This window comes from Marichromatium gracile, assembly GCF_004343155.1.
GTDB lineage: Bacteria > Pseudomonadota > Gammaproteobacteria > Chromatiales > Chromatiaceae > Marichromatium > Marichromatium gracile.
In genome coordinates, this window is sequence record NZ_SMDC01000005.1 from 112,630 (window position 1) to 169,591 (window position 56,962).

50 protein-coding genes and 1 tRNA gene (2 of these 51 running past the window's edge) are annotated in these 56,962 nt (G+C 67.1%); 32 read left to right on the top strand and 19 right to left on the bottom strand.

The window, feature by feature from the left end:
* The 14 genes from nagZ to EDC29_RS09470 all read left to right on the top strand — a co-directional run.
* Positions 1-852, top strand: partial view of a beta-N-acetylhexosaminidase gene (nagZ, locus tag EDC29_RS09405; protein ID WP_123140214.1) — the 3' portion only. 228 nt of this gene lie to the left of the window's left edge; the window shows 852 of its 1,080 coding nt (coding positions 229-1,080); the start codon falls outside the window, past its left edge; it ends in the stop codon at positions 850-852.
* On the top strand, positions 849-1,400 hold the full coding sequence (locus tag EDC29_RS09410) for a hypoxanthine-guanine phosphoribosyltransferase (RefSeq protein WP_132229577.1): 552 nt from the start codon (positions 849-851) through the stop codon (positions 1,398-1,400). The genes nagZ and EDC29_RS09410 overlap by 4 nt, the downstream gene beginning before the upstream one ends.
* 154 nt (positions 1,401-1,554) lie before the next feature.
* On the top strand, positions 1,555-2,004 hold the full coding sequence (locus tag EDC29_RS09415; RefSeq protein WP_062276038.1) for a hemerythrin domain-containing protein: 450 nt from the start codon (positions 1,555-1,557) through the stop codon (positions 2,002-2,004).
* A gap of 116 nt (positions 2,005-2,120) precedes the next feature.
* Positions 2,121-2,861 (top strand): S-methyl-5'-thioinosine phosphorylase, encoded by a 741-nt coding sequence (locus EDC29_RS09420; protein ID WP_123140217.1) that lies wholly within the window; start codon positions 2,121-2,123, stop codon positions 2,859-2,861.
* 159 nt (positions 2,862-3,020) lie between these two features.
* Positions 3,021-3,659, top strand: coding sequence for a hypothetical protein (locus EDC29_RS09425; protein WP_132229579.1), 639 nt, complete (start codon positions 3,021-3,023; stop codon positions 3,657-3,659).
* Between the two features lie 297 nt (positions 3,660-3,956).
* Positions 3,957-4,412 (top strand): ribosome maturation factor RimP, encoded by a 456-nt coding sequence (gene rimP, locus EDC29_RS09430; protein WP_123140219.1) that lies wholly within the window; start codon positions 3,957-3,959, stop codon positions 4,410-4,412.
* Between the two features lie 90 nt (positions 4,413-4,502).
* Positions 4,503-5,999 (top strand): transcription termination factor NusA, encoded by a 1,497-nt coding sequence (gene nusA, locus EDC29_RS09435; protein WP_123140220.1) that lies wholly within the window; start codon positions 4,503-4,505, stop codon positions 5,997-5,999.
* An 18-nt stretch (positions 6,000-6,017) separates the two neighbouring features.
* Complete coding sequence (infB, locus tag EDC29_RS09440) at positions 6,018-8,726, top strand: translation initiation factor IF-2 (RefSeq protein ID WP_123140221.1); 2,709 nt, start codon at positions 6,018-6,020, stop codon at positions 8,724-8,726.
* Positions 8,727-8,748: 22 nt separating this feature from the next.
* The gene (gene rbfA / locus EDC29_RS09445; protein ID WP_123140222.1) at positions 8,749-9,141 is read left to right on the top strand and encodes a 30S ribosome-binding factor RbfA; all 393 of its coding nucleotides are present in this window, start codon (positions 8,749-8,751) and stop codon (positions 9,139-9,141) included.
* Positions 9,142-9,143: 2 nt separating this feature from the next.
* Positions 9,144-10,067 carry a tRNA pseudouridine(55) synthase TruB gene (gene truB / locus EDC29_RS09450; protein ID WP_123141826.1) on the top strand — a complete coding sequence of 308 codons (924 nt, stop codon included), beginning with the start codon at positions 9,144-9,146 and terminating at the stop codon, positions 10,065-10,067.
* Between the two features lie 163 nt (positions 10,068-10,230).
* Positions 10,231-10,500 (top strand): 30S ribosomal protein S15, encoded by a 270-nt coding sequence (gene rpsO, locus EDC29_RS09455; RefSeq protein ID WP_062276050.1) that lies wholly within the window; start codon positions 10,231-10,233, stop codon positions 10,498-10,500.
* A 188-nt stretch (positions 10,501-10,688) separates the two neighbouring features.
* Positions 10,689-12,788 carry a polyribonucleotide nucleotidyltransferase gene (pnp, locus tag EDC29_RS09460; protein ID WP_123140224.1) on the top strand — a complete coding sequence of 700 codons (2,100 nt, stop codon included), beginning with the start codon at positions 10,689-10,691 and terminating at the stop codon, positions 12,786-12,788.
* Positions 12,789-12,889: 101 nt separating this feature from the next.
* Complete coding sequence (locus EDC29_RS09465) at positions 12,890-13,636, top strand: competence/damage-inducible protein A (RefSeq protein WP_123140225.1); 747 nt, start codon at positions 12,890-12,892, stop codon at positions 13,634-13,636.
* Positions 13,637-13,783: 147 nt separating this feature from the next.
* Positions 13,784-14,746, top strand: a complete 963-nt coding sequence (locus EDC29_RS09470; RefSeq protein WP_132229581.1) for a SphA family protein — start codon at positions 13,784-13,786, stop codon at positions 14,744-14,746.
* 49 nt (positions 14,747-14,795) lie between these two features.
* Here EDC29_RS09470 and EDC29_RS09475 read toward each other — a convergent pair whose 3' ends face one another.
* The 3 genes from EDC29_RS09475 to EDC29_RS09485 form a co-directional block, all read right to left on the bottom strand.
* Positions 14,796-15,206, bottom strand: coding sequence for a PilZ domain-containing protein (locus EDC29_RS09475; RefSeq protein WP_123141823.1), 411 nt, complete (start codon positions 15,204-15,206; stop codon positions 14,796-14,798).
* Between the two features lie 94 nt (positions 15,207-15,300).
* Positions 15,301-16,137 (bottom strand): sirohydrochlorin chelatase, encoded by an 837-nt coding sequence (locus EDC29_RS09480; RefSeq protein ID WP_123141822.1) that lies wholly within the window; start codon positions 16,135-16,137, stop codon positions 15,301-15,303.
* Positions 16,138-16,152: 15 nt separating this feature from the next.
* On the bottom strand, positions 16,153-16,668 hold the full coding sequence (locus EDC29_RS09485) for a YbaN family protein (protein WP_132229583.1): 516 nt from the start codon (positions 16,666-16,668) through the stop codon (positions 16,153-16,155).
* Positions 16,669-16,823: 155 nt separating this feature from the next.
* Between EDC29_RS09485 and EDC29_RS09490 the strand changes: the two genes are divergently transcribed.
* On the top strand, positions 16,824-17,234 hold the full coding sequence (locus EDC29_RS09490; RefSeq protein ID WP_123140230.1) for a YidH family protein: 411 nt from the start codon (positions 16,824-16,826) through the stop codon (positions 17,232-17,234).
* Here EDC29_RS09490 and EDC29_RS09495 read toward each other — a convergent pair whose 3' ends face one another.
* Positions 17,235-17,660 (bottom strand): hypothetical protein, encoded by a 426-nt coding sequence (locus EDC29_RS09495; protein WP_123140231.1) that lies wholly within the window; start codon positions 17,658-17,660, stop codon positions 17,235-17,237.
* Positions 17,661-17,801: 141 nt separating this feature from the next.
* Between EDC29_RS09495 and EDC29_RS09500 the strand changes: the two genes are divergently transcribed.
* From EDC29_RS09500 to EDC29_RS09520, 5 genes are all read left to right on the top strand, one after another.
* Positions 17,802-18,884 (top strand): adenylate/guanylate cyclase domain-containing protein, encoded by a 1,083-nt coding sequence (locus tag EDC29_RS09500; protein ID WP_123140232.1) that lies wholly within the window; start codon positions 17,802-17,804, stop codon positions 18,882-18,884.
* 142 nt (positions 18,885-19,026) lie between these two features.
* The gene (locus tag EDC29_RS09505) at positions 19,027-19,338 is read left to right on the top strand and encodes a hypothetical protein (RefSeq protein WP_062276070.1); all 312 of its coding nucleotides are present in this window, start codon (positions 19,027-19,029) and stop codon (positions 19,336-19,338) included.
* A gap of 93 nt (positions 19,339-19,431) precedes the next feature.
* A complete protein-coding gene (locus EDC29_RS09510) occupies positions 19,432-19,962 on the top strand; it encodes a hypothetical protein (RefSeq protein ID WP_132229585.1) in 531 nt (176 codons plus the stop codon).
* A gap of 115 nt (positions 19,963-20,077) precedes the next feature.
* The gene (locus EDC29_RS09515) at positions 20,078-24,598 is read left to right on the top strand and encodes a PAS domain S-box protein (RefSeq protein WP_132229587.1); all 4,521 of its coding nucleotides are present in this window, start codon (positions 20,078-20,080) and stop codon (positions 24,596-24,598) included.
* Positions 24,595-25,545: a diguanylate cyclase domain-containing protein gene (locus tag EDC29_RS09520; RefSeq protein ID WP_242465967.1), complete on the top strand. Its 951-nt coding sequence runs from the start codon at positions 24,595-24,597 to the stop codon at positions 25,543-25,545. The genes EDC29_RS09515 and EDC29_RS09520 overlap by 4 nt, the downstream gene beginning before the upstream one ends.
* Positions 25,546-25,712: 167 nt before the next feature.
* Here the strand turns inward: EDC29_RS09520 and EDC29_RS09525 are convergent.
* The 5 genes from EDC29_RS09525 to EDC29_RS09545 form a co-directional block, all read right to left on the bottom strand.
* Positions 25,713-25,787: transfer RNA gene (locus tag EDC29_RS09525), tRNA-Val, on the bottom strand.
* 160 nt (positions 25,788-25,947) lie between these two features.
* Positions 25,948-26,838 carry an alpha/beta fold hydrolase gene (locus EDC29_RS09530; RefSeq protein ID WP_132229589.1) on the bottom strand — a complete coding sequence of 297 codons (891 nt, stop codon included), beginning with the start codon at positions 26,836-26,838 and terminating at the stop codon, positions 25,948-25,950.
* A complete protein-coding gene (locus EDC29_RS09535; RefSeq protein WP_123140235.1) occupies positions 26,835-27,446 on the bottom strand; it encodes a flavin reductase family protein in 612 nt (203 codons plus the stop codon). The genes EDC29_RS09530 and EDC29_RS09535 overlap by 4 nt, the downstream gene beginning before the upstream one ends.
* A gap of 14 nt (positions 27,447-27,460) precedes the next feature.
* Positions 27,461-27,844 carry a cupin domain-containing protein gene (locus EDC29_RS09540; RefSeq protein WP_123140236.1) on the bottom strand — a complete coding sequence of 128 codons (384 nt, stop codon included), beginning with the start codon at positions 27,842-27,844 and terminating at the stop codon, positions 27,461-27,463.
* Positions 27,841-28,569, bottom strand: coding sequence for a transposase (locus EDC29_RS09545; protein WP_123140237.1), 729 nt, complete (start codon positions 28,567-28,569; stop codon positions 27,841-27,843). Before EDC29_RS09545 ends, EDC29_RS09540 begins: the two co-directional genes overlap by 4 nt.
* A gap of 348 nt (positions 28,570-28,917) precedes the next feature.
* Here EDC29_RS09545 and prfB point away from each other — a divergent pair.
* Both prfB and lysS read left to right on the top strand, forming a co-directional pair.
* A protein-coding gene (prfB, locus tag EDC29_RS09550) for a peptide chain release factor 2 (protein ID WP_123140238.1) occupies positions 28,918-30,016 on the top strand; the annotation gives its coding sequence in 2 pieces (ribosomal slippage) (positions 28,918-28,992 and positions 28,994-30,016; 1,098 coding nt in all).
* Positions 30,017-30,032: 16 nt separating this feature from the next.
* On the top strand, positions 30,033-31,562 hold the full coding sequence (gene lysS, locus EDC29_RS09555) for a lysine--tRNA ligase (RefSeq protein WP_132229591.1): 1,530 nt from the start codon (positions 30,033-30,035) through the stop codon (positions 31,560-31,562).
* A 17-nt stretch (positions 31,563-31,579) separates the two neighbouring features.
* Here the strand turns inward: lysS and ygfZ are convergent, their stop codons facing one another.
* Positions 31,580-32,620, bottom strand: coding sequence for a CAF17-like 4Fe-4S cluster assembly/insertion protein YgfZ (gene ygfZ, locus EDC29_RS09560; protein WP_223805962.1), 1,041 nt, complete (start codon positions 32,618-32,620; stop codon positions 31,580-31,582).
* Positions 32,621-32,840: 220 nt separating this feature from the next.
* On the opposite strand from ygfZ, the gene EDC29_RS09565 reads away from it, so the two are divergent.
* Complete coding sequence (locus EDC29_RS09565; protein WP_132229593.1) at positions 32,841-34,673, top strand: RNB domain-containing ribonuclease; 1,833 nt, start codon at positions 32,841-32,843, stop codon at positions 34,671-34,673.
* 130 nt (positions 34,674-34,803) lie between these two features.
* On the opposite strand, the gene mepK is transcribed toward EDC29_RS09565, so the two are convergent.
* Positions 34,804-35,331 carry a peptidoglycan L,D-endopeptidase MepK gene (mepK, locus tag EDC29_RS09570; protein ID WP_123140242.1) on the bottom strand — a complete coding sequence of 176 codons (528 nt, stop codon included), beginning with the start codon at positions 35,329-35,331 and terminating at the stop codon, positions 34,804-34,806.
* A 742-nt stretch (positions 35,332-36,073) separates the two neighbouring features.
* Between mepK and EDC29_RS09575 the strand changes: the two genes are divergently transcribed.
* Positions 36,074-36,766, top strand: a complete 693-nt coding sequence (locus tag EDC29_RS09575) for a lytic transglycosylase domain-containing protein (protein ID WP_165913479.1) — start codon at positions 36,074-36,076, stop codon at positions 36,764-36,766.
* A gap of 24 nt (positions 36,767-36,790) precedes the next feature.
* Here the strand turns inward: EDC29_RS09575 and EDC29_RS09580 are convergent, their stop codons facing one another.
* Positions 36,791-37,012 (bottom strand): hypothetical protein, encoded by a 222-nt coding sequence (locus EDC29_RS09580; RefSeq protein WP_062276091.1) that lies wholly within the window; start codon positions 37,010-37,012, stop codon positions 36,791-36,793.
* Between the two features lie 108 nt (positions 37,013-37,120).
* The gene (locus EDC29_RS09585; protein WP_132229595.1) at positions 37,121-37,975 is read right to left on the bottom strand and encodes a pentapeptide repeat-containing protein; all 855 of its coding nucleotides are present in this window, start codon (positions 37,973-37,975) and stop codon (positions 37,121-37,123) included.
* A gap of 177 nt (positions 37,976-38,152) precedes the next feature.
* Between EDC29_RS09585 and EDC29_RS09590 the strand changes: the two genes are divergently transcribed.
* The 4 genes from EDC29_RS09590 to EDC29_RS09605 all read left to right on the top strand — a co-directional run bounded on the left by EDC29_RS09590 (position 38,153) and on the right by EDC29_RS09605 (position 42,405).
* Entirely contained in the window at positions 38,153-39,430 is a 1,278-nt protein-coding gene (locus tag EDC29_RS09590) for a bifunctional O-acetylhomoserine aminocarboxypropyltransferase/cysteine synthase (RefSeq protein WP_132229597.1), read from the top strand.
* A 36-nt stretch (positions 39,431-39,466) separates the two neighbouring features.
* Positions 39,467-40,378 (top strand): bile acid:sodium symporter family protein, encoded by a 912-nt coding sequence (locus EDC29_RS09595; RefSeq protein WP_132229599.1) that lies wholly within the window; start codon positions 39,467-39,469, stop codon positions 40,376-40,378.
* Between the two features lie 441 nt (positions 40,379-40,819).
* A complete protein-coding gene (gene msrP / locus EDC29_RS09600; protein ID WP_132229601.1) occupies positions 40,820-41,746 on the top strand; it encodes a protein-methionine-sulfoxide reductase catalytic subunit MsrP in 927 nt (308 codons plus the stop codon).
* Entirely contained in the window at positions 41,746-42,405 is a 660-nt protein-coding gene (locus EDC29_RS09605) for a protein-methionine-sulfoxide reductase heme-binding subunit MsrQ (protein WP_132229603.1), read from the top strand. The genes msrP and EDC29_RS09605 overlap by 1 nt, the downstream gene beginning before the upstream one ends.
* Here EDC29_RS09605 and EDC29_RS09610 read toward each other — a convergent pair.
* The gene (locus EDC29_RS09610; RefSeq protein WP_123140248.1) at positions 42,357-42,686 is read right to left on the bottom strand and encodes a hypothetical protein; all 330 of its coding nucleotides are present in this window, start codon (positions 42,684-42,686) and stop codon (positions 42,357-42,359) included. The genes EDC29_RS09605 and EDC29_RS09610 overlap by 49 nt on opposite strands.
* A gap of 1,070 nt (positions 42,687-43,756) precedes the next feature.
* Here EDC29_RS09610 and EDC29_RS09615 point away from each other — a divergent pair.
* Entirely contained in the window at positions 43,757-44,416 is a 660-nt protein-coding gene (locus tag EDC29_RS09615; protein WP_123140249.1) for a class I SAM-dependent DNA methyltransferase, read from the top strand.
* A gap of 266 nt (positions 44,417-44,682) precedes the next feature.
* Here the strand turns inward: EDC29_RS09615 and EDC29_RS09620 are convergent, their stop codons facing one another.
* A complete protein-coding gene (locus EDC29_RS09620) occupies positions 44,683-45,204 on the bottom strand; it encodes an REP-associated tyrosine transposase (protein WP_123140250.1) in 522 nt (173 codons plus the stop codon).
* Between the two features lie 221 nt (positions 45,205-45,425).
* Positions 45,426-49,331, bottom strand: a complete 3,906-nt coding sequence (locus tag EDC29_RS09625; RefSeq protein WP_132229605.1) for a tetratricopeptide repeat protein — start codon at positions 49,329-49,331, stop codon at positions 45,426-45,428.
* A 172-nt stretch (positions 49,332-49,503) separates the two neighbouring features.
* Here EDC29_RS09625 and EDC29_RS09630 point away from each other — a divergent pair, with 172 nt between their 5' ends.
* Positions 49,504-50,232, top strand: a complete 729-nt coding sequence (locus EDC29_RS09630; RefSeq protein WP_165913480.1) for a nuclease-related domain-containing protein — start codon at positions 49,504-49,506, stop codon at positions 50,230-50,232.
* Positions 50,233-50,274: 42 nt separating this feature from the next.
* Here the strand turns inward: EDC29_RS09630 and EDC29_RS09635 are convergent, their stop codons facing one another.
* Both EDC29_RS09635 and EDC29_RS09640 read right to left on the bottom strand, forming a co-directional pair.
* The gene (locus tag EDC29_RS09635; RefSeq protein ID WP_062276108.1) at positions 50,275-53,361 is read right to left on the bottom strand and encodes an efflux RND transporter permease subunit; all 3,087 of its coding nucleotides are present in this window, start codon (positions 53,359-53,361) and stop codon (positions 50,275-50,277) included.
* Complete coding sequence (locus tag EDC29_RS09640; RefSeq protein WP_123140253.1) at positions 53,358-54,464, bottom strand: efflux RND transporter periplasmic adaptor subunit; 1,107 nt, start codon at positions 54,462-54,464, stop codon at positions 53,358-53,360. The genes EDC29_RS09635 and EDC29_RS09640 overlap by 4 nt, the downstream gene beginning before the upstream one ends.
* Positions 54,465-54,677: 213 nt before the next feature.
* On the opposite strand from EDC29_RS09640, the gene EDC29_RS09645 reads away from it, so the two are divergent.
* Positions 54,678-55,400 (top strand): class I SAM-dependent methyltransferase, encoded by a 723-nt coding sequence (locus EDC29_RS09645; RefSeq protein ID WP_132229609.1) that lies wholly within the window; start codon positions 54,678-54,680, stop codon positions 55,398-55,400.
* Positions 55,401-55,413: 13 nt separating this feature from the next.
* Here EDC29_RS09645 and cysZ read toward each other — a convergent pair whose 3' ends face one another.
* A complete protein-coding gene (gene cysZ / locus EDC29_RS09650) occupies positions 55,414-56,634 on the bottom strand; it encodes a sulfate transporter CysZ (protein ID WP_123140255.1) in 1,221 nt (406 codons plus the stop codon).
* Positions 56,635-56,826: 192 nt separating this feature from the next.
* Here cysZ and amrS point away from each other — a divergent pair, with 192 nt between their 5' ends.
* Positions 56,827-56,962 carry the beginning of an AmmeMemoRadiSam system radical SAM enzyme gene (gene amrS / locus EDC29_RS09655; protein WP_123140256.1) on the top strand. Its footprint extends 938 nt past the window's final position, so the window shows 136 of its 1,074 coding nt (coding positions 1-136); it begins with the start codon at positions 56,827-56,829; the stop codon falls past the right edge of the window.

The window sequence follows — 56,962 nt, forward strand, 5'->3', positions numbered from 1 at the left end:
TTCACCCGGCTGCCGGCGATGGGGCGCTTTGCCGCGCTCCATGCTCGCGATCCCGCCCGCGCCCGTGAACTCTGTGACCGACTCGGTTGGCTGATGGCCGCCGAGCTGCGCGCCGTCGGCGTCGACTTCAGCTTCGCCCCGGTGCTCGATCTCGATCGTGGGCTCTGTGCGGTCGTGGGTGATCGCGCCTTCGGTGCCGCGCCCGAGCAGGTCGCCGAGCTGGCGCTGGCCTGGGCCGAGGGGATGCGTCGCGCGGGCATGGCCGCCGTCGGCAAGCACTTCCCCGGTCACGGCGGGGTGGCGGTCGACTCCCATCATGCCCTGCCGAGCGATCCGCGCCCCTTCGGCGAGCTGGCGATGGAGGATCTGGTGCCCTTCGAGCGGTTGATCGCGCACGGCATCGAGGCGCTGATGCCGGCGCACGTCGTCTATCCGCAGGTGGCGCCCGAGCCGGCCGGTTTCTCGCCGCGCTGGCTCGGTGAGATCCTGCGTCAGCGGCTCGGTTTCGAGGGGGTGATCTTCAGCGACGATCTCAACATGGGGGCCGCTGCCGCCGGTGGCGATCATCTCGATCGCGCCCGTGCCGCGCACGCTGCAGGTTGCGACGTGCTGTTGATTTGCAACAATCGCCCCGCCGCGGCCGCACTCGTGGAGTGCTTCGCCGATGCCACGGACCCCGCCCTGGCGCTGCGCCTGGTGCGCATGCACGGACGTGGCGGCCATGACCGATTGCATCTGCGCGAGTGCCCCGACTGGCAGCGCGCGGTCGACCACGCCGCCCGACTCGAGACCCACCACAGTCTCGATCTCGGGCTCGATGACCCGACAGATTCGGAGACCAATGTAGGATGAAGCTTGATCGTAGTCAGTATGAGGGTGTCGCCGCGCGCGCCGAGTGCCTGGTGTCGCACGAGGAGATGGAGACGGCGCTCGACCGCATGGCGGAGACCATCACCGAGCGTCTCGGCGACAAGGATCCGGTGATCCTCTGCGTGATGACCGGCGCGGTGATCACCGCCGGGCTGTTGCTGCCCCGGCTCGACTTCCCGCTGCGGGTCAACTACATCCACGCCAGTCGCTACCAGGGGGCGACCAGCGGTGGCGAGCTGGCCTGGCGCCATCGTCCCTCGGACGCGATCCGTAACGAGCACGTGCTGGTGGTCGACGACATCCTCGACGAGGGCATCACCCTCGATCAGGTGGTGCGGGCCTGTCACGAGGACGGCGCGGCGAGCGTGCAGAGCGCGGTGCTGGTGGCCAAGCAGCGTCCGCACCAGTGTGAGGCCGATATCGTCGGTGTCGAGGTGGTCGATCGCTATCTCTACGGCTATGGGCTCGACTACAAGAACTATTTTCGCAATGCCCGGGGCATCTACGCGGTCGCCGACGAGGACATCTGAGCGCGGCTCGCCCCGTACCGCGGGAATGGTCGAAAAACACAATATAATTAAGCGCTTTTTGACTATTTCCGCGATCTGTTATACATCCTCGCGGGTGGCGTGGCGGCAGCCCTTGCTTGCTGCGTCCCACCGACCGATCAACCTCGAGGATGACATGCAAACGCTCGACACCTACCGCGATTCGCACGCGGAACTGCGCCAGATGATCGACGATCTGCGCGCGCTGCTCGCTCCCGAACTGTTGCGGATCCGCCCCAACGCGCGGACCGCCCACCAGCTGCTGTGCGACTTCGGTCAGCGGGTGCGCGCGCATCTCGCCGAGGAGGATCGCAGCCTCTACCCGGGGCTGCTGATCCATGAGGACCCGCGGGCGAAGTCGATCGCTTGGGGCTTCATCAGCGGCGAGAAGCCGCTGCGTCAGGCCTTCAGTGCCTACCACAAGCGCTGGCTGAAGGACTGCGACTTCGAGTTCTGCGAGACCTTTCTCGCGCAAACTCATGAAATCCTGGAGATGGTTTCGGCCCGGATCGATCGCGAAGAGCAGGTGTTGCTGCCCAAGCTGGTCGAGGCCGGTATCCTGCAGGAGGCCACCGCGGGGCGCTGATCCCGCACGCCGTGGCAAGCGCGCGTGCGCTCGGTGCCGACTGCCGATCTCCGCCCTTTGGATTCCCGCGCACACTTCGGTAAACTGCCGCCATTTTGAGAAGTGGCGGTGGCTGCATGACTGTTCTGGCTATCATCGGCGGTTCCGGGTTCTCCGAACTGCCGGCGCTGCAAGCGCGTGAGGCGCGGCGCGTCGAGACCCCTTATGGCGAAACCTCGGCCCCGGTGACCCGGGGGCGGCTCGGCGAGACCGAGGTGCTGTTCCTGCCGCGCCATGGCGCCGGGCATCGGTTGCCGCCGCATCGCGTCAACTACCGCGCCAATGTCTGGGCGCTGCGTGAGTGCGGCGCCGAGCGGGTGGTCGCCCTGGCCGCCGTCGGTGGTATCACCGAGCGCTATGGCCCGGCGGTACTGGGGGTGCCGGATCAGATCATCGACTACACCCACGGTCGCGAGCACACCTTCTTCACCGGAGACGAGCAGGGGGTCGATCACGTCGACATGACCGAGCCCTATTGCCAGTCGCTGCGTGGTGAGCTGCTGGGTGCCTGTGCGCGGCTCGGTCACGCGGTGGTCGACGGCGGTACCTATGCCGCCACCCAGGGACCGCGTCTCGAGACCACCGCCGAGGTGACGCGGCTCGAGCGTGACGGTTGCGATCTGGTCGGCATGACCGGCATGCCCGAGGCGGCGCTCGCGCGCGAACTGGGGTTGTGCTACGCCACGCTTGCCTTCGTGGTCAACTGGGCCGCGGGGAAGGGCGAGGGCGAGATCACCATGGCCGAGATCGAGCGCAACCTCGAGGTCTGCTCGGGGCGCATCATCGAGATCCTCACCGAGCTGGCCGGCCACGGCTGATTCGGTCCCCGGGCCTGGTCGTCGTTGCGGCGGTCGCGGCACGGTGACGTGTTTTTGTCGGAGCCCTCCCGGCGTCGTCGCACGCCGAGGCGGCGGCGCATGTCGCGCCCCGGGGCGAGCCAGGGGTTCGTCCCGACCATCTCACCATGGAGTACTCAGATGGCCGCTGAAGAAAAGCCCAAGTCCCGTTCCGTGATTCGTTGGTTCCCGAGGCTCTTCCTGTGGGGGAGCGTGCTCGCCTTCGGCTATCTCTACTGGGATTCGCTGGAGCAGGAGAAACGCGAACTCGCCGCCGCCGATGAGGCCGCCGTGCCCGCGCCACAGCGGGCCGATTCGACCATGCCCGCGACGCAATCGGAGGCGGTGCCGAGCCCGTCCTCGCCCGAGGTCGCCGCCGCCGAGCCAGTGGCAGTGGTGCCGGCCGCACCCGAGGCTGAGTCCGAGGCCGAGCCCGCAGTCGCGCCGGTTGCCGCCGCGCCCGAGGTCGCTGCCGAGGTGGTCGAGGATGCGGCTGGCGCCTCCGCGCCCGAGCCCGCCGAGGCTGCGGCGCAGCCGGCGCCCTCGCCGGTCGCAGCCCAGGCCCCGGTCGTGCCGCACGATCCGTTTGCGGCGCATCAGGCGCGCCTGGCCGCGCATCATGCCGCCATGCAGCGTCTGGCGCAGGCGCGCATGGAGCGTATGCAACAGCGTTGGGCGCAGCGTCCGGTGGCCTGGCCGCACCCGCCGATGCCTCATGCGCCGCCGCTGATGCCGCCCTTCGGCTATGCGCCGCCGGTGGCTGCGGGCGAGGTGCGCTAACCGCCCCCGAGGCGCCGTCGGCAGGCCCCGTTCGCCGGGGCGGCGGCGCCTTCTTGTACCGCCGTGGCGGGCGCGTCGGGGCGGGATGCGCTCCTTGCTTAACTCAATAAGTTACTATAAACTTTCAGCGCTTAAGGAAGTGGCGGATCTGGTAACCATTGCACTGGCCACCCATCAAACCCCGTCTACGGGGTTTTTTTATCGCTCGCGAATTGGTGACAAGCCCGTGCGATGGGTGCTTGGGTCACCGCAAGAGGTTGGGCCACTGGCCCAATTTTTGTTTCTGAAGGGCGGATTATGCAGCCGGCAGACAGCACATTGACGCGCCTTGCGCGTCGCGTCGTCGAACCCATGGGTTACGAGCTCGTCGGGGTCGAGTTCTTCCAGCACGGAACGAACGCGACCCTGCGGGTCTATATCGACCATCCCGACGGGATCACCCTCGACGACTGCACCAGCGTGAGCCATCAGCTCAGCGGTGTGCTCGATGTCGAGGATCCCTTGCCCGGTCAGTACGACCTCGAGATCTCCTCCCCAGGTGTCGAGCGACCGCTGGTATTCCCCGAGCACTATGCGCGCTTCGTCGGCCAGCAGGTGAAGATGCGCCTGGCCGAGAAGGTCCAGGGGCGGCGCAGGCTGCAGGGCGTGCTGGTCGGCAGCGACGATGTGCAGGTCTCGATCGAGGTCGATGGCGAGGTCTGGCAGATTCCCTATGGTGTGATCGAATCGTCGCGCCTGGTGGTCGATTGGTGAGCATGGCGCCGTCGTGGCCGCCGGGCGTACTCTCAACGCGCCGCGGCCCGTCGGGTATGGGGTGCAAGTTCTGAGTTCGGATTAGGTTGAATGAGCAAAGAGATCCTACTGGTCGTTGAGGCCGTTTCCAACGAAAAGGACGTCCCCGCAGGTGTCATCTTCGAGGCCATCGAGGCTGCGCTGGCGTCTGCAACGCGCAAGAAGCACGGCGGCGAGATCGATGTGCGTGTCGCCATCGATCGCAAGACCGGCGACTATTGCACCTTCCGCCGCTGGGAGATCGTCCCCGATCCCGAGGACGGCATGCTCGAGGCCCCGGCGCGCCAGATCACCGCGTCGGCCGCAGCCGTGCTCGAGCCCGAGCTCGATCTCGGCGATTTCATCGAGGAGGAGATCGAGTCCGAGCTGTTCGGACGGATCGCCGCCCAGACCGCCAAGCAGGTCATCGTGCAGAAGGTGCGCGAGGCCGAGCGGGCGAAGATCGTCGACGCCTTCATCGATCGCAAGGGACAGCTCGTCACCGGCATCGTCAAGAAGGCCGATCGTGGCACCATCCTGCTCGATCTCGGCAACAACGCCGAGGCGCTGGTGCCGCGCGATCAGGTGATTCCACGCGAGTCGGTGCGCCCCGGCGACCGGCTGCGTGGCTATCTCTATGACGTGCGCTCCGAGCCCAAGGGGCCGCAGCTGTTCGTCAGCCGCACCGCGCCGGAGCTGCTGATCGAGCTGTTCAAGCTCGAGGTGCCCGAGGTCGGTGAGGGTCTGATCCAGATCATGGGGGCGGCGCGCGATCCCGGCTCGCGCGCCAAGATTGCCGTGCGTACCGCCGATCCGCGAATCGATCCGGTTGGTGCCTGCGTCGGGATGCGCGGATCGCGTGTCCAGGCCGTGTCTGATGAACTCAACGGGGAGCGCGTCGATATCATCCTCTGGGACGAGAACCCCGCGCAGTTCGTCATCAATGCCATGTCTCCGGCCGATGTCGTCTCGATCGTCATCGACGAGGACGCTCGCAGCATGGATGTCGCGGTCAAGGAAGAGAACCTGGCCCAGGCGATCGGCCGTTTCGGACAGAACGTCCGACTGGCCACGCAGCTCAGCGGCTGGGAACTCAACGTCATGAACGAAGCGGATGCCGCAGCCAAGAGCGAGCAGGAGGCCAACCGCTCGGTGCAGTCCTTCATGGACCAACTGGGCATTGATGAGCAGTTGGCCGCGGTGCTGGTGGAGGAAGGCTTCACCAGTGTCGAAGAGGTCGCTTACGTGCCCCTCGCCGAGATGCAGGCCATCGAGGAATTCGACGACGAGACAGTCGAGCTGCTGCGCGAGCGCGCCAACGATCTGTTGCTGACACGCGCCATCGCCTCCGAAGAAGAAGAGGCCCCGGCGGACGATCTGCTCGAGATGGAGGGTGTGGACGAGGCCTTGGCCGACGCACTCGCTGCGCGAGGTGTTTCCTCGCGCGAAGATCTCGCCGAGCAGTCGATCGACGAACTCATGGAAATCGAGGGCATGGACGAAGAGCGGGCTGCGCGCTTGATCATGAAGGCACGCGAACCCTGGTTTGTGCAAGCCGCAGAGGAATAGAGGTTTATAGGTCAGTCCATGAGTGAAGTTACCGTCAAACAACTCGCCTCCACGGTCGGAATCCCGGTCGAGCGTCTTCTCACCCAGCTGAACGAGGCGGGGATCAGTGCCAATGGCGCCGATTCCACCTTGACCGAGCAGGAAAAGAAGCAGCTGCTCGGCTATCTGCGGCGCAGCCACGGCAAGGAGGAGGGCGGCGATAGCGCCGACTCCAGCGAGGTCTCGGTCAAGCGCAAGTCGGTCAGCGAGTTGCGTCAGCCTGCCGCCGCCGGCGCCCGTACCGGCGCGCGTCCCGCACCCACCGTGCGTGGCAAGACCGTCAATGTCGAGGTGCGGCGCAAGCGCACCTACAAGCGCGCCGAGCCCGGTGCCGGCGGCGCTGGACGTCGTTCCGGTCCGGATCGTCGTGGTCGGGGTGGCAACGACCGCAAATCGACGAGCACGGCGCTCGACGACAACCGTCGCCGCGCCGAGCTCGAGGCGATGCGCGCCGAACAGGAAGCGCGTCGTCTCGCCGAGCAGGAGGAGCTGGAGCGCCGTCAGCGCGAGGAAGAGGCCAAGCGTCGCGAGGAAGAAGCCAAGCGTCGCGCCGAGGCCGAGGCCGAGGCCGAGCGCCTCCGTGCCGAAGAGGCCAAGCGTGCCGCCGAGGCACCGCCAGTCGTCGAAAAGCCCGTTGCTGCCGAGAAGGCCGCCGAGCCGGATGCCGGCGCCGACAAGAAGCGTGCCCCCGGCCCGAGTCGTCGCGCCGCCGCCGAGCCCGTCAAGGGCAAGAAGACCGTCAAGAAAGGCGTCGAGAGTCGCGATGATCGCGATGATCGTGGTGCCAAGAAGGGCGCACGCAAGGACGTGCGTGGCGGTCGTCGAGGCGTCGATGACGACAGCGCCGGTCGTCTGCGTCGCCGGCGCAAGGCCGGCAAGATCCAGGTCAGCGACAAGCACGCCTTCCAGAAGCCGACCGCACCTGTGGTGCGCGAGGTCGAGATCCCGGAGACCATCTCGGTCGGCGAGCTGGCCAACCGCATGTCGGTGAAGTCCTCGCAGGTGATCAAGGAGCTGTTCAAGCAGGGCATGATGGTGACCATCAACCAGAGCCTCGATCGCGACACCGCCGCGATCCTGGTCGAGGAGATGGGCCACAAGCCGGTGTTCGCCGACGAGCGCGATGCCGAGGACGTGCTGCTCGACGAGTTCGAGGAGCGGGTCGAGCAGGCCGAGCAGGTCACCCGTCCGCCGGTGGTGACCATCATGGGTCACGTCGACCACGGCAAGACCTCGCTGCTCGACTACATCCGTCGCACCCGCGTCGCCTCCGGTGAGGCCGGTGGCATCACCCAGCACATCGGTGCCTATCACGTCGACACCCCGAAGGGCACGATCTCCTTCCTCGACACCCCCGGCCACGCTGCCTTCTCGGCGATGCGTGCCCGTGGCGCCCAGGTCACCGACATCGTCATCCTGGTGGTCGCGGCCGACGACGGCGTGATGCCGCAGACGATCGAGGCGATCCAGCACGCCCGTGCCGCCGAGGTGCCGCTGATCGTTGCGGTCAACAAGATCGACAAGCCCGAGGCCAACCCCGACCGGGTGATGCAGGAGCTCACTCAGCACGAGGTGGTGGCCGAGGAGTGGGGCGGTGACACCATGCTGGTGCGCGTCTCGGCCAAGGCCGGTGACGGCATCGACGAGCTGCTCGACGCCATCCTGTTGCAGTCCGAGGTGCTCGAGCTCAAGGCCCCGGTCGAGGGTCCGGCGCGTGGCGCCATCGTCGAGTCGAGTCTCGACAAGGGCCGTGGTCCGGTGGCCACGGTGCTGGTCCAGGCCGGTACCCTGAATCGTGGCGACATCATCGTCAGCGGTGGCGAGTACGGTCGTGTACGTGCCATGTTCGACGAGACCGGCAAGCCGGTCGACTCGGCCGGTCCCTCGATCCCGGTGCAGGTGCTCGGTCTCTCCGGCGCGCCCAACGCCGGTGACGACGTGATTACCGTCAGCGACGAGCGACGTGCCCGCGAGGTCGCCGAGTTCCGTGCCGAGCGGCTGCGTCAGCATCGCTTCGAGGAGCAGCGCGGCGCGAGCCTCGACCAGCTGTTCAGCCAGCTCAAGGACGGCGAGCAGAAGAGCGTCAACCTGATCGTCAAGGCCGACGTGCAGGGCAGTCTCGAGGCGCTCAAGGAGAGCTTGGTCAAGCTCACCAACGACGAGGTCAAGGTCGCGCTGGTCGCCACCGGCGTCGGCGGTATCACCGAGTCCGATGCCAACCTCGCCGTCACCTCCAATGCCATCCTGCTCGGCTTCAATGTCCGTGCCGATGCCGCCGCGCGTCGCGTGGTGGAGGAGAAGGGGCTCGATCTGCGCTACTACAGCATCATCTACGAGCTGATCGACGACGTGAAACAGGCCATCTCCGGTCTGCTCAGCCCGATCATCACCGAGGAGATCATCGGTCTGGCCCAAGTGCGTGATGTCTTCCGCTCGTCGAAGTTCGGCGCGGTCGCCGGCTGCATGGTCACCGAGGGCACGATCAAGCGCAACAACCCGATCCGCGTGCTGCGCGACAACGTGGTGGTCTACGAGGGTGCGCTGGAGTCGCTGCGTCGCTTCAAGGACGACGTCCCCGAGGTCAAGGCCGGCACCGAGTGCGGTATCGGCGTGAAGAACTACAACGACGTCCAGGAAGGAGACCAGATCGAGGTGTTCGAGCGTACCGAGCGGGCGCGTCAACTTTGATCAGCTACGGTTACAACCCAGCATGAAGGAATTCGACCGCACCGAGCGGGTCGGCGCCGAGCTGCAGCGTACGCTGTCGGTGCTGCTCCGCGACGAGGTGAAGGACCCGCGTCTGACCAGCATCACCATTCAGGAGGTGCGGGTCACGCGCGACCTGGCGCACGCCAAGGTCTACTTCACCTGCTTCCCGGACGACGTCGATCACGCCATCCAGGAGCGACTGCTCAACGGTCGGCTCGCCGGATACCTGCGCCGTGCACTGGCGCAGCGTGTCCGTCTGCGGGCCATCCCTCAACTGCATTTTGTGTTCGATGCCTCGATCGAGCGCGGGGCCCGGCTCTCCGCGCTGATCGACCAAGCCGTCGGTGCGACCGACCGGAACGACTCACAAGACACCGACGTGGAGCGTGACTAACGATGGCAGCGCGCCGTAGACCGGGACGCAAGATCACCGGCATCCTGCTGCTCGACAAGCCCTGTGGGCTGAGCTCGAACGACGCGCTGCAGCGCGTCAAGCGGTTCTATCAGGCCAAGAAAGCCGGTCACACCGGCAGTCTCGACCCCCTGGCCACCGGGCTGTTGCCCTGCTGCCTGGGCGACTCGACCAAGTTCTCCACCTATCTGCTCGATGCCGACAAGCGCTATCGGGTGCGGGTGCGCCTGGGGGTGACCACCACCACCGCCGACGCCGAGGGCGAGGTGCTCGAGACCCGTCCGGTCGAGGGTGTCGACGAGGCGCGGGTGCGCGAGGTGATCGCCGGTTTCATCGGCACCATCTCGCAGCTGCCGCCGATGTACTCGGCGGTCAAGCACCAGGGGCAGCGACTCTACAAGCTCGCCCGTCAGGGGGTCGAGGTCGAGCGCACCCCGCGCGAGATCGAGATCTTCGCGCTCGACCTGATCAGCTGTGAGCTGCCCGAGATCGAGCTCGACGTGCACTGCTCCAAGGGGACCTACGTCCGCACCCTGGCCGAGGACATCGGTCGCGAGCTCGGCTGTGGGGCCCATGTCAGCGCGCTGCGCCGCACCGGGGTCGGGCCTTATCGCGAGGGCGAGACCGACTTCGTCACCCTCGATCAGGTCGAGGCAATGGCCGGGGCCGAGGAGGGCGCGCTGGCTCAGCTCGACGCCCAGCTGCTCGGGCTCGACACCGCACTCGGTCACTGGCCGGCGGTGCGACTGTCGGCCGATGCCGCCTTCTATCTGCGCCAGGGTCAGGCGGTGCTGGTGCCGCAGGCGCCGACCGAGGGGCTGGTACGGCTCTATGATCCCTCCGAGCAGTTCCTCGGCGTCGGCTGCATCCTCGACGACGGCAAGGTCCAGCCGAAGCGATTGATTTGAACGTTTCCAGTCCTCCGCGCCGTTGCGGTGCGGAGGACGTCATCGCGGGCGTGCCCCGCGCACACCACGACAGGTCGGATTCCCTGAGGTCATTGTCGGAGGATCCATCCGGCGGCGCCGGATCTGTGCCTGTCCATCGTCACCCTCATCCAGGAGACACCCAATGACCATGACCGCAGAAGACAAGAAGAAGATCGTCGAAGAGTACCGTCGTGGCGAGAGCGACACCGGCTCCCCCGAGGTGCAGGTTGCGCTGCTCACCGCGCGTATCCAGCAGCTCACCGATCACTTCAAGGAACACAAGCACGACCATCACTCGCGCCGTGGCCTGGTGCGCATGGTCAACTCCCGGCGTAAACTGCTCGACTATCTCAAGCGCAAGGATCTCGATCGCTACCGCGACCTGATCGCGCGCCTGGGGCTGCGTCGCTGACGCGTACTCGAAGGCTCGAGGACCGGACCGCGAACGCGGTTCCGGTCTGGCCGTCGGCGCTGTCTCTGATGTGACCGGCGTCAGCGTCGACAACCACCCTGCCAACCCCGGCGAGCATCGGCGCCAGGCGGTTAGCAGGGGTCCACGGCCCGAAGCTTCGACGGACCATACACCCCGAGGATTTACCTGTGATTCCCACCCCTATCGTTAAACAGTTCCAATTCGGAAATCAGACCGTCAGGCTCGAGACCGGCGAGATCGCGCGCCAGGCCGATGGCGCCGTCCTGGTGAACATGGAAGACACCGTGGTCCTGGTGACCGTGGTCGTGGACAAGCGCCCCGGTGTCGAGCGCGACTTCTTCCCGCTCACCGTCGACTACCAGGAGAAGACCTACGCCGCTGGCCGCATCCCCGGTGGCTTCTTCCGTCGCGAGGGTCGCCCGAGCGAGGCCGAGATCCTCACCGCCCGTCTGATCGACCGCCCGTTGCGGCCGCTGTTTGCCGATGGATTCAAGCGTGAGGTGCAGATCATCGCGACGGTCAAGTCGCTCAACCCGGCGGTCAACCCCGAGGTGCCGGCGCTGATCGGTGCTTCCGCGGCGGTGGCCCTGGCCGGTCTGCCCTTCAACGGCCCGATCGGTGCTGCCCGGGTCGGCTACAAGGACGGTGAATACATCCTCAACCCCCCGGTGGTCGGTCTCGGACCGGACTCCGATCTCGACCTGGTGGTCGCCGGCACCGAGCAGGCGGTGCTGATGGTCGAGTCCGAGGCCCGTGGTCTCTCCGAGGAGGTGATGCTCGGTGCCGTGCTGTTCGGTCACGAGCAGATGCAGGTCGTCATCGAGGCGATCCGTGAACTTGCCGCCGAGGCCGGCAAGCCGCCCTTCGAGTGGAGCGCCCCGGAGCGTGACACCGCGCTCGCCGACGCCGTCGCCGAGGCCTGTGGCACGCGCATCGCCGAGGCCTATCGCATCCACGACAAGAAGGCGCGTTACACCGCGCTCGACACCATCCGCGCCGAGGCCCTGGCCGCGCTGTGCGAGGGCGAGGACGCGGCCTGGACCGAGCAGCAGGTGATGGGCGAGATCGAGGGGCTGGAGAAGCGCACCGTGCGTTCGGCGGTGATCGCCGGCGAGCCGCGCATCGACGGCCGCGACAACGCCACCGTGCGCCCGATCACCATCCGCACCGGCGTGCTGCCGCGCACCCACGGCTCGGCCCTGTTCACCCGTGGCGAGACCCAGGCGATGGTGGTCACCACCCTGGGCACCGAGCGTGACTCGCAGATCATCGACGCACTCGATGGCGAGCGGCGCGAGCACTTCATGCTCCACTACAACTTCCCGCCCTTCTGCGTCGGTGAGTCGGGTCGTGTCGGCAGCCCCAAGCGCCGCGAGATCGGTCACGGGCGTCTGGCCAAGCGTGGCGTGCTGGCGGTGATGCCGAGCATCGAGGAGTTCCCCTATTCGGTGCGCGTGGTCTCCGAGATCACCGAGTCGAACGGCTCGAGCTCGATGGCCAGCGTCTGCGGCACCAGCCTCGCGCTGATGGATGCCGGCGTGCCGATCAAGTCCCCGGTGGCCGGTGTCGCCATGGGGCTGATCAAGGAAGATGATCAGTTCGCGGTACTCACCGACATCATGGGCGACGAGGACCACCTCGGCGACATGGACTTCAAGGTGGCCGGTACCGCCGAGGGCGTCAACGCCCTGCAGATGGACATCAAGATCGAGGGCATCACCAAGGAGATCATGGAGATCGCCCTGGAGCAGGCCAAGGCCGGGCGTCTGCACATCCTCGAGGAGATGAACAAGGTGCTGTCGACGCCGCGCGAGGAGATGTCCGAGCACGCGCCGCGCATCATCGAGTTCAAGATCCACCCCGAGAAGATCCGCGACGTCATCGGCAAGGGCGGTTCGGTGATCCGCTCGATCACCGAGGAGACCGGCGCCACCATCGACATCAACGACGAGGGCGTGGTGAAGATCTTCTCGGTGGCCAAGTCCGCCGGTGAAGAGGCGAAGAAGCGCATCCGTCTGATCACCGCCGATGTCGAGGTCGGCAAGGTCTACGAGGGCAAGGTCGCGCGGCTGATGGACTTCGGTGCCTTCGTCACCATCCTGCCCGGTCGCGACGGTCTGGTGCACATCTCGCAGATCTGCGAGGAGCGGGTGCAGAGCGTCAGCGACAAGCTCTCCGAGGGCGACGTGGTGCGCGTCAAGGTCCTCGAGGTCGACAAGCAGGGCCGTATCCGCCTGAGCATGAAGGCGGTCGAGCCCGGCGAGTGATCGCGGCCCCTCGGGGCCGGATCGATCGACCGTGAAAAGGGGGGCCGCAAGGCCCCCTTTTTTCGTTGAACAACCCCTGTTGACAGGAGCGATTGACAAAGATGGCAACCGAGACCCAACAGCGCTTCGGGCTGATCGTGATCGGTGACGAGGTGCTCAACGGCGCGCGTCGCGACCAGCATCTGGAGCGTTTCAAGGAGATGATCGGCGGTCGCGGCCACGAGCTGGCCTGGCAGTGGATGCTGCCCGACGACCCCGAGGTGATCACCGCGCACCTGCGCTTCTCGATGGCGCGCGCCGAGCCGGTGTTCGTCTGTGGCGGCATCGGCGCCACCCCGGACGACCATACCCGCGGCTGTGCGGCCGCTGCCGCCGGGGTCGCGCTGACCCGCCATCCCGAGGCGGTGGCGCTGCTCGAGGAGAGGTTCGGCGAGGCGGCCTATCCGCACCGGATCCTGATGGCCGAGCTGCCCGAGGGCTGCGCGCTGATCGACAACCCGGTCAACCGCATCCCCGGTTTCGTGGTGCGTGACCACTGGTTCCTGCCGGGTTTCCCGAAGATGGCCTGGCCGATGGCCGAGCAGGTGCTCGAGACGCGCTACGGCCTGGCCGCACGCCAGCGCGAGGTCGCACTCAAGGTGCGCGGTATCCCCGAGAGCCAGTTGGTCCCGCTGATGGAGCGTTTCGGCGAGCGTTTCCCCGAGTTGAAGATGTTCAGCCTGCCGCACATGGACGAGGATCCGCACATCCTGCTCGGCTTCCGTGGTCGCGATCGGCTCGAGGAGGCGCTCGCGGCGCTGCGCGAGGCGTTGGGCGATGCGCGGATCGAGGAGGTCGCGCCGCGCTGAGCGGCCCAGGCTTTGCCAACCGCCCTGCATTCCTCTAAGATCCGCGCGGTCTTTTCGTGTGCGATCGATCATCATTCTGGGGCGGGCGAGCGACGGTTCCGGTCGTCGCTCAGCCCCGCGCCATCAAGACGACAGCGAGGTGTGTGCATGGGCGTGCGAGGATGGAAGGCGGCGGTCGCCGCCGTGGGGCTGGTCTGGGGACAGGGCGCGCTCGCCTATGATCTGCCGGCGGTCAATCTCGGGTTCACCAGCTTTCTCGATGGCGGTCCGCCATCCGGGCCGGGCTGGTATGCCAGCCAGTATCTGCAGTTCTATCGCAACGGTGCGCTCAAGGACGCCGCCGGCGATGATCTGCAGCTCCCGACCCCACGCGGGCTGGAGCGCGCCGAGCTCGACCTCAACCTCAGCCTCACCCAACTCGTCTATCAGTCGGATCAGCCGCTGCTGTTCGGCGGCAAGTGGGGCATGGACCTGATCCTGCCGCTGGTCGATTTCGATCTCGACCCCGGCGACAACTTCGCGCTCTCGACCAATGGGGGTAATCTCGGCGATATCCTGGTCGGTCCCTTCCTGCAGTGGGATCCGATCATGGGGCCGAACGGGCCGCGCTTCATGCACCGCATCGAGCTGCAGATGCTGCTCCCGACCGGCAGCTACGACGCCGACGCCCCGATCAACGCCAGCAGCAACGTCTTCTCGTTCAACCCCTACTGGGCCGCGACCCTGTTCGTCAATCCGCGCTGGACCGTCTCGTGGCGTCTGCACTATCTGTGGAACGCCGAGAACAACGATCCCTTCAAGGGGCTCGGCGCCGAGGACACCCAGGCCGGACAGGCGATCCACATCAACTTCTCCACCGCCTACGAGGTGTTGCCCAACCGGCTGCGTCTGGGTATCAACGGTTACTATCTCGAACAGATCACCCGCTCCAAGATCGACGGCGAGTCGGTCGCCGACAGCGAGGAGCGGGTATTCGCCGTCGGTCCCGGGGCGCTCTATCACCTCAGCCCCCACGATCATCTGTTCTTCAACGCCTTCTGGGAGACCGGCGCCGAGAACCGCCCCGAGGGCGCGCGGATGAACCTGCGCTACGTCCATCACTTCCATTGATCGTCTCCGCGCTGGCGGCATCGATGTCGGTTGTCGGTGTCGCCGTCGCTCAACCAGAGGGGAAGTCGGCGGCATGGCGCCGGATCCATTCCTCTGCGGCCTGTTCGCTGCTGAGTTCGCGTCCCTGGGTGATACGTACCCGGCGCCGGTAGTGCTCGATCCGACAGACCTGTTCGACCATCCTGAGCTGGTAGCTGGTCTCGTCGGTGGCGAAATGGACCCCCACCTCGAACAGACCGCGGCGCGGTCTGCACCACACCACCACCCCCTCGGCGCAAAAGGGCGGTTGGGCGACCGGGATCTCGACCTGGATGGATTCGCCGACCGGTAGCCGTCTGCAGGAGAGGAAACAGAGTCCGCCCTGACCGATGTTGCACAGCCGGTTGCGCCGCCGGCGGTTGCGGTTGGGCAGTCGGTAGTGGATGGGGATGTCCGAGGGGTGACGGAGAAAGCGGCGCATCTTGGCTCTGCGGCTGCACGAACAGAGGTCGTATCGGGCAAGGATGGGGGAGACCGAGGATCGCCTCAAGCGCCCTGCGAGTCGCGCTGCCCGGTCAGAGTCGGTGATGCGTCGCCCGTTGCCGTAGTCGCGCGGCGAGGATCTCGGGGAGCAGCGGGTGCTCCCCGACCAGCCCGGAGACATGGATGCGCAGCCCGGCATGGGCCTGTTCGGCCCGGGCGCAGATCTCGGCGATGTCGCCGCCTGGGCCGGCATGGCGGCCGGGTGCGAGAAACAACATCGAGAGAAAGATCGGCGAGTCGCACTCGTTGCCCGCGAGCCGTTCGAGCTGTTGCTCGAGCAGCGGCCCGTTGAAGTCGTAGGCCGCTCCGGGGCGGCGCTCCATCACCGCCTGATCCAGCTCGATCACCTGACCAAGTCGCTCGGCTAGGCGTGCCGCCAACCAGGCGCGCACCGCGCTGACCTCGGGGTTGGGTGAGCCGTGATCGACCAGGATCACCCGTCGTGGCCGATCGCCGGTGGTCTCGGCAAGGCGTGCGAGTTGCTCGGCGAGGATCCGGGTGAGCAGGGGTTCGCCCGCCGGCAGCGGGCAGAGCTCGGGGGCGAGCCGCAGGGCGAAGTCGCCGTGGCGCGCGCGCAGTCGCGCAACGAGCGCGGGCACGGCCTCGGTGAGTGCGGCGCTGGGACCGAAGAACAGTGGCAGGATCAGGAAATCGCGCGCGCCGGCGCTGAGACGCGCCTCGAGCAGGGGTTCGAGCAGCGTCGCGGGCCGACCGTCGAGCCGATCGGCGGGGATGCGATCGGCGTGGGCGAGCGAGACCGGCTCGATCGGCAGGCCGCAGCGGGCGCCGAGCGTCTCGGCCAGACGACGCAGGGCGTCGACCGCGGCTGCGCGGCGCGAGCCGTTGTCGAGCAGCAGGACCGACTCCATGATGGTCGAGAGGGATCAGCGCGAGACGCCGCGCGTCTCGGTGACCGGCTCGGCCGAGCAGACCAGCTCGTCGAGTCCGACCCGAACCTGCGCTTGCTGCTGACGGGCTCGGCGGCGGTGGCGATTGTCGGGGCGGGTGGCGATCCAGGTGGCGACCAGGGCGAGGATGGTGGCCACGGTGAGCGCCGGCCACAGCCCGGGGCCGATCAGCGAGAACCAGATCAGATAGCTGCCGGCCATGCTGAGGATGGCGGCCTTCTTGCCGGTGGGGCAGATCTCGCCGTGTTCGAGGAAATCGCGGATCGACTCACCGAAGCGCGGATGATCGATCAGGAAGCGTACCCGCTCGGGACGACTGCGCAGCCACAGCCAGGCGGCGCAGATCCAGAACACCGTGGTCGGCATCAGCGGCACCAGCATGCCGACGAAACCGAGGCCGAAACAGCACCAGGCCAGGAGATTGAAGATCTGACGGCGATGCGATCCGAGGATCGCCTTCAGCTTGGCGGGGATGCGAGCGCTGACCTGCATTGGGAAACCCTGTCTGAACGAACGGTCGATGGCATGGGGACGGCGCAGGTCGAGGGGCCTGGGCGATCCGTGACTCGAGGGGCATAACTATAGTCGTTTACCACGCCCCTGTCCCGGTGACCGGGGCGGTGACACCAGCACCAGGAGGGGCGTCGATGTCCGCCTTGCAGGATCCCCGGGTACTCTTCGCCGCCGAGCGTACGCTGCTGGCCTGGACCCGAACCAGTCTGTCGCTGCAGGCCTTCGGGTTCGCCATCGATCGTCTCGGGATGGCGCTCGATCAGTTCGCGCCACTTGCCCGGCCGCCGCTGGCGCGGCCCCTCAGTCTGCTGCTCGGGGAGTGCTTCATTCTGCTCGGGGCCGGCTGCGCGCTGTACTCGGTGCGTCAGCACCGGCGGGTGTTGCGCACCCTGGCGCCGGAAGAGATTCCGGCAGGCTATCTGCTGGGCGGCGGGGTCGTGCTCAATCTGCTGCTGGTGCTGCTCGGCGGGCTGGTCGGCGGCTACCTGCTGCACGAGTACGCCTGGGGCGGGGCGGCCCCGCCCCAGCCCGCCGGCAGCGGTTGATCAGCGCGTGCCGACCTGGACCCCGTGATCGGCCAGCCACTGGGTGTCGAGCAGCCAGTCGACACGCTCGACCTGGGGCTGGGCGAGGATCAGCCCCTGGGCGCGTTTCTGGTGGTTGATCAATTCCTGTTGGGCAGCAATCATCTTGGGATCATCCTGCGCCTTGTTGGCGAGGTTGGGATGGATGATCTCCAGGAAGCGGATCGCCGGGATGTCGAACGAGCGCGGCGTGGAGATGGTGGCGACACCATCGCTGAAGGCGCGGACACGGAACTGGTAGGGATAGGATGAGAGCATCGAGTCCTCGACCAGGATCTCGTCGAGTTCCCAGACCGCCGGCTGCCAGGCCGACTTGAGCCACAGCCCCATCAGGCCGATGGCGATGAGGCCGAGCACGATGCTGTAGATCCGTGTAAAACGATCCATGAATGCTTGTCTCCGGTTCGGATGGGGGGAGGCGATGCTGCGATACTGCCCGAGTTCTGAGGATGAATCAGCTTCGCCGATCGAGGGATCGAACCCCATGAAGATTGTCAATTTCTGACGCGGTGGAGTTCGTCCGGTCTCATGCAACATCAAGATAAACAACTGCTGTTCGCGCGAATCCTCGCTGCGATCGAGGGAACCGGCAACGCCCCCTCGGCAGCGGTCGAGATCGAGGCGCTGCGAGCACGGTTGAGCGACCAACTCGACGACTTCCTGCTCGAGTCCCAGCCGATCGTCGCCACCGAAGCGACCGTGGTGATCGCCGATATCCGTGGCTTCACCGCACTGGTCGAGTCACAGCCGGTCGAGGTGATGGTGCGGTTGCTCAACCGCTTCTTCACCCGCATGGTCGAGCTGGTCACCCGCTACGGCGGGGTGGTCGACAAGTTCATGGGGGACTCGGTGATGGCCGTCTTCGGCGTCCCCGAGCGGCGTGACGACGACCTGCTGCGCGCGCTCGCCTGCGCCGTGGAGATGCAGCGGGCGATGGTCGCGCTCAACCGCGACCATCGCGCCTGGAACGAGCCGAGCCTCTATGCCGGGGTCGCGGTCAGCAGTGGTCGCTTGATGGCCGGGAGCTTCGGTTCGCCGCTCCACAACGAATACACCGTCATCGGTGATCCGGTGAACCTGGCCGCGCGGATCGAGAACTACAGCCTGCGCGGGCAGGTCCTGCTCAGCGAATCGGCCCAGGCCGGCGCCGGCTCGCATATCGAGATCGGTGCGGTCAACCAGGTCACCGTCAAGGGCAAGACCGGTCCGGTCACGCTCTATGAACTCAAGGCCGTCGACTGGCCGCAGCGCCTCGAGGTCCCCGAGGTCGAGCCGCGCAAGGCGCCGCGGATCTCGGTCGACTTTCCGGTGGAGTTCCGTCAGGTGGTGGCCAAGCGCATCCTCTCCGAGTCCTTCGTCGGCAAGGTGCACGACCTCAGCTATTATGGGATGAGCGCCGACCTGCCTATGGTGCTGCCGCCCTGCACCGAGATCCTGCTCTCGCTCGCCCCCGAGATCGGCTCCGGCAAGGCGATGGAGGTCTATGCGCGGGTGCTGCGCTCCAGGCGCGACAAGGGGAGTTATCGTACCAGCCTGGAGTTCACCGCCATCGATACCCCCAGTCACCGCCGGGTCAAGCGTTATGTCGATCACATGCTCTGGGGACACTGATGGGTGTCAGGTCGTTGATTTTCAGTCCCTATCGGCAATAATGCCGACACCCGTCCGGCCTGACGGGCGAGGCGCCCGATACCGGGTGTGACCGCGCCCTGCTGATGCCTCGCCGCGACCGACGCCCGAACCGACAGCGCTCATGCAAATCTCCAACGCCTCGCTGCATCCGCTCTATCCGCTGCCGCTCGATCAGCAGCGCGAGCGCGATCCCCAGGCGACCCCAGAGCAGCTGCAGCCGCGTGCCGATCAGGCCGAGCGCATCGCCCGGCCGGTGGCCGAGGTCGAACGCGCCGAGCGCCTGCAGGCGCGCAAGGAGTCTCGCGACCTGCTCGTCGCCAACAGCGGGACCGACCCGCGCACCCGCCGTGCCCTCGACGCCTACGAGTCCGTCCAGCAGCACCAGGAGCGGGCCTATGTCGAAGAGGTGCTGGGCGTCGACGTCTACGCCTGATCCCGTCATTCGAGGACTCCGCCCTTCCGAGCCTTCCGAAACCCGTGCCGCTGGGGCAGACTGACGAGAAACGAGCAGCCCCGGGAGACCATGATGCGCCATGCAGCAGAGGGTGAGTCGGCAGCGACCGTGTCGAGCGCGGGTGACGACCTATGGCCGGGCGCCGACTATCAGCGCCAGGTCGAGCGGTTGCGGCACGCCGTCGGTGAGACCATCTATCTCGTCGAGTTGATCGAGGGCGTCGGCCAGCTCGGCGCCCATCTCAGCGATCGTCCCTGCGAGCTGCTCGCGGTGCTCGACTTCCCGCGTCCCGATCCGGCGCGCGGGCTGGCGCCGCACCTGGTGTTGCTCGACGATGGTCGTGGGCTGAACCTGGGGCGCGTTGCGCGGATCAGCCGCCGCCCCTTCGCGCCGGGCGCGACGGATCTGCTCTATCTGGATGCTGTCGCCGAACGCCGGGTGCTGTTCGCCGAGCGCCGGCTGTCGCCCACGTTCATCGCCGAGCGCGCCCACCGGGTGCTCGGACAGACGCTCGGGTGCGCACCCGTCACCGATCGCAAGACCCTCAGCGCCTCGACCGACACCGCGCTCGAATCGCCGGGGCCGGCGCCGGCGGGCGAGTAGCGGCCGGTCTCGTGCCCGGACCGCTTCGTCGGCAATCGGCGGGCCGGGGGGTTTAAAGGCGCCGCCGTGCGCCGATTATATCCATGCAGTGATACTTTCCGCGGAGGCAGGGAGCATGAGCTGGAGGGCATTGCAGGCAGCTCAGCTGGTCTGGCTGATGGTTGCGGCCCTGGCCTCCCTGGTCGGTGTCGGTTTCGCCGCCTGGGCGGCGACCCAGCAGGTGACGGGGCGGCTCTTCATCGAGAGCGAGCAGGCGGCGCTGCACGACACGGAGACCCTGCAACGGATGTTGGGCGAGGTCGGTCGTGACCTGCGCTATCTGACCCAGGGTCGGGCGCTGAACGCCTGTGCCGATGAACTGGGGGCGAGCCAGTCGGCGCTGCAGCGCGACTGGGGGGCCTTCATGACGGCCAAGCCGCAGTACGACCAGGTGCGCTGGATCGACGAGACCGGCATGGAGCGCGTGCGTATCGATCAGTCGCCGAAGGGGCCGCGCGCGACCGCGCCGATCGCGTTGCAGGACAAGTCGGCGCGCTATTACTTCACCGCGACCATGGCGTTGGCGCTCGGTGAGATCTATGTCTCGCCGCTCGATCTCAATGTCGAGTACGGCGGGGTCGAGCAACCCTTCAAGCCGGTGCTGCGCCTGGCCGCGCGCGTGGCCGATCGCAGCGGACGCGACTGCGGCATCATCGTCATCAACTATCTGGGCGTGCGTCTGCTCGATGCGCTGGGTGGCGTGCGTCAGACCAGCACCTGGCTGCTCAATCACGAGGGCTACTGGCTGCGGGCGACACGCCCCGAGGATGCCTGGGGGTTCATGCGCGGGCGTCCCGAGCTGAACCTCGCGGTACGTCACCCCGCCGCCTGGTCACGGATCTCCGGCGCGATGCGTGGCCAGTTCGAGGACGATGACGGTCTGTGGAGCTTCGACACCCTGGTGCCAGCGCAGGTGGTGGCGCGTGATCCGGCGCGGTTCGAGGATGCCGCCGCCGGCGCGTGGAAGGTGGTCGATCATGTGCCGCGCGGGGTCTATCGCGCCGAGCTCATCGCCGTCTGGTTGCGCTATGCCACCATCCTCACCGGGCTGCTTACCGTCATCCTCGGCGCGGGTTGGGCGCTGCAGCGCAGCCAGCGCCGGGTCGAACGGATGCGCGAGGCGGCGCTGCGTCTCGAGGCGCAGCGAGGCCTGTTGAGCTTCATCGACCAGGGGCTCGCGGGGATGATGGTGATGTCCCCGCAGGGAGAGTTGCAGCAGGTCAACGCGCGTTTCTGCGAGATCGTCGGTCGCGATCGTGATGACCTGATCGGCCGGCGCTGGTCGGATCTCGCCACCTCCGAGGATCCGCAGGCCGATGCGCGGATGTTCGAGACCGTCCTGCAGCAGGGGCGTTCGTGCATGCTCGACAAGCGCTGCCATCGTGCCGATGGCGAGGGCATCTGGGTGACGGTGGCCGTTGCGCCGGTACGTGATGGTGGCGGGGTGGTGACCGACATCGTCGCCCTGGTGCTCGACATCACCGAGCAGAAGCAGGCCAAGGAGCGGTTGCGCCACAGCGAGGAGCGGTTGCGACTGGCCGTCGATGCCGCCGAGGCCGGGGTCTGGACCTGGGACATCGGTGATGACGTCCTCTTCTTCAGTGATCGCTGCAAGGCCCAGTTCGGCCTCTCGGCCGATACCGAGGTCAGCTATCGACGCTTCCTCGAGGCGCTGCACCCGGCCGATCGTGAACGGGTCGACGCCCTGGTGCAGCGCTCGGTGCACACCGGAGAGGACTATGCCACCGAGTACCGGACGCTGTGGCCGGATGGCACCGAGCACTGGATCAGTACTCGCGGTCGACTCTATCCCATCGCCGGGCGCGAGCGCGGCCAACTCGGTGGCATCACCCTGGACGTCACCCGACGCCGCCGCATCGAGGCACGGCTGCAGGCGATGACGGCGCGTCTCGAGGCGCTGCTCGAGGCACTGCCGGTCGGGGTCGGCTTCACCAATACGCTCGACTGTCGTCGCGTCAGCGGCAATGCCGCACTGCGACGTCTGTTCGGGCTCGGCGACGATGACAACCTCTCAGCTTCTTCGATAGAGCCTGACGCCTTTGGTTCAAAGGTCCGCTACTGTCTCGATGGCCGGCAGCTGACGGCCGATGAGCTGCCGCTGCAGCGTGCGGTGCGCGAGGCGCGATCGATCCCCGCCTCGGAGCTGGAGGTGTCTCTCCCCGATGGTCGTCAGTGGACGGCCGAGGTTGCCGCCGCCCCGCTGTTCGACGAGGACGGTCAGTTGATCGGCGGCCTGATCGTGGTCAGTGATGTCAGCGCGCGCAAGCAGGCCGAGCGTGATCTGCAGGCACTCAATCTCGACCTGGAGCGTCGGGTGGAGGCGCGCACCGCCGAGGCGCGCGCGGCCAGTGCCGCCAAGAGTGACTTCGTGGCGAACATGAGCCACGAGGTGCGCACACCGATGAACGCCGTGCTCGGCTTCCTCGAGATCCTGCTCGATACCCCGCTGCAGCCGGAGCAGCGTGAGCTGGTGGGCAAGGTCAGGCGCTCGGCCCGGGCGCTGCTGGGGTTGCTCAACGACATCCTCGACTACTCCAAGCTCGACGCCGACAAGGTCGAGCTGGAGACGGCCCCCTTCGTGCTCGATGAGCTGTTGCGTGAGAGCGCCGAGCTGTTCGCCGTCACTGCCGCGGAGAAGGACGTGGAGCTGCTGATCGACGCGCCTCGTTCACTGAGCGGTTGCTATCGTGGCGATGCGCTGCGTCTGGGGCAGGTGCTCAACAACCTGCTCGGCAACGCCATCAAGTTCACCGATCAGGGACATGTCGTCCTCGCGGTGCGGGGCGAGGGGGAGGAGGAGGGGCGGCGGTGGCTGCGCTTCGAGGTGCGCGATACCGGTATCGGGATCAGCAGCGAGCAGGTCGTGCGGTTGTTCCAGCCCTTCAGCCAGGCCGATCTCTCGACCACGCGCCGCTTCGGCGGAACCGGGTTGGGGCTGACCATCTGTGATCGACTGGTCCGGCTGATGGGCGGTGATATCGGTGTCGACAGCCGCGAGGGCGAGGGCAGTCTCTTCTGGTTCTCGCTGCCGCTCGAGATCGCTGATGGCGAGGTTGTTTCGAATCATGTCGAGGCGCTCACGCCCGGGCGGGTGCTGGTGGTCGATAGCCACGCCGAGGCGCGCGAGATCCTCGCGCGTTATCTCGGTAGCTGGCGCCTGGCGGTCGACAGTGTCGCCGACACCGACGATGCGCTCGGACGGATCCTGCAGGCCGATCAGCGGGGCGAGCCCTTCTCGCTGGTGCTGGCCGATTGGCGAATGCTGCGTCATGACGGGCTGTGGCTGCTCGATCAGATGCATGGCGCCGCCGCGCTCGGTCATCGGCCGGCTACCGTGGTGATGGTCTCGGCCTATGAGCACCAGGCGCTGTTGCGAGCGGTTGTCGAGGCGCCGGTGAAGCCCGAGAAGGTGTTGAAGAAACCCTTTACCCAGTCATCCCTGTTCGATGCCATCATCGGGCTGCAACAACATGGGCAGGTGGGCCTGCCCGAGCCCCGTCCCTTCGAGGCCAGTCCCTATGCGGGTGCCGAGCGCATCCGTGGCGCGCGGGTGTTGTTGGTGGAGGACAATCACACCAACCAGGAGATCGCACTGGCGATGCTCGGCAAGATGGGGCTGGAGGTGAGCATGGCCGACAACGGTCGCGAGGCGCTGGCGCGCTTTGCCGAACAGCCGCCAGACCTGGTGCTGATGGACCTGCAGATGCCGGAGATGGATGGTTTCGAGGCCACTGCCGCGCTCCGTGCCACCGCGCGGGGGCGTGAGGTGCCGATCGTGGCGATGACGGCGGCGGCATTCGAGAGCGATCGCGAGCGGGTGAGTGCCGCGGGGATGAACGACTTCATCGCCAAGCCCGTCGATCCGCGGCAGCTCGTCTCGGTGTTGCTGCGCTGGTTGCTCGATGGCGCCGAGTCCGAGGGCGAGACGGCGGCGGTGGATGTCGCCGCAGGGGCCGCACCGAGCGAGGAACTCGACCTGGCCTCGGTACGCGAGCGACTCGACGACGACGACGCCTTGCTGCGGGTCGTCCTCGATGGTTTCCTGCGCGATGTCGCCGACTGGCCCGCGCAGTTCGCCGCCGCCCGCAGCGGCGGCGATGGGCCGGGCGCGCTGCGTCTGGCGCATACCCTCAAGGGGGCGGCGGGCAATGTCGGCGCGGTAGGGGTGCAGCATGCGGCGCAGGCATTGGAGCGTGCGCTGGCCTCGACGACGGTCGACGCCGAGACCATCGACGGGCTGGAGGCCGAGTGTCTGGCCGCGCTCGACTCGGGCATCGTCGCGCTACGCACTGCGCTGGCCACCGACCTTGCCGCCGAGGGAGATATTGCCGCGAGCGAGATCGATGACGGCGGGCAGGATCTGGATGCCGCGCGGACGCTGATCGCGGAGCTGGAGTCGCTGTTGCAGGGGCACCGCATGGTGCCGGATGAGCTGTTGCGGCAACTGCGCGCGCGCCTGAGTGGACATGAGGCCGCTGAACGGGTCGATACCCTGCTGGCGCAGGTCGATGGGTTCGCCTATCCGCAGGCCCTGGAGACACTGCAGATCATGAGCGAGAGGTTGACATCATCATGAGTGCGCCGATCGTCGATATCCGCGACCCCTATGATGGCCTGACCGGGCCGGAGCGGCCGCGTCTGCTGGTGGTCGAGGACGACCCTACCAGTCTGCGCCTGATCGCCAGGATCCTCGGCGAGACCTACACCCTGATCATTGCCACCAACGGCAAGGATGCGCTGCGTCTGGCCGCCGACGCCCCCGAGCTGATCCTGCTCGACTACCATCTGCCCGACATCGACGGACTGGACGTGTGTCGGCAATTGCACGCCAACCCGCTCACCGAGGAGATCCCGGTGATCTATGTCACTGGCGATCAGGACCCCCACCTCGAGGCCGAGGGGCTGCAGGCCGGAGCGATGGATTTCGTCACCAAGCCCTACTCGGCGGCGGTGCTGCGGGCGCGGATCAACACCCATGTGCAACTCAAGCGCAAGAGCGATCTGCTCGCGCTGCTTGCCGAGCGTGATGGCCTGACCGGGGTGGCCAATCGGCGCGTCTTCGATCAGCAGCTCGAACGCGAATGGCGGCGCGGGCTGCGGCACCGGACGCCGCTCTCGGTGGTCATGGTCGATGCCGACCACTTCAAGTCCGTCAACGATACCTGGGGGCATCTGGTCGGGGATGAATGTCTGCGTGGCATTGCCCGCTGTGCCGCTGTGCACCTGAAACGCCCGGCCGACCTGCTGGCGCGTTATGGGGGTGAGGAGTTCGTGCTGCTGCTGCCCGAGACCGATGCCGGGAGCGCCCGTGCCCTTGCCGAGATGATCCGCGAGGAGATCCGGACCCGCTTTGCCCAGGCCTCGGCCGAGCGCGGCGAAGGCCCCTGTCTGACCGCGAGCTTCGGCTGCGCCACCATCATTCCCGATGAGCAGGCATCGCCCGAGACGCTGCTGCGGGTTGCCGATCGCAATCTCTATCTGGCCAAGACCGGCGGGCGCAATCGTGTCGAGCCTGCGCTGTGAGCGGTAGGTGCCAAGCGCCGAGATTGATCGGTATCAGGTCGTCGGGTGAGTTGATCGACGGTTGGGGAGAGGCGTGGGCGCAGGTGCACCCGGGGACCGATGGGTACGGTCGGTGTGATCGGCGGACATAAAAAAAGCCGGCTTGAAGCCGGCTTTTTTGCGGAATTTGGTGGGCGCAGGTGGGATCGAACCACCGACCCCTGCCGTGTGAAGGCAGTGCTCTCCCGCTGAGCTATGCGCCCCGAAGAGGCTGCAAATATTAATGCCGCCCCCGGGGTTCGTCAACCCCCGGTCACGATTTTTTTCTTCTTTCAGGTCTGGCCCTGCTGGTCGAGGTCGCCGGGGGTGGGATCTGTGTGCGTCGTTGCGCTGTGCTGGCGCGGATGCTCGACTGCTGTCGTGTCAGTCATGGACTGTGATCAGCCCCTTGAGGATGCCGTGGCCGTGACGGACCGGTAGCGAATAATGCCCCTCGCCGTGGAGGATGCGTGCGCGACAGTCGGGGAGGTGGCGCGCGTACCAATGGGCATGGGCGACCGGGACGGTGTTGTCGGTATCGCCGTGCCAGAGGGTGATCGCCCGGTCGACGCGATCTGGCTCGAAGCCCCAGGGACGCGGGTAGAGGTGGAGGTCGCGCCGGGCGCCGTGAGCGCCATCGCGCATCGCGTCGACGATGGTGCGATCGAGCGCGGCGGTGACCTCGGGGCGGTCGAGCACGGCGCGATCGGGGGCGGCTGCGTTGCGATAGCGCAGCCGTGCGACCACCTCGGGACGGGCGGCGAGCAGCGCCGGGATGGGGCCGGTGTAGAAGCGGTTGGTCAGGCGCGGGAGACGGCGTGCGAGCGACAGGCTGGCGCGCACGCCCGGGGCCATGGTGCGACGGACCGGCGCGAGATAGATCGGCCCGAGCGGGCAGATCAGCGTACAGCGTCCGATCCGCGCGGGCAGGGCGGCGAGGCAGGCCAGCGCATAGGGACCGCCGCCGGAGACGCCGATCAGATCGAAGCGGTCGATACCGAGCCGCTCGGTCAGCTCGGCAAGATCGGCCGGCCAGTCGTGGATCTGGCGTCCCGGCCGATCGCTGGAGAGCCCGTAGCCGGGGCGGTCGGGGGCGATCAGACGAATGCCCTCGATGCGCGCGGCCTGGTGTAGCAACCCCGCCTCCTGGCGTGAACTGGGAAATCCGTGACAGTAGCAGACCGGGTGACCGTCCGGCACACCGTATTCGGTATAACCGAGCTGACGCCCGTCGCCCAGCCTCAGGCGGCGATCATGCGGTGCGGGGATGGTCATGCCGGTGGGGTGTCTCTGTCGGTGTGGGCTCGGGCGCGCCAAGCACGGATGGCCTCGGCGTCGGTGGCGCGGTCGGCGGCATAGCGTCGATCGAGCTCGGCCAGCCGTGCATCCGGTGCGCGGCCCAGCCCGGAGACCGTCAACGCCGGCGCCGCCGTGCCGGCGTGTCCGGCATCGTGCGCGGCAAGCAGGTAGACACTGCGATCGCCGATCTCCAGACGCTGCTCGACCTCGGTGTCGAGCCAGGCGAGGGCGGCACCATAACGCGGCGTACCGCTTGGGGTGCGCGCGACCTCGAGTCCGGCGAACTTGTCGTGATGGTGCCCGCTCGCCAGAGCGAAGCGCCACACCGCCTCGAGATCGTCGGCGTGCAGCAGGTGCAGCACGGCTCGACCGCTGCGTTCGATCAACCCCCAGGTGTGATGATGACGGGCGACGGTGAGCAGGAGTCGGGGCGCCTCATGGACGATCGAGGCGCGGGTCACCGAGCTGGCGATGAAGCCACCTCGGTGCGTGCCATCGCTGGCGGTGACCAGCCACAGCGGTGGGTCGTAGAGACCGAACACCTCGGCGATGGTTGCGGCGGACTGGGGCGAGGGCGCTCGCATACGAATCTCCGGGGTCAGTCGCGCGGTGCCGGGTCGATGTCCTGATAGACCTCGGGGCGGAAGCGCGGGGTACAGATGGCGAGAAAGACCAGATCATCGGTGCCGGTGTTGGCGATGCGCTGGGGGGTGGCGGCAGGGATGCGGACCAGGTCGCCGGGTCCGACATCCCGGTCGGTGCCGTCGTCGAGCGCGATGCGTCCGCTGCCGCGGAGGATCAGATAGCGCTCGGTGGTGGCCGCGAGCCGATGCAGACGGGTGGCGGTGCCGGGTGCGACCCGGGCGCGCGCGATCGAGACCTCGGGGTCATCGGCCCGGTTCCAGGTCTCGAGAATGAAGCAGCCTTCCTCGAAGAAGTACTCCGCCCCGGGGTCGGGGCGGTGGATCTCGATGGTGCTCATTGCGTTGCGGCCGCAGCGGCCGCGCGTCGCCGATAGGCCGCCGAGCGCCGATCGCCGCCCCGGGGGCGGGGCTGCGGGCGACGGTTGAGGGCGCTGGCGATGCGTGTGCAGAAGGCGTCGTCGCCGAGTACCCAGGCCTTGTTGGTGGAGTCGCGGATGCGCCCGAGCAGTGGCTCGCCGACGGGGGTCTCGGCCAGTCGCGCATAGTGCTCGCGTCTGGCCTTCATGCTGCGTCCGAGCCGGTTGTATTCGGTGTGCGGAGTGGTCAGCGGATCGTCCTCGCCGAGCGCGTTGGCGCCGTGGCTCGACCAGCCGTAATCGGCCGGGTGATCGACCAGACCGGCGCGCACCGCGTTCGACTCGATATAGAGCGAGACGGGGAGCAGATAATCCTTGGGGTCGAGCAGGGTGGCGCGATAGCGACCCTCCCAGAGGGTGCCGGTACGTTCGTAACGGGCGTTGAAGTATTGGACGTAATAGCGCCCGACATACTGCATGAGCTTGCCGATGCCGTTTTCCTGGTGTGGGGTCAGCAACAGATGAAAGTGGTTCGGCATCAGCACATAGGCGTGGATCGAGCACTGGAACTTCTCGGTCGCCGCCTTGAGCTTCTCCCAGATGAACCAGTAGTCATCTTCCTCGAAGAGGATACGCTGACGGTTGTTGCCGCGCTGGATGACGTGCTGCGGGTAACCGGGCAGGACGAATCTTGGTAGACGTGCCATGGCTAGGGTCGGATCCGGTTGATTGCCTTACCTTGCAGTATAGCCAGCTGGCGCTGGATTGCAGGCTGATGACAGGACCGATCTCGGGGTCTGAGTGGCGCGAAGACTGCATGTTGGCGAGCGGCTCTAGATGACCCCGGAGATCGATGCCGGAGAGCGTCGCCCGGGTGCCGTTCCATGAGGGGCGGGGCGATGCGACCGCTGTGCGCCGCGGCCGCTGTCGGTGTGTGTACGTTGGTGGTCGATCGCGGCCTGCGGTGTCGGCGCTCGCCGGGCAGGCCGGTTCCGGGGTGGCGTTGGCTGGCGCTGAGGAATTATCATTAGACGTTTTACCCGCTGGAGCGCCGCATGCTCGATATCAATCCGATCGCCTCGCAGATCAATGACCTGAAGGGACGCCTGCAGTCCCTTAGGGGGTATCTTTGACTACGATGGCCGTCAAGAACGCCTGACCGAGGTCCTGCGCGAACTCGAGGACCCCGACGTCTGGAACGAGCCCGATCGCGCTCAGGCACTCGGTCGTGAGCGCGCCACCCTGGAGGCGGTGGTGGTGACCATCGATGAACTCACCTCGGGGCTGGCCGACGCCGATGACCTGCTGGCGATGGCCGTCGAGGAGGAGGACGCCGACACCGTCGCCGCGCTCGAGGCCGATCTCGCCGGTTACGAGGCCCGGGTCGCCGAACTCGAGTTCCGTCGCATGTTCTCGGGCGAGATGGATGCCAACAACGCCTTCGTCGACATCCAGGCCGGATCCGGCGGCACCGAGGCCCAGGACTGGTCGGAGATGCTGTTGCGGATGTATCTGCGCTGGGGCGAGCGTCGTGGCTTCAAGACCGAGCTGATGGAGGCATCGGCCGGCGAGGTCGCGGGCATCAAGTCTGCCACCATCAAGTTCGAGGGCGAGTACGCCTTCGGCTGGCTGCGCACCGAGACCGGCGTGCACCGCTTGGTGCGCAAGTCGCCGTTCGACTCGGGCAACCGCCGTCACACCTCGTTCGCCTCGGTGTTCGTCTCCCCCGAGATCGACGACACCGTCGACATCGAGATCAATCCGGCGGATCTGCGCATCGACGTCTATCGCGCCAGCGGCGCCGGCGGTCAGCACGTCAACCGGACCGAGTCGGCGGTGCGTATCACCCATAACCCGACCGGCATCGTCACCCAGTGCCAGAACGACCGTTCGCAGCACAAGAACAAGGATCAGGCGATGAAGCAGCTGCGCGCCAAGCTCTACGAGCTGGAGATGCAGAAGCGTCAGGCCAGTCAGCAGGCGCTGGAGGACAGCAAGTCCGACATCGGCTGGGGCAGCCAGATCCGCTCCTACGTGCTCGACCAGTCGCGGATCAAGGATCTGCGCACCGGCGTCGAGATCGGCAACACCCAGTCGGTCCTCGACGGTAACCTCGACCCCTTCATCGAGGCCAGCCTCAAGAGCGGCCTGTGACGACCCGGAGACCCAGATGACCGAACAGGCACAACAGCCCGCCGTCGACGCCGACGAGAACAAGCTGATCGCGCAGCGGCGCGAGAAGCTCGCCGCGCTGCGCGAGGCGGGGGTGGCCTTCCCCAACGACTTCCGTCGCGACGCCCTCGCCGCCGACCTGCTCGAGCGTTATGCCGAGGTCGACGGCGAGGCGCTCGAGGCGCAGCCGGTGCGCGTGCGCCTCGGCGGCCGACTGATGAGCCGCCGGGTGATGGGCAAGGCAAGCTTTGTCCACATCCAGGACATGAGCGGACGCATCCAGCTGTTCGTGCAGCGCGACCAGCTCGGTACCGACGCCTATCAGGCGTTCAAGCGCGACCTCGACCTCGGCGACATCCTCGGCGTCGAGGGCGTGCTCTTCCGCACCCGCACCGGCGAGCTGTCGGTCAAGTGCGACAGCGTGCGCCTGCTGACCAAGTCGCTGCGTCCGCTGCCGGAGAAGTTCCACGGCCTCACCGACATGGAGAGCCGTTACCGCCAGCGCTATCTCGACCTGATCATGAACGCCACCACCCGCGAGACCTTCCGGGTGCGTACCGCGATCGTGCAATTCATCCGCGAGTATCTCAACGCCCGCGGCTATCTCGAGGTCGAGACCCCGATGATGCAGGTGATCCCGGGCGGCGCCGTGGCGCGTCCCTTCATCACCCATCACAACGCGCTCGACATGGACCTGTTTCTGCGCATCGCCCCCGAGCTGTTCCTCAAGCGACTGGTGGTCGGCGGTTTCGAGAAGGTCTACGAGATCAACCGCAACTTCCGCAACGAGGGGCTCTCGACCCGGCACAACCCCGAGTTCACCATGCTCGAGTTCTATCAGGCCTATGCCGACTATCGCGACCTGATGGATCTCACCGAGGCGATGCTGCGGGCGATGGCCGAGCGCGTGCTCGGGCGTACCACCATCGACTACCAGGGCGCGAGCTACGACTTCGGCAAGCCGTTCGCGCGGATGACGGTGCGCGAGGCGATCCTCCACTTCAACCCCGAGCTCGGCGCCGCCGACATCGATGATCTCGATGCCGCGCGTCGCGTCGCCGAGGGGATGGGTCTCGCGGTCAAGCCGGGCTGGGGCCTGGGCAAGGTGCAGATCGAGCTGTTCGAGCACACTGCCGAACACCAACTGATGGACCCGACCTTCATCACCGAGTACCCGACCGAGGTCTCGCCGCTGGCGCGGCGCAACGACGCCAACCCCTTCGTTACCGACCGTTTCGAGTTCTTCGTCGGCGGGCGCGAGCTGGCCAATGGCTTCTCCGAGCTCAACGACGCCGAGGACCAGGCCGAGCGCTTCCGCAAGCAGGTCGAGGAGAAGGAGGCCGGGGATCTCGAGGCGATGTACTACGACGCCGACTATGTGCGTGCGCTCGAGCACGGCATGCCGCCGACCGCGGGCGAGGGCATCGGCATCGACCGGCTGGTGATGCTGTTCACCGACGCCCCGTCGATCCGCGACGTGCTGCTGTTCCCGCACATGCGTCCCGAGGGGCGCGGTTCGGCGGCCTGAGCTACCGAACCGCCTCCTCAGGCCGCGGGTTCGAGGGCATAGGGCAGGGGCTGAACCTTCAGCACCGGCCCGTGCTCGCCGAGCCGCGCCTCGCCATGCTCGGCGATCGCGATCTCGAGGACCACCAGCAGTTCGTAGCGCCCGGCGCCGTGTGGCGCGGCGTCGACCACCCGACCGCTGGCCTGACCCGAGCTGCTCGCCGCCGCGAACAGGACGTCGCCCGGCTGCGGCGCCGGCGCCTCGGCCGGCTCGAGGGTGAGGGTGGCGCGATACATGCGGCGCTTGAGTTTGCCCAGGTGATGCATCCGGGCGACGACCTCCTGTCCGGTGTAGCACCCCTTGTTGAAGCTCACCCCGTCGATCAGTTGCAGATTGAGCATCTGCGGGATGAAGGCCTCGGCGGTCCCGGCATGGACGCTGGGCAGCCCGGCGCGGATGTCGAGCCGTCGCCAGATCGCGCCGTCGCTCGGTGTGGCGTGCGCGGCCAGCGCCTCCCACAGCCCGCGCGCACGTTCGAGCTCGGCGAGCAGCAGATAGCGTGGTGTGGCGTCGGGCAGGGCGATGACCGCAACCCCGTCGCGCTGCGCGAGTCCGTTGGCGTGCGCCGGCACCGCCAGCTCGAGCCGTTCGAGCAGCGCCGGCGCCTCGGTGCCGGCCAGGCCGAGCACGACCAACTGGTCGCCGGCGGCCTCGAGCCGCACGCGGCTACGCAGCACATAGCGCCGCAGATGGGCAAGCGTCGTCTCGATGCGCTCGGCGGGCAGCAGCAGCGCCCGGATCTCGTCGAGCGCGATCAGCCGGCCGCAGGCCAGTACGCGTCCCTTCTGGGTACAGAGCGCGGTGAGCTGGGTGTGCTCGGCGGAGAGTTCGCGTACATCGTTGGTGAGTTGCCCCTGGAGGAAGTCCGCGGCATCCTCGCCCCGGGCCAGCAGGACATCGAACTGGGTGAGCGCGAACAGTCGGCATGCCTCGCCGGTCGGGTGTTCGGGAAAGTGCGCCTGACCGAGATCGTCGAACCGGGCGCCGTGTGCGTCGAGAAAGTCTCGCCATTGCGTCATCATCAACCCCTGCCTTGGGAACCTTCGGTTGCTGATTGGGAACTTGCCAATCCTTATGCGACCGAAGCGTGCCCGAGACAACCCCGGCGGCTTGCATGCCGCCCGGGAGACGGTCGCGCCGGGCGACCGTCTTCGCCATCGTCGGCACCCACAACCCGAAGCCAGCAGGGAGCCTGCGCGCTCGTTCGTGCGGCCCCGTCCATATGGAGAGATCAGCCCCTTGTCGAGATATCAAGCGACCCCGCCCGTAGACAGTCTGGTGCTCTACAAGACCCATCCGGCCCGCGTCCTCGGCGTCGGCGACAAGATCGAGATCCAGCTCGACGGCGGCAGTACCAAGCGCGTGCGTCCCAAGGACATCGTGCTGCTGCATCCGGGGCCGTTGCGTTCGCTCGGTGAACTCGAGACGCGCCCCGAAGGCGCGGTGGAGGACGCCTGGGAGCTGCTCGAGGGCGAGCAGACCACGCTCGAGGATCTCGCCGAGCTGGCCTTCGCCGAGTTCACCCCGGTGACGGCCTGGGCAAGCTGGTTGCTGGTTGCCGAGGGGCTGCGTTTCTGCGGCACCCCCGAGTCGATCGCGGTGCGCTCGCGTGCCGAGGTCGAGCGCGATCGCGCCGAGCGCGAGGCCAAGGCCGCCGCCGAGCGTGACTGGAAGGCCTTTCTCGAGCGCATGCGTGCGGCCACCCCGACCGCGGAGGATCGCGGACGACTCGCCGAGGTCGAGCGGCTGGCGCTGGGGCAGACCGAACGCAGCCGTATCCTCGAGGCGCTCGGTTATCCGCAGACCCCGGAGCACGCCCATCGCGCGCTGGTCGAGGTCGCCTACTGGCCGGCCAACCACAATCCCTATCCGGCGCGCCGCGGCGTGCCCGGGGAGGACGCCGCGCTCGCGGTGCCGGCGCTGGACGAGGACGAGCCGCGGCTCGATCTCACCCATCTCGAGGCCTTCGCCATCGACGACGAGGGCAACGAGGACCCGGACGACGCCCTGAGTCTCGATGGCGAGCGGGTCTGGGTCCACGTGGCCGATGTCGGTGCCCTGGTCGCGCCGGACGGTCCGCTTGATCTCGAGGCGCGCAGCCGGGGTGCCAACCTCTATCTGCCCGAGGGCATGGTCAAGATGCTCCCGCCCGAGACCACCACCCGGCTCGGGCTCGGGTTGCAGCCGGTCTCGCCGGCGCTCTCCTTCGCCATGCGTTGCGACGAGCAGGGCGAGCTGCACGACATCGAGGTCCATCGCAGCTGGGTCAGGGTGCAGCGCCTGACCTATACCGAGGTCGAGCGACGCCTCGATGAGGCGCCCTTTGCCGCGTTGCGCGCCACGATTGCGCGTTTTCATGCCCGTCGCCAGACCAATGGCGCCACCCGACTGGCGTTGCCCGAGGTCAGTGTGCGTGTCGAGAACGGCGAGGTGCGGATCCGCTCACTGCCGCGGCTCGAGAGTCGCGAGCTGGTCACCGATGCCATGCTGATGGCTGGCGAGGCCGCCGCGCGGCTCTGTCTCGAGCACGGCCTGGCGATCCCCTTCGCCACCCAGGCCGCACCGGATCCGGCCGAGGAGGCCAGCGACCTGGCGAGCATGTATGCGCGCCGGCGCTGCTTCAAGCCGACCCGCTTGCTGTGTGAGCCCGATCTTCACGCCGGCTTGGGGCTGGCGCTCTATACCCGCGCCACCAGCCCGCTGCGTCGTTATTCCGACCTGCTGGTCCATCAGCAGCTGCGGGCCTGGCTCGCCGGCGCGACGCCGCTCGATCGCGAGCAGGTGGTCGAGCGGGTCGCGCAGGCGGAGCTGGCCGCCGCTGCGGTGCGCCGCGGCGAGCGACTCTCCAATCAGCACTGGAAGCTGGTCTATCTGCGTAACAACCCCGGATGGCGGGGCGAGGGCGTGGTGGTCGGTCTGGAGGAGCGCAGGGCGGTGGTGCTGGTGCCCGAGCTGGCGCTGGAGGCGCGGATACGGACCCGTGAGCGGCTGGCGCTCAACGACACCCTCAAGCTGGCGCTCGCCGATGTCGATCTGCCCGAGCTGAACGTGAGTTTCCGCGTGCTCGGTTGAGCTGTCGCGGCTTCGGGTATACCCTTGCGAACTTTGTGGCTTACTGCCGGGGCGTGGAGCGCCCCCGGCGGGCGGTCTGCCGGCGGCGCCCGTCCCCCTCGGGGGCGAGCGCCGTCCGGGCTTCGTGGCCTCAGGCGCCCCAGCGACGCACCGTGCCGGTGTCGAGATGGACGAAGTTCGAGCGCGGGTAGTAACCGACACCGCCACGACCGAGCGCGACGGCGGTATCGCGCAGATGGCGGATGGAGAGGTCGGGGAAGCGGACGTCGACGGCCTGTCCGGTCATGTGCAGGCTCTTCTTGGCGACGCCGCGCGAGGTGCGGCGCAGCATCGCATTGGTGCGGGGCGAGCGGTAGGCGCTGAGGATCTGGTAGGTGGCGTCGGGGTCGCCGAGACGCAGCTTGACGTCGTAGAGGATGTCGAAGAGTTGCGGGTCGATGGCGACGATGTCGTCGGTGCGGAAGTCGCGGAAGAAGTGATTGAGCTTGTTCAGCGCTGCGCGTTGGTAGCGATCCCCGATGCGATAGGTGACGGCGATCTTCTCGTCCGTGTGCATGTGGTGCAGGGATAGCACCCGCGGGCGCTCGCTCGGCGACTTGGCCAGTACGGGCGCAGCTGCGGTCGATAGGGCGAGCCCCAGGAAATGGCGTCTGTTCATGTTCCCCCCCGGTACATGATGTTCAACGGATTGTATGGCGAAGATTTTTCCCTAATGCATCCAGCGTGAACGCATGACGTGTAAATGACGGCATTGCGTTCGACAGTGGTGCAGCTGGGAGCGGGCGAGCAGCCCGAAGTGACGTCGACATCCTGTGCATGTGCCCGCTCCATGGGGTTTTCATTATATCCATGCGGCCGATTGAGTCAAATGGAGATTGCCAAATAATGATTATTTGAGAACCTGAGAAATAACATTAGGTGTTATTGGTAAGGTCTTGTTGTTGTTTTTTCTGTTTTTGGGTTTTAATAAATGAAGTGATTTGTTAATTCAGGTACTCGAATCTACTCGAAGTTCTTTTGCTCGTCATTTTTGAAGCTTTTTTGAGTTTCGCTTTGTTGTCTCAAGTTGCTGTTTTTGATGGTTTTGAGGAATTGCTTTAACAGCTTTTTGAGTTGATGTTGTTTCTCTCATTCTGCATGATTTCTTTTTTGGTTTTCTGACAGGTTTTTCGAAGAATATTTTTTTGCGCTTTGCTGTTTTTCATTCGCTGGAGAAGTCGTGGTTGAATGGCGGTGAAGATTGTTGTTTCATGACTGAAACGCGCAGAGATCCCTGCCATCCGGCTCGGGGACTGAACGTCAACCCAGGTGTGGCGACGATGGTCGTCGGACTCACTTCAGGGAGGCGCATGATGTCGGCGCAACGCATTGATAAATCAGCGCGCGTGAAGGTGTGGCAGATGCTGTTTGGTGCCTTCGGCGGGGGTGTTTGGCTGCTGTGCTGGGGGGGCGTGCCGATCGCGATGGCCGACGTCTACAAATATGCCGACGCACACGGCAACGTCTATTTCACCGATGTGCCGCTCAAGGGTGGACAGTACCGCTTGCAGTGGCACCGTGAGTCCGGTCAGCTCGCCGAGGAGAACCGCTCCAGGTTCTCGCAGCTGCAGATCGAGCGCTCGCCCAGGGGCGAGTCCAAGCCGCTCAGCCGCTCATTGCGGGCCCGGCGCGCGCGCTACGAGGCGTTGGTCTCGGCCAACGCGCGCCGTCACGGACTCTCGCCGGCGTTGCTGCACGCGGTGATCCGCGCCGAGTCGGCCTATGATCCGCGCGCCGTCTCATCGGCGGGCGCCCAGGGGCTGATGCAGTTGATGCCGGCCACGGCGGCGCGCTACGGCGTCGCCGACAGCTTCGATCCGGCCGACAACGTCAGCGGCGGCGCGGCCTATCTGCGCGATCTGCTGGATCTCTTCGACAACGACCTGCGTCTGGCCCTGGCCGGCTACAACGCCGGCGAGGGTGCGGTGCTCAAGCACGGGCGCAAGATCCCGCCCTATGCCGAGACCCAGGCCTATGTGCGCAAGGTATTGCAGTATCTGTGGGCCGAGCGCCCGGTGCACGTGACCATCTCGAGCGTACCGGGTGAGGACTGAGGTGGACGGCCAGCGGCGCTGTGCTCAGTCCTCGCCGATGACGCGCTCGTCGCGCGGGGTCGAGAGCAGTCGCTCGGCCTCGGCCTGCTGGGCGGCGAAGATCAGCCGGTAGTCGACGCCCGGCGGGGCCTCTGCGGCCTGGCGGCGGCTGCGCACCAGGGCGCGGGCGTCCTGGTAGTGCTCGAAGGTGTCGAGGTGTTCGAGCTTGAGCGGCTGCTGGGTGATGCTGTAGACGAAATACGGCATGCGGGCACTCCTGATACCGCCATCGGGCGGCTCGATCCCTGTGGGGTGGCGTTCGAGTGTATCGCAAAGTCGGGCGCCGGTGGATCGCCGCCGGCGCCCGTATCGGGCTCAGCGCAGGTTCTTCTTGTAGGAGGGCACCTGGGCGTTGCGCGCCTTGGAGACGTTGGCGAATTCCAGGGTGACGCTCGCCAGCTCCACCCGGGTGAAGTCGGCGCCGGTGAGATCGGCGCGATGGAGGATGGCGCCGCCGAGCACCGCATCGGTGAGATCGGCGTCGGTGAGATCGGCGTAGCGGAAGTTGGCGTCCTGCGCCGAGGCATGGCAGAGCCGCGCGCCGCGCAGATCGGCGCCTTCGAGATTGGCGAGATTGAGCACGGTGAAGCCGTCGCTGAAGGCGCTGCCGAGATCGGCCTCGCAGAGCCGGGCGCGGGTGAGGTTGGCGTCGTTGAGATGACTGTCGCGCAGATCGGCGCCGCTGAGATCGGCCTCGGCGAGGTTGGCCTTGATCAGGAGCGCGCGATGGGCGCGCACCCGGACCAGGTTGGCGCCCTGGAAGTCGGCGCCGCGCAGGTCGGCATGGGCGAGGGTGGCCCCGGCGAGATCGGCCTGGCGCAGCTCGACGTTGCGCAGGTCGGCGCCGCTGAGATCGGCCCCGGCCAGTCGTGCGGCGTTGAGCATCGCCGCGCGCGACGGGCGCTCGGCCCCGAGCCGGGCGCGCGTCAGGTTGGCCTCGGCGAGATCGGCCGCGCGCAGCTGCGCGCCGACCAGGATCGCCTCGCGCAGGCAGGTCCCGTGCAGCCGGGCGCCGACCAGATCGCTGGCGCTGAGGTCGGCGCCGCTGAGATCGAGCCCCGAGAGATCGGCGCCGTCGAGCCGCATGTCGCGCAGGTCGGCGCCGACGAGAGTGTCGCGCTCGATTTCCGCCAGCACCTCGCCACTGTCGCGGTGTCTGATTTCGATCATGCCGGGATCTCCTCCTGGTCCTTGTCGTTGTTGGGTGGGGCCGGGGTCGTTGACGCCTCCCGCGCCGACCCGGGCCGATCGACAGCCTGTCGATCACGCGGATAAGATTCTCGGTTCGGCGACCGATGGCGGCCGTCGCTCGTGGGCGATTCACGAGACCATTCAACAGGAAGCGCCATGAAACTCGAAACTCTTGCCATTCATGCCGGGTTCGAACCCGATCCCACCACCAAGTCGGTGGTGACCCCGATCTACCAGACCACCAGCTACGCCTTCGACGACACCCAGCACGGCGCCGATCTGTTCGACCTCAAGGTCCCGGGGAATATCTACACCCGGATCATGAATCCCACCACCGACGTGCTCGAGCGTCGGGTCACGGCGATGGAGGGTGGGGTCGGTGCGCTGGCCTTCGCCTCCGGCATGTCGGCGGTGACCAACGCCATCTTCACCGTGGCCCAGGCTGGCGACAACATCGTCGCCGTCTCGCGGCTCTACGGCGGCAGCTACAACCTGTTCGCCCACACCCTGCCGCGGCTCGGCATCGAGGTGCGCTTCGCCGAGCCCAACGACATCGCCGCCATGGATGCCCTGGTCGATGCCAAGACCAAGGCGGTGTTCTGCGAGTCGATCGGCAATCCCGCCGGCAACGTCGCCGACGTTCAGGCGATGGCCGACATGGCCCATGCCCACGGCGTGCCGCTGATCGTCGACAATACCGTGCCCTCGCCCTATCTGCACCGTCCCTTCGAGCACGGCGCCGATATCGTGGTCCACGCCCTGACCAAGTACATGGCCGGTCACGGTACCACCATCGCCGGGATGATCGTCGACTCCGGCAAGTTCCCCTGGGCCGAGCACGCCGAGCGCTTCCCGATGCTCAACCAGCCCGATCCGTCCTATCACGGCGTGGTCTACACCCAGGACATGGGCGAGGCGGCCTTCATCACCCGCGCCCGGGTGGTGCCGCTGCGTAACATGGGGGCGGCGCTCGCGCCATTTAACAGCTTCCTGGTGCTGCAGGGCATCGAGACCCTGGCGGTGCGCATGGACCGTCACTGCGAGAACGCCCTGGCCGTCGCCCAGTATCTCAAGGACCACCCGCGCGTGGCCTGGGTGCGCTATGCCGGTCTGCCCGACAGCCCGGACTACCCGCTGATCCAGCGCTACATGGATGGCGGCAAGGCCAGCGCCATCCTCTCGTTCGGCATCAAGGGCGGTCGCGATGCCGGTGCGCGCTTCATCGACGCGCTCAAGCTCACCGTGCGGCTGGTCAACATCGGCGACTCCAAGACGCTCGCCTGCCACCCGGCCACCACCACCCACCGCCAGCTCTCGCCCGAAGAGATGGCGCGCGCCGGGGTCAGCGAGGACCTGATCCGACTCTCGGTCGGCATCGAGCACATCGACGACATCATCGCCGATCTCGATCAGGCCCTGGCCGCCTCGGCCTGATCCGTTCGGCCCCGCGCCCGGCGCGGGGTCCCCGTCATGGATCGAATCACCACGCTGTTTCCGCTCTGGGCGCTGGCCGCAAGCCTGCTGGCGCTCACCTTTCCAGACCCCTTGGCCGCGCTCAAGCCCGGTATCGTGCCGCTGCTCGGGGTGGTGATGTTCGGCATGGGCGCGACCCTGAGTCCGGGCCAGTTCAGCGCGGTGTTGCGTCGCCCCGGGGTCATCGGCCTGGGCGTGGTCCTGCAATACCTGCTGATGCCGTTTGCGGCCTGGGCGATCGGACTCGCCCTCGGTCTGCCGCCGCAACTCCTCGCCGGGCTGGTACTGGTCGGCGCCGCCCCCGGTGGTACCGCCTCCAACGTCATCTGCTATCTGGCGCGCGGCGATCTCGCGCTCTCGATCACCCTGACCACGGTCTCGACCCTGCTCGCGGTGGTGCTCACGCCCGTGCTCACCCTGCTCTATGTCGGCGAGCGGGTCGCGGTGCCCGCCCTCGACATGTTCTGGTCGATCCTGCGCATCGTGCTGGTGCCGGTCGCCCTCGGGGTGCTGGTCAACCGGCTGCTGGGGGCGCGGCTGGCGATGTTCGAGCGGGTCTTCCCGCTGATCTCGGTGGCGGCCATCGTGTTCATCATCGCGGTGATCGTGGCGCTCAATCACGACCAGCTCGTCACCCTCGGGCCGCTGGTCGCGCTCGCCGTGGTGCTGCACAACCTCACCGGATTGAGTCTGGGGTATACGCTGGCGCGCCTGCTGGGGCAGGGCGAGGCGCGGGCGCGGACCCTGGCGATCGAGGTCGGGATGCAGAACTCGGGGCTCGCCGTGGCGCTCGCGATCAAGTCCTTCTCCGCCGCCGCGGCACTGCCCGGTGCGCTGTTCTCGATCTGGCACAACCTCTCCGGCGCGCTGCTCGCCGCCTGGTGGTCGCGGCGGCCGCCTGGGGCTTGAACCGCGAAGAGACAAAATCTTCAACCACGAAGACACCAAGGGCGCAAAGGGGTTTTAAGCCTCCGGCCTCCAGTCGTCAGCCGCCAGTGGGAGCTGTACTCGACGGTAGCGCGATCTTCAATAGGCCCGCTGTGCCTTGCGCCAGTGGTTGAGGACAGACCGCCACTGGCGGCTGGAGGCTGATCGCTGGAAGCTCTTTCCCCCTTCGCGTCCTTTGTGTCTTTGCGGTTTGTTGATTATCAACGGCTTGTAAATGTTTGATGATCCTAGATCGAGGATGAGGGCTTGCGCGGAGGCGGTGCTTGCCCCACCTCGTGGGAATCCTTCCATCGGTCGTCGGATCGCTCGAAACCACTGCTCTATGGGTGTCTAACCCCTTGGCGGGGTGGGCGTGGCGGGGGCGTCGGCGGCGGGTGGGTGACGACCCGAGGAGTCTCCGTCATGCTGATTCGCAAGCCTGCCGATATCCCGTCCTCCGAGATCACCCCACCGGAGGTGTGGCGTGCGCGTCGTACCTTCATCCAGGGCGCCGCCCTGGGCGTGGGCGCGGCGGCGCTGGCGCCGCTCGGTGCCGTCGCTGCGGCCTATCCGCGTCCCGGCGAGGACGAACCCCTGACCCCGCGTGAGTTCGTCACCGGTTACAACAACTTCTACGAGTTCGGGACCGACAAGGGGGACCCGGCGGCGCATGCCCATCGGCTGCGCACCCGGCCCTGGTCGGTGGTGGTCGACGGCGAGTGCGCGCGTCCCGGCGAGATCGGCATCGAGGACATCCTCAGCGGGTTCGATCAGCAGGAGCGCATCTATCGGCTGCGTTGTGTCGAGGCCTGGTCGATGGTGATCCCCTGGCTCGGCTTCCCGCTCGGTGAGCTGCTGGCACGTTTCGAGCCGACCTCGCGGGCGCGCTATGTCGCCTTCGAGACCCTGTTCGACCCCGAGCAGATGCCCGGTCAGCGCCGTCGGGTGCTCGACTGGCCCTATCGCGAGGGGCTGCGTATCGACGAGGCGATGCACCCGCTGACGCTGCTCGCCACCGGGCTCTATGGCGAGACCCTGCCGAACCAGAACGGCGCGCCGCTGCGTCTGGTGGTGCCCTGGAAGTACGGCTTCAAGAGCATCAAGTCGATCGTGCGCATCCGCTTCACCGCCGAGCAGCCGCCGGCGACCTGGAACAGGATGCAACCCGACGAGTACGGCTTCTATGCCAACGTCAATCCCGCCGTCGACCATCCGCGCTGGAGCCAGAAGAGCCATCGCATGATCGGTGGCGGCTGGCTGGCCAAGCGGCGCGAGACCCTGCCGTTCAACGGCTATGCCGAGGAGGTCGCCGGGCTCTATGCCGGCATGGACCTGAGGCGCTTTTACTGATGACCGGGCGCGACTGGGTGGCCTGGGCCAAGCCCGGGGTCTTTCTGCTCTGTCTGCTGCCGCTGGCGCTGACCCTGGCGCAGGGGCTCGGTGGTGGGCTGGCGCTGGGGGCCAATCCGGTCGAGACGCTGCTCCATCGCAGCGGGCTGTGGACCTTGCGGATGCTGCTGCTCACCCTCGCGCTGACCCCGCTCAGTCGCGCCCTCGGGCGGCCCTGGCCGATCCGGCTGCGGCGCATGCTGGGGCTGTTCGCCTTCTTCTACGGCATGCTCCATCTGCTGGTCTATCTGTGGCTCGACCGCGCGCTCGATTGGCCGGTGATCGTCGAGGATCTGACCGAGCGGCCCTACATCATCGTCGGCATGGTGGCGCTGGTGCTGATGAGCGTGCTGGCGCTGACCTCGACCCGTGGCTGGCAGCGTCGGCTGCGGCGCAACTGGAAGCGGTTGCACCGCGTCGTCTACCTGATCGCGGTGCTCGGGGTGTTGCACTTCCTCTGGCTGGTCAAGGCCGATCTGCGCGAGCCGCTGATCTATGCCGTCATCCTCGGCGTGCTGCTGGCGCTGCGGCTGCCCTGGGGGCGTTGGCGGCGCGCCTGGACTCAGTCGGCTCAGTCGGCTCCGGCGGTGGCGCGGCGCTCGGCGAGTTCGTCGCGATAATCGAGGAAGTCGAGCAGGTGTGCGCCCAGCCGGGCGTCGATCTCGCCGGCTTCGGGTTCGTGCTCGGGCTGGTCGCGATGCCGATAGGCCAGATCCGGGGCCACCATCTCCAGGGTGATGTAGGCGAACAGGCTCTCGGCGACCAGGGTCGCGGCCCGGCAGCGCCATTCCGGCTGGTCGCGATCGAGTCGAGCGAGCCGTTCGGGTTCGATGGTGCCGGTCTGCAACCGGGTCCAGTCCTCGATCAGTTGGCGGGTGGGGGCGTCGGTGGTGTCGTGCATGGCGTCTGGCTCCGGGAACTGAATCGGCCAGTCTAGGGATGCCTCCGGGGAGGGTAAACCCCGGACCCCGTCCGGGGTGGAGGCCGATGTCCGAGGCGAGGTGTTCCCGCGTGGCTGTGAATGGTCTTCTGATCCAGCCTCTCAGGGGCCGAGGCGCTCTTGTGTTCGCGCTCTTTACGTGTTCCGCGCCGATCTTTCCATGCGCGTGACTTTTTCGGTTTCGAATCTTTTTGATTGTTTTTTATCAGGGTCTTATGGCCATTTTGCGGGGGTTCTTGAGAAGTCTTTGCTTGTGTCGCTTCGTTTTATCGGTATCATAAAAAACACAAATCAGCTTCACGGTGCCATGCTCTCACCAAGTCGGTGGGTGTTGCGGGGATGCCTGTTTCGACCCCTGTGATGGCGTGACAGGACAGGGTGATCGCGGCCAGTCCCCGCGCACCATCTACGCCGGAATCGGACATGCGCCGGTTGATCGGATCGCCCAGGTCACTGGCGTGAAGCTGTACCGTCTTTTCGTTCAACCGAGGACGCACGCGGGAGCGCCATCGCGCTTCCGCTGATGATCCGGCGGCTCGGTCATCGCCGATGATCGCCGGGACGTCCCGTCTCCATTCGCGCAGCAGTGCGCGTATCCGCCGCGTGGCGTGTCTGCCCGACTCAGGTCTCGGGTCCATGCCTCGCGATCCGCCGACAGGTCGCCGCGCCGCCCAGTGGCGTGGCCCTCGGCCCCCGACGCCGCCGCATGCGGCGTCTCGCGCGAATCTCGCGCCTCGTGCCCACCCGCGAATCGGGTGGCCAGCCAATGTCAATCGTCGCTCGGCGTCAGCGCGTGGTCTTCGGTCCACGCCATGGAAGCGCGCGTGTCCAACGGACCGCGCGATGCGGCTGCGCGCGCCGTCGCGATGTGTCGACCGTTGCAATGTGTTGGGGAGAGCCCCCTGACGAAATGAAGTGAGGCCCGTCATCCGCGATGCTCAGGACGTGGGTACGCATTGCTCCTCACCCGTGCGAGGCAATCACCACGGCGAGTGCGCTTCTCGTGCTTGCCACAACACCACGGAGAGACCATGACCGACTCCAAGTCCATGAATCAGGCCGATCGTGATGTCAGCAAGCTGATCGGTGTGACCGCCGCCAAGCTCGACGAGCTCGAGCAGTACTACGACAGCTGGTCCGAGACCTACGAGGACGACCTGACGTCGATGGGCTACGAGGCCCCGCGCCTCGCCGCCGAGGCGATCAAGTCGCACCAGATCGACCCCGCGCAGCCGATCCTCGACGCCGGTTGCGGCGTGGGCCTGACCGGGCTGCACCTGGGCAAGCTCGGCTACACCGCGATCACCGGTGTCGACTACTCCCCCAAGTCGCTGGAGAAAGCCGAGGCGCGCAATTGCTACGCCGAGCTGGCGCGCGTCGATCTCAACAAGCCGCTGGACTTCGCCGAGAACCACTTCGCCGCCGCCCAGTGCATCGGCACCCTGACCTATATCGACAACATGGCCGGGCTGATGCGCGAGTTCCATCGCGTGGTCAAGCCCGGCGGTATCGTCCAGCTCAGCCACCGTGTCGACCTCTACGACGACGCCTACAGACAGGCCCTCGGCGCGCTCACCGACCAAGGCCACTGGACCCATGTCCATCACTCCGAGCCCCAGCCCTACATCCCCGGCCACCAGGACTTCGGTGACGACCAGGCGATCATCTTCGACATCTTCCAGGTGAAGTAAGCGTCCCAGGCAATTGATTCGCAAAGGCCCGTGGCCGATGTCCGGCATCGGTCACAGGCCGCCGCATCGCGTTCGCGATCGGCGTGTGCCGGTCTTGCCGCTGCTCCTTGATTGCTGGCGCGTACAGGGTGGGCACGTTGCACTTTGCCCACCCGGCGAACGATGGTGCGTGGACCCTTGTAGGCCGGGCAACGCGCAGCATGCCCGGCGTCCCGAACCTTCATGTGTCGCGGTAACGGATCAGCCTGCACCGGGCCCGACCGACGCTAGGAATCCCAACCAAGATCCTCCGGCGCCTCACCACCCCAGTCCGGGCCGTATAACCCGGCCCTCACGCAGCGCCGAAAGGAGCTATACGGCCAATCGCGCGGCGCGGCGCAGTAGCCGTGCTTGACGGGGTTGCCATGCACATAGTCCATATGTCGCCGCCAGTCCCGCTCATCACGGATGAGATGCTCCCAGAAACGACGTTGCCATACCCCTGTCTCACGACATCGTTGCCGCGATGGCGAGGTCGGCTGGGAGTCGAGGGCGGTGGAGAAACAACGCTTGATATGCATCCAGCGCGTCGAAAAGTCCGCGTCCCCCTCGGGCAGCCGCCAGATGGTGTGCAGATGATCCGGCAACACCACCAATGCATCGATTTGGAAGGGACGTCGCGCCATCCCCATGCGCAAGGCCCGGCGCAAGGCATCGATGTGCGCGACCAGCAACGGGCGTCGTCCCTCGGTCACCACGGTGAAGAAATAACAGCCCCCGGGTTGGAAACAGCGGCGGTAGTCGGCCATCCGAATGCTCCGAACCTCTATGACATCTTGGCTCGTCCGTAAGGTTACCCCGTAGGCTGGGCAAAGCGTAGCGTGCCCAGCAAGGCGAAGGCGTCATGTGTCCGGTGCTCTGATCGCCTCGATCGGCGCTCATTCGTCCCCCGCGGGGCCTCGGTCGCTGGCGCGTACAGGGTGGGCACGCTGCGCTTTGCCCACCCTACGGGAGAGTGCGGGAGAGGCGATCAGGGGGCGGTATCCTGGTCGCAGGTCAGACCATGGTGTTGCAGGATCTGTTCGATCTGTCCGGCCTCGGGAATACGTATCTGCCGCGCGGCGGACAGGGCGATGCAGAGCAGCCTGTTGGCCGAGGCGCGATCGGTGGGCGCGTTTCGTTGCAGCAAGGTCAAGGCTATGTTTGCGCGACAGACAAGCAATGAACGGACGTCGCCGAGTCTTTCGTAGACGGGGAGTTGTTCTGCTGTGCGGATGCGCAGCGCCTCATCGAGGTTTCCGCGCGCCTGAAGGATATCAGCGATCTTGCCCTGGGTGACGGTCTTGGAGCGGAGGTCGCCGAGTCTTTCGAAGACGGGGAGTTGTTCTTCTGTGTGGATGCGCAGCGCCTCATCGAGGTTTCCGCGCGCCTGAAGGATATCAGCGATCTTGCCCTGGGTGACGGCCTTCTCGCGGACGTCACCGAGTCGCTCGTAGATGGGTATTTCTTCTTCAGTGCGTATGCGCAGCGCCTCATCGAGGTTTCCGCGCGCCTGAAGGATATCAGCGATCTGGCCCTGGGTGACGGCCTTGGAGCGGGCGTTGCCGAGTCTTTCGAAGGATGGGAGAACTTCTTCCGTCAAAATGTGCAGCGCCTCATCGAGGTTGCCGCGAGCCTGAAGGATGTCAGCGATCTGGCCCTGGGTGACGGCCTTGGAGCGGGCGTCGCCGAGTCTTTCGAAGGCTTGGAGAACTTCTTCCGTCAAAATGTGCAGCGCCTCATCGAGGTTGCCGCGAGCCTGAAGGATGTCAGCGATCTTGCCCTGGGTGACGGCCTTCTCGCGGACGTCGCCGAGTCTTTCGAAGACGGGGAGTTGTTCTTCAGTGCGGATGCGCAGCGCCTCATCGAGGTTGCCGCGAGCCTGAAGGATGTCAGCGATCTGGCCCTGGGTGACGGCCTTCTCGCGGACGTCGCCGAGTCTTTCGTAGACGGGGAGTTGTTCTTCAGTGCGGATGCGCAGCGCCTCATCGAGGTTTCCGCGCGCCTGAAGGATATCAGCGATCTTTCCCTGGGTGACGGCCTTGGAGCGGACGTCACCGAGTCTTTCGTAGACGGGTAGTTGTTCTTCTGTGCGGATGCGCAGCGCCTCATCGAGGTTTCCGCGCGCCTGAAGGATATCGGCGATCTGGCCTTTGGCTATCGTCGCCTCCCGCTCTTGACCGGCGGCTTCGAAATCTTTCGCGGCAAGCTTGAAACAAGCCAATGCCTCATCATGAGTGCCCTTGGTCTGAGCGCGGCGCCCGAGGTGGACGTGGATGAATGCCGCATCGACGCCTGCGTAGCGATCGGCAAAGCGCTCTAGGGTTTGGTCGAGCCAATCTCCCTCACTCAAGCGGATGGCGTAATCGAGCGCGATGGTCATCAATCCGATCGATGGGGTGAATTGTGCGTCCTCAAGTCGCTTTAGTGCGGGTTGCAGGAGGTCGAAGAAGACCGACTTGGGTGTCTCCTGTGCGGTTGCGAGGAGCCAGCGCGCCTCGGCCTCGGCGATCGGGTCCAGACGTTCGGGTGGGGTGTCCGGGGTGAGTCGCGCGAGCCGCGCGAGTTCGAGCGCCCGGGGGCCGGGTGAGACCCTGCCCCGGCGATCGCTCCAGCACGGGAACAGGGCATTGAGCGCGGCGGCGGCGAGATGGGGGCGGCTCTCGTCGCTGGGTGCCTGGACCAGGGGACGGGCGAGGGGATCGACGGCACCCTGTGTGGACCCGTCGATGTGGCTCCAGTCGCTGATCAGCCCGAGGTTGCACAGTCGGGTGAAGGCCTGCTCGGGCTCGCTGATGCCAGCGGCCTTGCCCACCGCGATGAATGCCGACAGCGGGATCGGCAGGCGCAGGTCGGCGTCGAACAGGGTGGCTGCGCTGAGCATGTGCGCCTGCTCTTCACTCAGGGCCTCGCGATATGTCTCGAAGGCCATGCGACGGAAGAAGGCGAGGAGTGCGTTTTCGTCCTTGTCCTCCGGTCGCTCGCCGGTGCGGTGATAGTGCGCGATGGCGTTGAGTGCGGCCTCTGCGACGGCGGTCTCGCCGCCGAGAAGCGGGCGTAGCAGGTCGGCGAGTAGACCGGGATTCCCCTGGGCGAGGGTCTCGGCGCGCTGTTGGTGGGGTTGTGTCTGCTCCAATCTCTTGTGGTCGAGCGTGCTGTGGCGGGCGAGCGCCGCTCGCTGTTTATGGGTCTGGCCGCTGTCGAAGGGCTGGAGTGCGATGCGTTCCAGCCTTTCCGCAAGATTACGCCCTCGGTCGTTGGGCAGGGTGAAGTGGTAACGGCTGGTCAGCAGGAGTCGTGAGGCGGTGCGGGCGCGCGCGAAGGCACCGAGGACGGCGCCGAGCATGGCGCGATGATCGGCGCTGACCGGGGTGAGTGGTTGTTCGGGCGAGGGGGCGTCGAGGATACGTTCGAGGTCGTCGATGATCAGCAGCACCGGCTGGGTATCGAGCGGGCCTTCGAGGAGAGCTTCCAGGGCATCGCCGAGGATCTCGGGGTGCTCGGTGACGGCAGAGCGCCACTGTGTGCGCAATGCCTGACGATCGACGGGAGGTGTCTTTTCGATCAGTCGGTCGAAGACGGTCAGTGCATCGTAATGCTTGAAGATCACGCAGGTAGTCAGCTCGGTCATGCGGTTGGCGATGCGCGCGGCCAGACTCGATTTGCCGAGACAGCCCATGCCGTGAATCAGCAGACCCGCCGATGCTCCCTCGCGCAGGTGTCGCAGACCTTTTTGAAGCTGGCGGCGGCGACCAACGAAGAGACCGTGACCCGCGACCGGGATCTGTTCACGCTCTGGGTCGAGGAAGGCCCTGTCGTCGGCTTGGATGCGGGGATGCGCCGAGCCGGTCTTGTCGATCAGCGCGGTGCCGCCGGTTGCCCCCAGATAGACCCGTGCCAAGTGCCAATGTCGCCCGTTGTGGGCGTCCGAGTCTTGCGCTGCGATTAGCTCGGCCCGGGCGTGGGCCGCCGCCTGGACGACGGAGCCGTAGTTGGCGAGCTGGGCGTAGAAGGCGCGGGCGAAGCGGATGGCGTCCTGGTCGTTGACCGAGCCGTCCCAGCCGAGGACGTTGGCGACGCCGGCACGGATGAACGCCTGGGTCAGCGGATCGTGCTCGGTTGGCCGACGGGCGCTGAGACAGGCCGAGAGAAAGATCAGCGGGATGCGCTCGGCGCCCCCCAGCGCCTGGATCAGTGTGCCGGCGGGGGTGAGGGCGAGTCCTCCCACCTCGTCCTCGAGCGCGAGGAGTGGCCGTTGTTGTTGATCGATGGTGCCGTGACAGGAGAGATGGAGGACCTCGTAGTCGCCCTCGCGCTGCATGCGTTGGCCGAGCTCCTGGGCGGTGCCGGTCTCTTCCACCAGCAGGTGGACCTGCAGTTTGTCGGTCGCCTTGAGGATGGCGGCCTCCTCGCCCTCGTAGTCGAGCGACTGCGCGCCTTCGGGGTCGGCGGCCATGAACATCATTCGAAGGTTGGAATGGCGTGGCGCGGGCGGTGCCGTGGCGGCGCGCCCGAGCCGCCGGGCGAGGTCGTAGCGTTGATTCTGGTCACCGGCGAGGTGGCTGCCGTCCGGGCCGGCCAGCAGCTCCCAGGGGGCGGCGAGCAGGGCCTTGCCGAGTGCCGTGTCGGCATCCTCGACCTGGATCTCCAGCGCCCGTGGTCCTTGACCGCGTGCCCAGGCCGAGGCCCAGCCGTTGGCATCGAGCCAGGCGAAGAGTTCTCGACCGATCGTGAGCAGGGAGGTGTCGTCACTCTGCTCGACCGCGCGGGCATAGCGCGCGGCCCAGTCGTTGAGTCGGGTCTCGGCCTCGCCGCCGTCGCGACGGAGTTCTTCGGGGCTGCTGCCGGGTGCGCGGCAGAAGAGCTCGCGACCGATGATCTGGATGGATGCCTGCATGGCGGGCCTGCTCCTTGCCGGGGACGGCACTGCGGGTGTCCAGTCGCCCGAGCATAACGCAACCGCGCGGGTTGGCGTAGCCCGTCGACCGCCTTCCACCCGCTTGCGCTATCATGGGGTTCGATCCCGTTCGTGTGCCGTTGTCGTCCGCTCCCCGTCTGCCGTGTCTTCCTTGTCCTCCGATCCCTCGGCGCTGGTGTTCCAGGCGCTGGTTCTGCCGTTGTTGTGGTGTCTGCCGCCGTTGCTGGTGTTGCTCGGCACGCGATTGCTGTTGCCGCGCTGGCGGGGCTGGCAGGGCGAGCGCATCGTCGGGCGGCGGCTCGAGGCGCTGTTCCCCGAGGTGCTGCACGGGGTGGTGTTGCCCGACGGGCGCGGCGGGTTGACCCAGATCGATCATCTGGCGCTGACCCCGCGCGGGTTGCTGGTGGTCGAGACCAAGCACTATCGCGGCGCCATCCAGGGCGCGGCCGAGGCGACGCACTGGGTGCAGCTGATCGGTCGGCGGCGCTATCCCTTCGTCAATCCGCTGCATCAGAACCGTCGTCATGTCCGCGCGGTGGAGGCGCTGGGGCTGGGCCAGCCGGTCCATGCGCGAGTGGTGTTCACCGATGGGGCGCGGTTTGTCGACGCGGTTCCGGCCGGGGTGTCGCGCTGCGCGACCCTGGCGCGCGATCTGGGCACCTTGCGTGGTGGCCGGGTGGGGCGTGCGAAGCTGGCGGCCTGGACACGGTTGCGGGGGCAGGTCCGACGCGGCTGGTTCGCGCGCTGGCGGCACCGGCGTCAGGTGGAGCGCCGCCACGGGCGCGACGACCGCACCCGGCTGGGCAAGGCGTTGCTCGGGGCAGCGGGCGCGTTGGCGGGGCTGTTGTGGTGGCGGGTGTGGGGGTCGGTCGGGCTGTGAGCCGGGCGGGGCGCCCGTGGACGGGTCCACGGGCGCCGGGGCTCAGCCGGCCTGGGGCGCGGTGTTCTCTTCGTCTTCGTCGGTCAGCGGGCCGCTGTGCTCCTTGGGCGAGAGCAACAGATAGAAGGCCGGGACCACGAACAGGGTGAACAGGGTGCCGATCCCCAGTCCGGTGACGATCACCAGACCGATGTCGAAGCGGCTGACCGCACCCGGACCGCCGGCGGTGAGCAGCGGGATCATCGCCACCAGCATCGCCACCGTGGTCATCAGGATCGGACGCAGCCGGATCGTCGAGGCCTCCTCGATCGCCGCGCGCTTGTCGAGCCCGTCGCGCTCGCGCAGCTGGTTGGCGAACTCGACGATGAGGATGCCGTTCTTGGCGATCAGCCCGATCAGGGTGATCAGTCCCACCTGGGTGTAGATGTTGACGCTGGCGAAGCCGAGGAAGAGGAAGGCCATGGCCCCGGCGATCGACAGCGGCACCGACATCAGGATGACGAAGGGATCGCGCCAGCTCTCGAACTGGGCGGCGAGCACCAGATAGATCACCACCAGCGAGAGGAAGAAGGTGACCTCGAGCGCGCTGCCCTCGGTCTTGTACTGACGCGACTCGCCCTTGTAGTCCCAGCTCACGCCGCGCGGGAACTGCTCGCCGGCGATCTCCTCGAGCGCGCCGAGCGCCTCGCCGAGGGTCACGCCCGGCATCGCCACGCCGGAGACGGTGATGGCGTTGAGCTGCTGGAACTGGATGCGCTTGGAGGGCTCGACCTGGTTGCGGACGGTCACCAGGGCGTCGAGCGGGATCAGCTCGCCGTCGCCGTTGCGCACATAGTAGTCGCCGAACTCCTCGACGCTGTCGCGGAAGGCGCGCTCGACCTGGGGGATGACCTGATAGCTGCGCCCCTCCAGGCTGAACCAGTTGACGTAGTCCTCGTTGAGCATCACCCCGAGACTGGTGCCGAGATCGGCCATGCTGATGCCGAGATCGCCGGCGAGATCGCGATCGACCTCGAGCACGGTACGCGGGCGCTCGTACTTCACGTCCTTGGTGAGGAACATGAACTTGCCGCTGCCCATCGCCTGACCGAGCAGGGCGTCGGCGATGCCGGTGAGCTCCTTGTGCGAGCGATCCGAGAGGATGACGAACTCTACCGGCAGGCCGTCGCCCGGGGTGGGCAGGCTGGGGCGCGGGAAGACCACCGTCTGCATCCCGGTGATCTGCGAGACGGCGCCCTGGAGCTGCGGCTCGATCTCCATCTGCGAGCGCTCGCGCTCGTCGGTCGCGGGCATCTTGAAGCCGCCGAAGGTGGTGCTCTGGTCGCCACCCATGCCGATGATGATGAAGCTCTCCTTGTACTCGGGGAAGGACTCGAAGATCGGCAGCAGCTCCGTGTCGACATAGTGCTTGTCGTAGTCGATGGTCGCCGTCTGCGGTGCGGTGGCCATGAAGAAGAGGATGCTCTGGTCCTCGGTGGGGGCCAGCTCCTTCTCGGTCATGGTGTACATCACATAGATGCTGCCGAGCAGCGCCACGGCCACCAGCAGGGTCACCGAGGGGTAGCGCAGCCAGCGCACCAGCAGACCGCGATAGCTGTTGGAGAGCCAGCCGAAGAAGCGCTCGACACCCTGCTCGAAACGGCTCTGCTCGCTGCTGGCGTGCAACACCCGCCCGGCGAGCATCGGCGAGAGGGTGAGCGCGACCACGCCCGAGACCAGCACCGCGCCGGCGAGGGTGAAGGCGAACTCGGTGAACAGCGAGCCGACCAGCCCGCCCATGAAGCCGATCGGGGCGTAGACGGCGATCAGCGTGGTGGTCATGGCGATGATCGGCAACGCCAGTTCGCGGGCGCCGTCGAGCGCGGCGCGCAGCCCGCTCTTGCCCATCTCGAGATGACGATGGACGTTCTCGACGACGATGATCGCATCGTCGACCACCAGACCGATGGCCAGCACCATCGCCAGCAGGGTGAGCAGGTTGATCGAGAAGCCGAACAGCAGCATCAGGAAGCCGGCGCCGATGATCGACAGCGGGACGGCCACCGAGGGCACCAGCGCGGCGCGGATCGAGCCGAGCGAGAGGAAGATCACCAGCAGCACGATCAGCACCGCCTCGCCGAGGGTGGCGAAGACCTCGTCGATCGAGGACTGGATGAACGCGCTGCCGTCATAGGCCTCGAATCCCTGCAGCCCCTCGGGGAACTGGGCGCGCAGCTCCGGCAGCAGCGCCTTGACCCGCGAGGCGACCTGCAGCGGGTTGGCCCCGGGCGTCGGCTCGATGCCGATGAAGATCGACGGCTTGCCGTTGTGCAGGCTGCTCGAATCGTAGCTCTTGGCGCCGAGCTCGACCCGGGCGATGTCGTCGAGCCGGATCAGGGTGTCGTCCTGATCGCGGATCACCAGGCGGCGGAAGTCCTCGACCTGGCTGACGTCGGTGGTCGCCGAGAGGTCGACCTGCACCATGTTGCCCTTGACCTTGCCGATACCGGCGAGGTGGTTGTTGTTGGCGAGCACCTGGGCGACCTCGTCGCCGCTGATCCCGAGCGAGGCCATCCGCGCCGGGTCGAGCCAGACGCGCATGGCATAGGTCTGGTCGCCGAAGATCTCGGCCTTGGCCACGCCGTCGATCGCCTGGAGCTGGGGCTGGACCACGCGCAGCAGATAGTCGGTGATCTGCGGCAGGGTCATCTGCTCGCTGGTGAAGGCGAGATACATGAGCGCGGTGGAGTCGCCGGTGGAGGAGTCGATCACCGGGTTCTGCGCCGCCTCGGGGAGCACGTTGGTGCGGCTGGCGACCTTGGCCTGGATCTCGGCGACCGCGGCGTTGGGGTCGTAGTTGAGCTTCATGTGCGCCTCGATCATCGAGGTGCCGGCGCTGCTGGTGCCGAGGATGAAGTCGATGCCGTTGGCCTCGGCGATGGCCTGTTGCAGCGGGGTGGTGATGAAGCCCTGCACCAGGTCGCTGCTGGCGCCCGGGTAGGCGGTGGTGACGGTGACCACCGTGTTGTTGGTCTCCGGGTACTGACGGATCTCGAGATCGAGGAAGGAGCGCAGACCGAGGATCAGGATCAGCAGGCTGACGACGCTCGCCAGCACCGGACGGCGGATGAAGATATCGGTGAATCTCATTCGGCCTCACCCTCGGCGTCGGTCGACGTCTGTGCTGGCTTGTCGACCACGCGCACCGGCTGGCCGTTGGTGAGCTTGACCTGACCGCCGAGCACCACCCGGTCGCCGGCGACGAGTCCGTCGAGGATGACGATCTCCTCGCCGCGCACCGCGCCGGTGGTGACCTGGCGGCGCTCGACCAGGGTCTGGCCGTCGCGCTCGACGACGCGATAGACCGAGTCGCCATAGGTGTTGAAGGTGATCGCCTCGCGCGGCAGGGTCAGCACCGCGTCCTGGGTCGGCAGCAGGGTCTCGACGCGGGTGAACATGCCCGGTCGCAGCGCCAGATCGGGGTTGTCGAAGCGGGCGCGGATCCTGACGTTGCGCGTGCCCTGGTCGATGCCCGGATCGATCGCCTGGATCCTGCCCTCGAAGACGCGCTCGGGATAGGCCGCCACCCGGACCCGAACCTGCTGACCGGCGTGGAGCTGGGCGAGATGGCGCTCGGGCAGGGCGTAGTCGACATAAACCGGATCGAGTGCCTGGAGCGAGACGATGGCGGTGCCGGCGGCGAGGAACTGGCCGAGATCGACCTGACGGATGCCGAGCTGACCGGCGAAGGGCGCGCGGATGGTCTTCTTGCGGATGTTGGCCTCGATGGCCTTGACCTCGGCGCGGGCCTGATCGAGCTGGGCGGCGCGCTCGTCGACGTCGCCCTGGGCGACGGCGCGATCGCGCAGCAGGGTGCGGTTGCGTCGCAGCTGGATCTCGGCGAGCTGCTCGGCGGCCTTGAGGCCCTCGAGGGTGGCGCGGTCCACATCGTCCTCGAGGCGCAGTAGAATCTGCCCCGCCTCGACCATGGCGCCGGACTCGAACAGGATCTCGCGGACCTGTCCGTCGACCTCGCTGTTGACCTCCACGCCCTGGACCGCCTGGACCGTGCCGACCCCGGAGAGGGTGGGACGCCAGTTGGTGGTGTCGACGCTGACGGCGGCGACGGCGGTGGCCGGGCGGGGCTGGGAGAAGGCGGCCATCTCCTGGGCGATCTGGCCGTATTTGAAGAAGGCGAGTGCGCCGATCAGCGCGGCGAGCGCCACCAGCACGGTGAGGATTCGGGCGATCATGCGTGCTACGAGCCTCTTGCGGTCGATGTCGTTGATGGTGGTGTCGTTGGGGTAGCGGGTGGAGGCTGCGCTCGTGCCGAACGCCGGGTGCTCCGGTCCGTCGAGTTACCTGGCGACGTGGTCGCCAATTATAGGGGCGTGAGGATGCGGGCGTCTCGTCGAGACGCCGCCGTTCGTGTCCAAGCGACCCGGATCGATATGGAGAGTTCCCCTTTGGTTCAACAGATGCGTCTCAACGACCCCAGTGCCTATCGCCTCGATCGCGAGCCCGAGGTGCTCGCCGGGCTGCTCGACCCGGCAGGTCAGGAGGTGCTCGAACTCGGTTGCGGCGCGGCCTGGATGACGCGGCTGCTGGTCGAGCGCTTCGGCGCCGCGCGGGTGGTTGCCACCGAGGTCGATCGCGCGCAGCTGGCGCGCAACCGTGCGCTCGATCTGCCCCCTGCGATCGAGTTGCGCGAGGGCGGTGCCGAGGCCATCGCCGATCGCGACGGACGCTATGCGCAGGTGTTCATGTTCAAGTCGCTGCACCACGTGCCGCCGGCGCTGATGACGCGCGCGCTGCACGAGATCCACCGGGTGCTGGCGCCGGGCGGCGCGCTCTATGTCTCCGAGCCGGTCTACTGGGGCCCCTTCGCCGAGCTGACCGGGCTGATCCACGACGAGCGCGCGGTGCGTGCGGCGGCCTTCGCCGCGCTCCAGGGCGCGGTCGAGGCCGGGCTCTTCGACTGCGAGCACGAGGTCTTCTACCTGGCCGAGGGCAGCTATCCGGACTGGGCGCACTTCGCCGCGCGCTTCATCGATGTCAGCCATCGCGCCGAGCCTCTCCCCGAGGGTCGCCGTGCCGAGGTCCGCGCGGCCTTCGAGCGCCACCTGACCCCGAGCGGCGCGCACTTTCTCAAGCCGCACCGCGTCGACCTGCTGCGCAAGCCGGGGTAGTCGGGTTTCCGGCTCAGGCCGCCTCACCGACACGCGTGAGCACGCGCTTGGCCTCGTTGATCTTGGCGGCGAGATAGGCCGAGCCGCCGCGATCCGGGTGCATGCGCTGGATCAGCCGGCGATGGGCGGCGCGGATCGCGTCGTTGTCGGCGTTGGTCGCCACCCCGAGGATGGCGCGCGCCTCGTCGTCGCCCATTCGCGTATCGCTCGGGCGCGGCGGCGCGCTGCGCGGCTCCTGTTCCTGACGGGCGCGGGCGCGCTCGGCGAAGCGCTGTCCGCGCTCGCGCGAGAGATAGACCTCGAGCGCCTCGGCCGAGGCGGCATCGCTGGCGCAGCCGCCGGCGAGCAGATCGAGCAGGGCCTCGGTGGCGATCGACTCGAGCCGCTGTCCCTGCAGTGGGCCGAGCAGGATCTCGCCGCCGATGCGCCCGGAGAGGTGGTCGATCTCGAGTCGCACCCAGCGCGTGGTCATGCGCGATTCGTAAGGGCCCTGATAGCGGGCGCGGGCGTGCTCGCGATTGAACTCGCGCACCCACATCGCGGTGGCGCCGGCCACCGCGCTCGGCATCAGGATGAAGTTGACCACCGGCACCATCCCGAGCCCGGCGGCCGCCGCGCCGAAGCCGAGGCTGAGTCCGCGCTCGCCGCGCAGCCGCGCGCGCATCTCGCGGAACTTCAGCCCGTGGTTGCCCATCGGGTAGTCGCTGTACTGCACCGCGAGGATCCAGGCGGTGTAGAGGAACCACAGCAGCGGGCCGACCACCGGGACGAACAGCAGCACCAGGAAGGGGATGGCCAGGGCCAGGGCGTAGACCACCTTCACCAGCTCGTCGAGCAGGGTCGGGAGCAGCTCCTTGAGGAGCTTGCCGACGCTGCCGCTGTCCTGCAGCGGTCGGCCGGTGAGCAGCAGCTCGACCTTCTCGGCGAGCAGGTTGTTGAACGGCGAGGCGATCAGGTTGGCGACCAGGTTGAAGGTGTAGAACACCACCACCAGCAGCAGCAGCGCGAACACCGGCCAGAGGATCCACTCGAGCCAGCCGAGCCAACTCGGGATCTGGGCCTCGACGAGGTCGAGGAAGGCGGCGAACTCGCGGGCGCCGAGATAGATCGCCAGCGAGAAGACGAGGATATTGACCGCCAGCGGGATCAGCACGAAGCGTCTGAGTCCGGGGCGGGTGATGAGCCGGACGCCTTGCAACAGGTATCCGGCACCGAGCATGGGTTTGGCGACCATAAGCGGCATCTGACGTCGTTGTCGAGGGGCTGGACACGATGGTCCTGACCCTGGGGTTAAGGGCGATCCTGTGGATCGAGGAGAGTCTCGGGATACGGGGGCGTTGCGGTCGGGACGCGGCGGCCCGCATCGGCAGCAGTATACTCAGCACGAGACCTCGATGCAGTGCACAAAACGCACGGGAGGTGGACGATGTCGATCGCGCGCCGCGCGCGTCACTGGCGAGCGCTTGCCGATGGTCGGGTGTGCTGTGAGCTCTGTCCGCGTCGCTGCCGGCTCGCCGAGGGACAGCGGGGGCTGTGTTTCGTGCGCGCCTGCCGCGATGGGG

Coding starts and splice junctions, on each gene's coding strand:
- EDC29_RS09415 (WP_062276038.1), top strand. CDS start 1,555: ATGCAAACGCTCGACACCTACCGCGATTCGCACGCGGAACTGCGCCAG.
- EDC29_RS09625 (WP_132229605.1), bottom strand. CDS start 49,331: ATGCAGGCATCCATCCAGATCATCGGTCGCGAGCTCTTCTGCCGCGCA.
- EDC29_RS09505 (WP_062276070.1), top strand. CDS start 19,027: ATGCAAATCTCCAACGCCTCGCTGCATCCGCTCTATCCGCTGCCGCTC.
- EDC29_RS09465 (WP_123140225.1), top strand. CDS start 12,890: ATGGCAACCGAGACCCAACAGCGCTTCGGGCTGATCGTGATCGGTGAC.
- EDC29_RS09590 (WP_132229597.1), top strand. CDS start 38,153: ATGAAACTCGAAACTCTTGCCATTCATGCCGGGTTCGAACCCGATCCC.
- EDC29_RS09540 (WP_123140236.1), bottom strand. CDS start 27,844: ATGAGCACCATCGAGATCCACCGCCCCGACCCCGGGGCGGAGTACTTC.
- EDC29_RS09495 (WP_123140231.1), bottom strand. CDS start 17,660: ATGGATCGTTTTACACGGATCTACAGCATCGTGCTCGGCCTCATCGCC.
- EDC29_RS09535 (WP_123140235.1), bottom strand. CDS start 27,446: ATGCGAGCGCCCTCGCCCCAGTCCGCCGCAACCATCGCCGAGGTGTTC.
- nusA (WP_123140220.1), top strand. CDS start 4,503: ATGAGCAAAGAGATCCTACTGGTCGTTGAGGCCGTTTCCAACGAAAAG.
- rpsO (WP_062276050.1), top strand. CDS start 10,231: ATGACCATGACCGCAGAAGACAAGAAGAAGATCGTCGAAGAGTACCGT.
- cysZ (WP_123140255.1), bottom strand. CDS start 56,634: ATGGTCGCCAAACCCATGCTCGGTGCCGGATACCTGTTGCAAGGCGTC.
- EDC29_RS09575 (WP_165913479.1), top strand. CDS start 36,074: ATGCTGTTTGGTGCCTTCGGCGGGGGTGTTTGGCTGCTGTGCTGGGGG.
- mepK (WP_123140242.1), bottom strand. CDS start 35,331: ATGAACAGACGCCATTTCCTGGGGCTCGCCCTATCGACCGCAGCTGCG.
- EDC29_RS09530 (WP_132229589.1), bottom strand. CDS start 26,838: ATGACCATCCCCGCACCGCATGATCGCCGCCTGAGGCTGGGCGACGGG.
- EDC29_RS09485 (WP_132229583.1), bottom strand. CDS start 16,668: ATGCAGGTCAGCGCTCGCATCCCCGCCAAGCTGAAGGCGATCCTCGGA.
- EDC29_RS09480 (WP_123141822.1), bottom strand. CDS start 16,137: ATGGAGTCGGTCCTGCTGCTCGACAACGGCTCGCGCCGCGCAGCCGCG.
- EDC29_RS09420 (WP_123140217.1), top strand. CDS start 2,121: ATGACTGTTCTGGCTATCATCGGCGGTTCCGGGTTCTCCGAACTGCCG.
- EDC29_RS09475 (WP_123141823.1), bottom strand. CDS start 15,206: ATGCGCCGCTTTCTCCGTCACCCCTCGGACATCCCCATCCACTACCGA.
- EDC29_RS09640 (WP_123140253.1), bottom strand. CDS start 54,464: ATGATCGCCCGAATCCTCACCGTGCTGGTGGCGCTCGCCGCGCTGATC.
- EDC29_RS09635 (WP_062276108.1), bottom strand. CDS start 53,361: ATGAGATTCACCGATATCTTCATCCGCCGTCCGGTGCTGGCGAGCGTC.
- lysS (WP_132229591.1), top strand. CDS start 30,033: ATGACCGAACAGGCACAACAGCCCGCCGTCGACGCCGACGAGAACAAG.
- EDC29_RS09605 (WP_132229603.1), top strand. CDS start 41,746: ATGACCGGGCGCGACTGGGTGGCCTGGGCCAAGCCCGGGGTCTTTCTG.
- EDC29_RS09510 (WP_132229585.1), top strand. CDS start 19,432: ATGCGCCATGCAGCAGAGGGTGAGTCGGCAGCGACCGTGTCGAGCGCG.
- EDC29_RS09410 (WP_132229577.1), top strand. CDS start 849: ATGAAGCTTGATCGTAGTCAGTATGAGGGTGTCGCCGCGCGCGCCGAG.
- EDC29_RS09425 (WP_132229579.1), top strand. CDS start 3,021: ATGGCCGCTGAAGAAAAGCCCAAGTCCCGTTCCGTGATTCGTTGGTTC.
- EDC29_RS09500 (WP_123140232.1), top strand. CDS start 17,802: ATGCAACATCAAGATAAACAACTGCTGTTCGCGCGAATCCTCGCTGCG.
- EDC29_RS09515 (WP_132229587.1), top strand. CDS start 20,078: ATGAGCTGGAGGGCATTGCAGGCAGCTCAGCTGGTCTGGCTGATGGTT.
- EDC29_RS09545 (WP_123140237.1), bottom strand. CDS start 28,569: ATGGCACGTCTACCAAGATTCGTCCTGCCCGGTTACCCGCAGCACGTC.
- infB (WP_123140221.1), top strand. CDS start 6,018: ATGAGTGAAGTTACCGTCAAACAACTCGCCTCCACGGTCGGAATCCCG.
- EDC29_RS09585 (WP_132229595.1), bottom strand. CDS start 37,975: ATGATCGAAATCAGACACCGCGACAGTGGCGAGGTGCTGGCGGAAATC.
- EDC29_RS09595 (WP_132229599.1), top strand. CDS start 39,467: ATGGATCGAATCACCACGCTGTTTCCGCTCTGGGCGCTGGCCGCAAGC.
- EDC29_RS09490 (WP_123140230.1), top strand. CDS start 16,824: ATGTCCGCCTTGCAGGATCCCCGGGTACTCTTCGCCGCCGAGCGTACG.
- EDC29_RS09620 (WP_123140250.1), bottom strand. CDS start 45,204: ATGGCCGACTACCGCCGCTGTTTCCAACCCGGGGGCTGTTATTTCTTC.
- EDC29_RS09610 (WP_123140248.1), bottom strand. CDS start 42,686: ATGCACGACACCACCGACGCCCCCACCCGCCAACTGATCGAGGACTGG.
- rimP (WP_123140219.1), top strand. CDS start 3,957: ATGCAGCCGGCAGACAGCACATTGACGCGCCTTGCGCGTCGCGTCGTC.
- msrP (WP_132229601.1), top strand. CDS start 40,820: ATGCTGATTCGCAAGCCTGCCGATATCCCGTCCTCCGAGATCACCCCA.
- truB (WP_123141826.1), top strand. CDS start 9,144: ATGGCAGCGCGCCGTAGACCGGGACGCAAGATCACCGGCATCCTGCTG.
- ygfZ (WP_223805962.1), bottom strand. CDS start 32,620: ATGACGCAATGGCGAGACTTTCTCGACGCACACGGCGCCCGGTTCGAC.
- EDC29_RS09580 (WP_062276091.1), bottom strand. CDS start 37,012: ATGCCGTATTTCGTCTACAGCATCACCCAGCAGCCGCTCAAGCTCGAA.
- EDC29_RS09470 (WP_132229581.1), top strand. CDS start 13,784: ATGGGCGTGCGAGGATGGAAGGCGGCGGTCGCCGCCGTGGGGCTGGTC.
- EDC29_RS09615 (WP_123140249.1), top strand. CDS start 43,757: ATGACCGACTCCAAGTCCATGAATCAGGCCGATCGTGATGTCAGCAAG.
- rbfA (WP_123140222.1), top strand. CDS start 8,749: ATGAAGGAATTCGACCGCACCGAGCGGGTCGGCGCCGAGCTGCAGCGT.
- EDC29_RS09520 (WP_242465967.1), top strand. CDS start 24,595: ATGAGTGCGCCGATCGTCGATATCCGCGACCCCTATGATGGCCTGACC.